At 61.4% G+C, this 56,881-nt stretch carries 54 protein-coding genes (2 of these 54 running past the window's edge); 23 read left to right on the top strand and 31 right to left on the bottom strand.

Features of this window, described 5'->3' with window-relative positions:
- Positions 1 to 906, bottom strand: the 5' portion of a protein-coding gene (gene zapE, locus QNI81_RS12520; RefSeq protein WP_065328789.1) for a cell division protein ZapE. Its footprint begins 168 nt before the window's first position; 906 of the gene's 1,074 nt are visible here — the first part of the coding sequence; the start codon lies at positions 904 to 906; the stop codon falls past the left edge of the window.
- A gap of 159 nt (positions 907 to 1,065) precedes the next feature.
- Here zapE and QNI81_RS12515 point away from each other — a divergent pair, with 159 nt between their 5' ends.
- The gene (locus tag QNI81_RS12515) at positions 1,066 to 2,304 is read left to right on the top strand and encodes an MFS transporter (protein WP_005620102.1); all 1,239 of its coding nucleotides are present in this window, start codon (positions 1,066 to 1,068) and stop codon (positions 2,302 to 2,304) included.
- 2 nt (positions 2,305 to 2,306) lie between these two features.
- On the opposite strand, the gene QNI81_RS12510 is transcribed toward QNI81_RS12515, so the two are convergent.
- From QNI81_RS12510 to QNI81_RS12460, 11 genes are all read right to left on the bottom strand, one after another.
- Positions 2,307 to 3,239: an alpha/beta fold hydrolase gene (locus QNI81_RS12510; RefSeq protein ID WP_283966698.1), complete on the bottom strand. Its 933-nt coding sequence runs from the start codon at positions 3,237 to 3,239 to the stop codon at positions 2,307 to 2,309.
- Positions 3,236 to 4,153, bottom strand: a complete 918-nt coding sequence (locus QNI81_RS12505; RefSeq protein ID WP_283966697.1) for an ornithine cyclodeaminase family protein — start codon at positions 4,151 to 4,153, stop codon at positions 3,236 to 3,238. The genes QNI81_RS12510 and QNI81_RS12505 overlap by 4 nt, the downstream gene beginning before the upstream one ends.
- Positions 4,150 to 4,770 carry an HAD family hydrolase gene (locus QNI81_RS12500; protein WP_283966696.1) on the bottom strand — a complete coding sequence of 207 codons (621 nt, stop codon included), beginning with the start codon at positions 4,768 to 4,770 and terminating at the stop codon, positions 4,150 to 4,152. The genes QNI81_RS12505 and QNI81_RS12500 overlap by 4 nt, the downstream gene beginning before the upstream one ends.
- A gap of 15 nt (positions 4,771 to 4,785) precedes the next feature.
- Entirely contained in the window at positions 4,786 to 5,751 is a 966-nt protein-coding gene (locus tag QNI81_RS12495) for a DMT family transporter (RefSeq protein WP_283966695.1), read from the bottom strand.
- Between the two features lie 487 nt (positions 5,752 to 6,238).
- Complete coding sequence (locus QNI81_RS12490; RefSeq protein ID WP_283966694.1) at positions 6,239 to 7,261, bottom strand: P1 family peptidase; 1,023 nt, start codon at positions 7,259 to 7,261, stop codon at positions 6,239 to 6,241.
- Between the two features lie 142 nt (positions 7,262 to 7,403).
- Positions 7,404 to 7,823, bottom strand: a complete 420-nt coding sequence (arfB, locus tag QNI81_RS12485; RefSeq protein WP_039983379.1) for an alternative ribosome rescue aminoacyl-tRNA hydrolase ArfB — start codon at positions 7,821 to 7,823, stop codon at positions 7,404 to 7,406.
- Between the two features lie 445 nt (positions 7,824 to 8,268).
- Positions 8,269 to 8,901, bottom strand: a complete 633-nt coding sequence (locus QNI81_RS12480) for a queuosine precursor transporter (protein WP_005653983.1) — start codon at positions 8,899 to 8,901, stop codon at positions 8,269 to 8,271.
- 131 nt (positions 8,902 to 9,032) lie between these two features.
- Positions 9,033 to 9,962 carry an esterase-like activity of phytase family protein gene (locus QNI81_RS12475; protein WP_283966693.1) on the bottom strand — a complete coding sequence of 310 codons (930 nt, stop codon included), beginning with the start codon at positions 9,960 to 9,962 and terminating at the stop codon, positions 9,033 to 9,035.
- A complete protein-coding gene (gene mepA, locus QNI81_RS12470; RefSeq protein WP_283966692.1) occupies positions 9,935 to 10,858 on the bottom strand; it encodes a penicillin-insensitive murein endopeptidase in 924 nt (307 codons plus the stop codon). The genes QNI81_RS12475 and mepA overlap by 28 nt, the downstream gene beginning before the upstream one ends.
- The gene (locus QNI81_RS12465; RefSeq protein WP_283966691.1) at positions 10,855 to 12,240 is read right to left on the bottom strand and encodes an MFS transporter; all 1,386 of its coding nucleotides are present in this window, start codon (positions 12,238 to 12,240) and stop codon (positions 10,855 to 10,857) included. Before QNI81_RS12465 ends, mepA begins: the two co-directional genes overlap by 4 nt.
- 50 nt (positions 12,241 to 12,290) lie before the next feature.
- Complete coding sequence (locus QNI81_RS12460; protein WP_114962200.1) at positions 12,291 to 12,869, bottom strand: acyl-CoA thioesterase; 579 nt, start codon at positions 12,867 to 12,869, stop codon at positions 12,291 to 12,293.
- 133 nt (positions 12,870 to 13,002) lie between these two features.
- Between QNI81_RS12460 and QNI81_RS12455 the strand changes: the two genes are divergently transcribed.
- From QNI81_RS12455 to amaB, 6 genes are all read left to right on the top strand, one after another.
- On the top strand, positions 13,003 to 13,290 hold the full coding sequence (locus QNI81_RS12455; protein WP_005653999.1) for a YggT family protein: 288 nt from the start codon (positions 13,003 to 13,005) through the stop codon (positions 13,288 to 13,290).
- Between the two features lie 106 nt (positions 13,291 to 13,396).
- Positions 13,397 to 15,436, top strand: coding sequence for a DNA helicase RecQ (gene recQ / locus QNI81_RS12450; protein WP_283966690.1), 2,040 nt, complete (start codon positions 13,397 to 13,399; stop codon positions 15,434 to 15,436).
- Positions 15,437 to 15,538: 102 nt separating this feature from the next.
- Positions 15,539 to 16,294, top strand: coding sequence for a YaaA family protein (locus QNI81_RS12445; RefSeq protein WP_283966689.1), 756 nt, complete (start codon positions 15,539 to 15,541; stop codon positions 16,292 to 16,294).
- A 3-nt stretch (positions 16,295 to 16,297) separates the two neighbouring features.
- On the top strand, positions 16,298 to 16,726 hold the full coding sequence (locus tag QNI81_RS12440) for an Lrp/AsnC family transcriptional regulator (protein WP_283966688.1): 429 nt from the start codon (positions 16,298 to 16,300) through the stop codon (positions 16,724 to 16,726).
- 117 nt (positions 16,727 to 16,843) lie between these two features.
- Complete coding sequence (locus QNI81_RS12435) at positions 16,844 to 17,965, top strand: saccharopine dehydrogenase family protein (protein ID WP_283966687.1); 1,122 nt, start codon at positions 16,844 to 16,846, stop codon at positions 17,963 to 17,965.
- A gap of 8 nt (positions 17,966 to 17,973) precedes the next feature.
- Positions 17,974 to 19,482, top strand: a complete 1,509-nt coding sequence (gene amaB / locus QNI81_RS12430) for an L-piperidine-6-carboxylate dehydrogenase (RefSeq protein WP_283966686.1) — start codon at positions 17,974 to 17,976, stop codon at positions 19,480 to 19,482.
- A 135-nt stretch (positions 19,483 to 19,617) separates the two neighbouring features.
- On the opposite strand, the gene QNI81_RS12425 is transcribed toward amaB, so the two are convergent.
- The 3 genes from QNI81_RS12425 to QNI81_RS12415 form a co-directional block, all read right to left on the bottom strand.
- Entirely contained in the window at positions 19,618 to 21,168 is a 1,551-nt protein-coding gene (locus QNI81_RS12425; RefSeq protein WP_283966685.1) for a DUF427 domain-containing protein, read from the bottom strand.
- A gap of 258 nt (positions 21,169 to 21,426) precedes the next feature.
- Positions 21,427 to 22,128 (bottom strand): winged helix-turn-helix domain-containing protein, encoded by a 702-nt coding sequence (locus tag QNI81_RS12420; RefSeq protein WP_009177547.1) that lies wholly within the window; start codon positions 22,126 to 22,128, stop codon positions 21,427 to 21,429.
- A complete protein-coding gene (locus tag QNI81_RS12415) occupies positions 22,100 to 22,393 on the bottom strand; it encodes a hypothetical protein (protein WP_005624313.1) in 294 nt (97 codons plus the stop codon). The genes QNI81_RS12420 and QNI81_RS12415 overlap by 29 nt, the downstream gene beginning before the upstream one ends.
- A 168-nt stretch (positions 22,394 to 22,561) precedes the next feature.
- Here QNI81_RS12415 and QNI81_RS12410 point away from each other — a divergent pair, with 168 nt between their 5' ends.
- The 5 genes from QNI81_RS12410 (at position 22,562) to QNI81_RS12390 (ending at position 28,087) form a co-directional block, all read left to right on the top strand.
- Positions 22,562 to 23,029 (top strand): hypothetical protein, encoded by a 468-nt coding sequence (locus QNI81_RS12410; protein WP_065321151.1) that lies wholly within the window; start codon positions 22,562 to 22,564, stop codon positions 23,027 to 23,029.
- 104 nt (positions 23,030 to 23,133) lie between these two features.
- On the top strand, positions 23,134 to 23,751 hold the full coding sequence (gene rnhB, locus QNI81_RS12405; RefSeq protein WP_283966684.1) for a ribonuclease HII: 618 nt from the start codon (positions 23,134 to 23,136) through the stop codon (positions 23,749 to 23,751).
- Between the two features lie 108 nt (positions 23,752 to 23,859).
- The gene (locus QNI81_RS12400; RefSeq protein WP_039983375.1) at positions 23,860 to 24,966 is read left to right on the top strand and encodes a site-specific DNA-methyltransferase; all 1,107 of its coding nucleotides are present in this window, start codon (positions 23,860 to 23,862) and stop codon (positions 24,964 to 24,966) included.
- 198 nt (positions 24,967 to 25,164) lie between these two features.
- Positions 25,165 to 26,559, top strand: a complete 1,395-nt coding sequence (locus QNI81_RS12395) for an adenylate/guanylate cyclase domain-containing protein (RefSeq protein ID WP_283966683.1) — start codon at positions 25,165 to 25,167, stop codon at positions 26,557 to 26,559.
- 61 nt (positions 26,560 to 26,620) lie between these two features.
- Positions 26,621 to 28,087, top strand: coding sequence for a methyl-accepting chemotaxis protein (locus QNI81_RS12390; RefSeq protein WP_283966682.1), 1,467 nt, complete (start codon positions 26,621 to 26,623; stop codon positions 28,085 to 28,087).
- A 32-nt stretch (positions 28,088 to 28,119) separates the two neighbouring features.
- Here QNI81_RS12390 and QNI81_RS12385 read toward each other — a convergent pair whose 3' ends face one another.
- Together QNI81_RS12385 and mutY are read right to left on the bottom strand one after the other, a co-directional pair.
- Positions 28,120 to 29,262: an alkane 1-monooxygenase gene (locus QNI81_RS12385; protein WP_283966681.1), complete on the bottom strand. Its 1,143-nt coding sequence runs from the start codon at positions 29,260 to 29,262 to the stop codon at positions 28,120 to 28,122.
- Positions 29,263 to 29,342: 80 nt separating this feature from the next.
- Complete coding sequence (gene mutY / locus QNI81_RS12380) at positions 29,343 to 30,404, bottom strand: A/G-specific adenine glycosylase (protein ID WP_283966680.1); 1,062 nt, start codon at positions 30,402 to 30,404, stop codon at positions 29,343 to 29,345.
- A gap of 84 nt (positions 30,405 to 30,488) precedes the next feature.
- Between mutY and QNI81_RS12375 the strand changes: the two genes are divergently transcribed.
- Both QNI81_RS12375 and QNI81_RS12370 read left to right on the top strand, forming a co-directional pair.
- Positions 30,489 to 31,016, top strand: a complete 528-nt coding sequence (locus tag QNI81_RS12375; RefSeq protein WP_009177895.1) for a DUF721 domain-containing protein — start codon at positions 30,489 to 30,491, stop codon at positions 31,014 to 31,016.
- Entirely contained in the window at positions 31,013 to 31,705 is a 693-nt protein-coding gene (locus tag QNI81_RS12370) for a DsbA family protein (protein ID WP_009177747.1), read from the top strand. The genes QNI81_RS12375 and QNI81_RS12370 overlap by 4 nt, the downstream gene beginning before the upstream one ends.
- Positions 31,706 to 31,741: 36 nt before the next feature.
- Here the strand turns inward: QNI81_RS12370 and lpxK are convergent, their stop codons facing one another.
- The 5 genes from lpxK to QNI81_RS12345 all read right to left on the bottom strand — a co-directional run bounded on the left by lpxK (position 31,742) and on the right by QNI81_RS12345 (position 37,715).
- Positions 31,742 to 32,743 carry a tetraacyldisaccharide 4'-kinase gene (gene lpxK / locus QNI81_RS12365; RefSeq protein WP_283966679.1) on the bottom strand — a complete coding sequence of 334 codons (1,002 nt, stop codon included), beginning with the start codon at positions 32,741 to 32,743 and terminating at the stop codon, positions 31,742 to 31,744.
- A complete protein-coding gene (locus QNI81_RS12360) occupies positions 32,730 to 33,926 on the bottom strand; it encodes a 3-deoxy-D-manno-octulosonic acid transferase (RefSeq protein ID WP_225263557.1) in 1,197 nt (398 codons plus the stop codon). Before QNI81_RS12360 ends, lpxK begins: the two co-directional genes overlap by 14 nt.
- Positions 33,926 to 34,726, bottom strand: coding sequence for a 3'(2'),5'-bisphosphate nucleotidase CysQ (locus tag QNI81_RS12355; RefSeq protein ID WP_283966678.1), 801 nt, complete (start codon positions 34,724 to 34,726; stop codon positions 33,926 to 33,928). Before QNI81_RS12355 ends, QNI81_RS12360 begins: the two co-directional genes overlap by 1 nt.
- Positions 34,713 to 36,059 carry a TldD/PmbA family protein gene (locus tag QNI81_RS12350; RefSeq protein ID WP_283966677.1) on the bottom strand — a complete coding sequence of 449 codons (1,347 nt, stop codon included), beginning with the start codon at positions 36,057 to 36,059 and terminating at the stop codon, positions 34,713 to 34,715. The genes QNI81_RS12355 and QNI81_RS12350 overlap by 14 nt, the downstream gene beginning before the upstream one ends.
- Positions 36,060 to 36,200: 141 nt before the next feature.
- Positions 36,201 to 37,715 (bottom strand): DUF2125 domain-containing protein, encoded by a 1,515-nt coding sequence (locus QNI81_RS12345; RefSeq protein ID WP_283966676.1) that lies wholly within the window; start codon positions 37,713 to 37,715, stop codon positions 36,201 to 36,203.
- 134 nt (positions 37,716 to 37,849) lie between these two features.
- On the opposite strand from QNI81_RS12345, the gene QNI81_RS12340 reads away from it, so the two are divergent.
- Together QNI81_RS12340 and QNI81_RS12335 are read left to right on the top strand one after the other, a co-directional pair.
- Entirely contained in the window at positions 37,850 to 38,599 is a 750-nt protein-coding gene (locus QNI81_RS12340; protein WP_065333371.1) for an SDR family oxidoreductase, read from the top strand.
- Positions 38,596 to 39,225, top strand: a complete 630-nt coding sequence (locus tag QNI81_RS12335) for an enoyl-CoA hydratase/isomerase family protein (protein WP_283966675.1) — start codon at positions 38,596 to 38,598, stop codon at positions 39,223 to 39,225. Before QNI81_RS12340 ends, QNI81_RS12335 begins: the two co-directional genes overlap by 4 nt.
- Here QNI81_RS12335 and QNI81_RS12330 read toward each other — a convergent pair.
- Positions 39,213 to 40,091, bottom strand: coding sequence for a MurR/RpiR family transcriptional regulator (locus QNI81_RS12330; protein WP_283966674.1), 879 nt, complete (start codon positions 40,089 to 40,091; stop codon positions 39,213 to 39,215). The two genes, QNI81_RS12335 and QNI81_RS12330, sit on opposite strands and share 13 nt — an antisense overlap.
- A gap of 134 nt (positions 40,092 to 40,225) precedes the next feature.
- Between QNI81_RS12330 and QNI81_RS12325 the strand changes: the two genes are divergently transcribed.
- Genes QNI81_RS12325 through QNI81_RS12305 form a run of 5 tightly spaced genes read left to right on the top strand, consistent with a single transcriptional unit; the run spans position 40,226 to position 45,240 of the window.
- Positions 40,226 to 41,257, top strand: coding sequence for a polyamine ABC transporter substrate-binding protein (locus QNI81_RS12325; protein ID WP_283966673.1), 1,032 nt, complete (start codon positions 40,226 to 40,228; stop codon positions 41,255 to 41,257).
- Positions 41,258 to 41,313: 56 nt separating this feature from the next.
- Entirely contained in the window at positions 41,314 to 42,399 is a 1,086-nt protein-coding gene (locus QNI81_RS12320; RefSeq protein ID WP_283966672.1) for an ABC transporter ATP-binding protein, read from the top strand.
- On the top strand, positions 42,399 to 43,292 hold the full coding sequence (locus QNI81_RS12315; RefSeq protein WP_283966671.1) for an ABC transporter permease: 894 nt from the start codon (positions 42,399 to 42,401) through the stop codon (positions 43,290 to 43,292). Before QNI81_RS12320 ends, QNI81_RS12315 begins: the two co-directional genes overlap by 1 nt.
- Positions 43,289 to 44,140, top strand: coding sequence for an ABC transporter permease (locus tag QNI81_RS12310; RefSeq protein WP_283966670.1), 852 nt, complete (start codon positions 43,289 to 43,291; stop codon positions 44,138 to 44,140). The genes QNI81_RS12315 and QNI81_RS12310 overlap by 4 nt, the downstream gene beginning before the upstream one ends.
- On the top strand, positions 44,140 to 45,240 hold the full coding sequence (locus QNI81_RS12305; protein WP_283966669.1) for a DmpA family aminopeptidase: 1,101 nt from the start codon (positions 44,140 to 44,142) through the stop codon (positions 45,238 to 45,240). Before QNI81_RS12310 ends, QNI81_RS12305 begins: the two co-directional genes overlap by 1 nt.
- Positions 45,241 to 45,320: 80 nt before the next feature.
- On the opposite strand, the gene iolB is transcribed toward QNI81_RS12305, so the two are convergent.
- The 8 genes from iolB to QNI81_RS12265 form a co-directional block, all read right to left on the bottom strand.
- Entirely contained in the window at positions 45,321 to 46,127 is an 807-nt protein-coding gene (gene iolB, locus QNI81_RS12300; protein WP_283966668.1) for a 5-deoxy-glucuronate isomerase, read from the bottom strand.
- 32 nt (positions 46,128 to 46,159) lie between these two features.
- Positions 46,160 to 47,065, bottom strand: coding sequence for a myo-inosose-2 dehydratase (iolE, locus tag QNI81_RS12295; RefSeq protein WP_283966667.1), 906 nt, complete (start codon positions 47,063 to 47,065; stop codon positions 46,160 to 46,162).
- A 102-nt stretch (positions 47,066 to 47,167) separates the two neighbouring features.
- Positions 47,168 to 48,997, bottom strand: coding sequence for a 3D-(3,5/4)-trihydroxycyclohexane-1,2-dione acylhydrolase (decyclizing) (gene iolD, locus QNI81_RS12290; RefSeq protein ID WP_283966666.1), 1,830 nt, complete (start codon positions 48,995 to 48,997; stop codon positions 47,168 to 47,170).
- Positions 48,994 to 50,907 (bottom strand): bifunctional 5-dehydro-2-deoxygluconokinase/5-dehydro-2-deoxyphosphogluconate aldolase, encoded by a 1,914-nt coding sequence (locus QNI81_RS12285; RefSeq protein ID WP_283966665.1) that lies wholly within the window; start codon positions 50,905 to 50,907, stop codon positions 48,994 to 48,996. The genes iolD and QNI81_RS12285 overlap by 4 nt, the downstream gene beginning before the upstream one ends.
- Entirely contained in the window at positions 50,907 to 51,728 is an 822-nt protein-coding gene (locus tag QNI81_RS12280; protein ID WP_283967887.1) for an ATP-binding cassette domain-containing protein, read from the bottom strand. The genes QNI81_RS12285 and QNI81_RS12280 overlap by 1 nt, the downstream gene beginning before the upstream one ends.
- Before the next feature lie 13 nt (positions 51,729 to 51,741).
- Complete coding sequence (locus QNI81_RS12275) at positions 51,742 to 52,848, bottom strand: ABC transporter permease (protein WP_168595204.1); 1,107 nt, start codon at positions 52,846 to 52,848, stop codon at positions 51,742 to 51,744.
- 90 nt (positions 52,849 to 52,938) lie between these two features.
- Positions 52,939 to 53,865, bottom strand: coding sequence for a sugar ABC transporter substrate-binding protein (locus tag QNI81_RS12270; RefSeq protein WP_009177489.1), 927 nt, complete (start codon positions 53,863 to 53,865; stop codon positions 52,939 to 52,941).
- A 155-nt stretch (positions 53,866 to 54,020) separates the two neighbouring features.
- Positions 54,021 to 54,851 (bottom strand): MurR/RpiR family transcriptional regulator, encoded by an 831-nt coding sequence (locus QNI81_RS12265; protein ID WP_283966664.1) that lies wholly within the window; start codon positions 54,849 to 54,851, stop codon positions 54,021 to 54,023.
- A gap of 80 nt (positions 54,852 to 54,931) precedes the next feature.
- Here QNI81_RS12265 and QNI81_RS12260 point away from each other — a divergent pair, with 80 nt between their 5' ends.
- Together QNI81_RS12260 and iolG are read left to right on the top strand one after the other, a co-directional pair.
- Positions 54,932 to 56,047 (top strand): Gfo/Idh/MocA family protein, encoded by a 1,116-nt coding sequence (locus QNI81_RS12260; protein WP_283966663.1) that lies wholly within the window; start codon positions 54,932 to 54,934, stop codon positions 56,045 to 56,047.
- Between the two features lie 24 nt (positions 56,048 to 56,071).
- Positions 56,072 to 56,881, top strand: the 5' portion of a protein-coding gene (gene iolG, locus QNI81_RS12255) for an inositol 2-dehydrogenase (protein ID WP_283966662.1). It continues 192 nt past the right edge of the window; only the first 810 of its 1,002 coding nucleotides appear in the window; the start codon lies at positions 56,072 to 56,074; the stop codon falls past the right edge of the window.

The following is a 56,881-nucleotide window of genomic DNA, read 5'->3' as shown; positions in this document are numbered from 1 at the left end:
AAAGCGCTTGGCCTCGTTGAAGTTGTTGCGCCCCAGTGCCGGGATGTTTTCCAGCACCAGCACTTTGACCGCATCTGCCACCGCGAGGTAATCGCCCGGCCCCAGCATGGTGCCGCAAAGGTCGTAAAACGTCGCCCGTGCCACCCCGTTGCGATAGGCGGGCAGGATCACTTCGCGCCCTTTTACCGTCAGCACCAGAGGCTCTGCCGCTCCGCCCGTGAGATCGCGCCAGATCTCTTCCATCTCGGCGCGCACCTCAGCGTTGAGGGGCGTGAAATAGACCCGAGAGCCGGTCAGACGGTCCTGTCGGTAGTCCTTCGGGCTGACCATCTCATGCACCTGCATCTTGTCTTTGATGAGGTCGATAAACGGCAAAAACAGCTGCCGGTTCAGCCCGTTTTTATATAGATCATCCGGCACCCGGTTCGATGTGGTGACCACCACCACACCCGCCTCAAACAGCGCCTCAAACAGTCGGCCCACGATCATCGCATCGGTGATATCGGTGATCTGCATCTCGTCAAACGCCAAGAGCCGCACCGAGGCCACCACATCCGCCACCACCGGTGCCAGCGCATCCTCGGTGCCCGCCTCGCGGGCGCGGTGCATCTTGGCGTGAATTTCCTGCATGAAGGCGTGAAAATGCACCCGGCGGCTGGGGATGTCATCAAGGCTCTCGACAAAGAGATCCATCAGCATCGACTTGCCGCGCCCGACACCGCCCCACAGATAAAGCCCCTTGACCTCCGGTCGCACTGCCTTGCGAAACAGGCCACGTTTCACCGGCTCCGCGCGCAGCCCATCGGCAATCCGGTCAAACTCCGGCAACACCGCCTGCTGCGCGGGGTCCGGCTGGATGTGCCCGCTGTCTACACGGGCCTGATAGAGGTCGGTCATATGTGTCATGCCCCCAGCCATAGCCGGATGATTTTGCAAAGGAAAGCGTGGCATGCCCTGCCTCTGAACCTGATGGTTCAATTTTGCTTATGTGTGCATTCAAAACTCCTGAATTGACGCCTCGGTTGCGATGGTCAAACTGGCCTTTCACCTTAGCGGAGCACCTCCATGGATCGTCCCACCCCTCTGTTTACCCCCGTCCTGATGGTGGGCTGTCTGATTATCATGGTGAGCTTTGCGGTGCGCGCCTCGTTTGGGGTGTTCCAGATCCCGATTGCCGAGGATTTTGGCTGGCTTCGGAGCGAATTCTCCCTCGCCATCGCCATCCAGAACCTCGCTTGGGGCATCGGTCAGCCGATCTTTGGCGCCATCGCCGAGAAGATCGGCGACCGTAAGGCGATCATCATCGGCGCGGTGATCTATGCGGCGGGCCTTGTGCTGAGCGCGGGCGCGACAACCCCAACGGAAATGCAGGCTTATGAATGGCTGGTGGGCTTTGGGGTTGCGGGCACGGGCTTTGGCGTGGTGCTGGCCGTGGTGGGGCGCGCCAGCTCGGACGAGAACCGCTCCATGTCGCTGGCGATTGTCACCGCAGCTGGTTCGGCAGGGCAGATCTTTGGCGCGCCCACAGCGGAATATATGCTGGGGCTGATGTCGTGGCAGACGGTGTTTTTGGTCTTTGCCGGCGTCGTTCTGGCGCTGATCCTGTCGCTGCCCCTGATGCGCGCGCCAGTCTCTGCGGGCAAAGCAGAGCTGGAGGAAAGCCTAGGTTCGATCCTCAAGAAAGCCTTTCGCGATCCGTCTTACACGCTGATTTTCCTCGGGTTTTTCTCCTGTGGCTATCAGCTGGCCTTTGTCACCGCGCATTTTCCGGCCTTTGTGACAGAGATGTGCGGGCCGATCATGCCGGGGGGCGTTTTGCATGGTATCGGGATCACCACCACCTCCGCGCTGGGGGCGGTGTCGATCTCGCTCATTGGTCTGGCGAATGTGGCGGGCACATTGCTCGCGGGCTGGGCGGGCAAGCATTATTCCAAGAAATACCTTCTCGCGGGCATCTACACCGCGCGTACCATTGTGGCGGGAGCCTTTATCTTGCTGCCGATCACGCCGCTTTCGGTGATCCTGTTCTCGGTGGCGATGGGTTCGCTGTGGCTGGCCACCGTGCCGCTCACCTCGGGGCTGGTCGCCCATATCTACGGGCTGCGTTACATGGGGACGCTTTATGGTATCGTGTTTCTCAGCCACCAGATCGGCGGGTTTCTGGGCGTGTGGCTTGGCGGGCGGATGTATGACATCTACGGCGACTACACGATGGTCTGGTGGATTGGCGTCGGCGTCGGTGCCTTCAGCGCCATCGTCCATCTGCCGGTGCGCGAGCGTCCCCTGCAGGCGGCAGCGGCCTGACCTTATAGACCAAGCCGCTGATTCTCGTATATAATGCGCGCAACTTCCTTGGGGTGGGTATAGACCACCTCATGGCCTGCGCCTTCAATCACATCCTGTTTGGCAGAACGGTTGATCTCTGCCAGCCGTCCGATGGTGTCGCAGGGGACGATCATGTCGTCCCGTCCCCAGATCGCCAGAACCGGCAGGCCTTGTTGGTTGAATGTCTTCTGCTCCGGCGCAAAATCCTCGCGCAGGATACCCTGCATCGCTGCCAAATTTGAGGGTGCATGCCCCTGTCTGCGGCTCTGCGCGCGTTGGGCCTTTTGCACCTCTTCCGGTGTGCGCGGATCGGCCAGCACCCGGTTCACATAGCGGCGGGCAACGATTGGATAAGACCAACGCAGCATCAGATTCTTGACCCCATGCGGACGCTTTCTGAACTGCGCCATTGGCCCACGCGGCTCGTGCAGACCCACAGGGGTGATCAGGATCAAGCTGCGGATCCGCCAGACATTGGCGGCGGCATAGGCGGTCGCAATCGCGCCCCCCGCAGAATGCCCAACAAGGACAAAATCCTCGACGATCCCTTCAAAGGCGAGCAGATCATTCAACTGCTGCAGGAAAAACTCCCGATCCTGAACGCCGGGCACGTAATCGGAATACCCCCGCCCATAAAGATCATAGAGCAGCACCCGGTACCCCATCTCCGCCAATTGCTTGGCCAGCGGCACGAAACCCTCTGACGGGGTGGTGATCCCATGCACGCAGACCACCACCGGTCCGCGCAACGGCCCAATCCAGCGGTAATGTGTCTGCCCCTGCGACAGTTCGGCAAAATCGCCCGGCGCATCCGATCGCATCGCCTCATTCAGCGGCCGGCGCAACGCTTCTTGCAATGCAGGCAGAAACAGCAGGGCGATCACAAGCAGGGCAGCGCAGAGGAACCAAATCATGTATTGCGGGTCCAAAGATCCAGAATATGACGGCTGGTCATCAGGTCCAGATGAGCGCCACCACCGTTTTTAAACAAGGTTATCGCCTCAGGGTTGTAGCCCGTAAATCTATCGATATTGTAAAAATCCGCCAAGACCTCTTCGCGGCGCAATGCCCCCGAGGCCAGCGGGATCTTAAACTCGCCGATATGGTCCAGCGTGGTGTCGAAACTGTCGCAATAGATCTGCGCGCGGTGAAGTGCGGCGTCATCGGCCTCACGCATATCCGGGCGATACGCGCCAATCATATTGAGGTGCTGCCCCGGACGCAGCCACTCCCCCCGGATTACCGGTTCGGTCGACATGGTGCAGGTCAGGATGATGTCCGCAGCCCCGACCGCCTGCGCCAGATCGGTGGCAACAGTAACCCCTGCATAGTCCTGCGCCAACGCCTCGGCCTTGGCGGTGGTGCGGTTCCAGATCCGGATCTGGGCGTCTGGCCACACCGCGGAAAACGCCTCGATCAGGCTGGCCGCCACGGTGCCTGCCCCCACGATCAGTATTGCCTCGGCGTTGGGGTTAGCCAGCCTGCGCGCGCCCAAGAGGCTGTCGCCTGCGGTCTTCCACTTGGTCACCAGATGGAAATCCACCAGTGCCTCAGGCTGGCCGGTTGCATCGTCAAAGAGGCTCACGGCGCCATTGATCATCGGCAGCTCTCGGGCGGGATTGTCTGGAAAGATCATCGCTGTTTTCACCGCGATCCCCAGACCGTCAATCCAGGCCGAACGCGACAGCAGCGTATCCTTGCCGCGATAGAGAAACGTATCGCCCACCTCGGCCTTGGGGCGGCTGTGCCCCTCGGCCAGTGCATCCGTAAGCGCCACCCAATCGAGCAGCGCCTCGCCCTCGTCAAAACCGATCTGAGGCAGGCTCATCGGGCGTCCTCTTCGCTCAGCAGCCCTTCCTCCACCAGCCGCGCAGCCCAAGTTTCCGGGTGGTCAAACAGATGGGTTTTCCAGCCCCGCACCGCCGCTGCGGTGATGTTTTCGGGGCGATCATCCGTAAACAACAGCTCCTCGGGGCGGCGTCCGGTGCCCTGTTCCAGATGCGCGTAAATCTCCGCATCCGGTTTGATGCAGCGCAGATGCGCCGACACAAAGGCCTGATCGAACTCGCGCAGGAACGGATAATGGGTCTGCGCAATCACAAAGGTCTCTGCCCCGAAATTCGTCAGCGCATAGACCGGCACCCCCTTGGCCTTTAGGGCGCGCAGCAGCCGCACCGAATGGGGGATCTCGGGGCTGGCCATCTTGATCCAGCTGTCATGCCAATGGCGGATTTCCTCCGCCCACTCCGGGTGTTTTTCCGCCAGCCCATAGATTGTCTCGCGAAACGGATGGCCACGATCCACATCAAGGTTCGCCCCGTGCAGATCCACCTCCTTAAAGAGCGCATGGCGACGTGGCTCTCCGATCAATGTGTCAAAGAAGCGCTCAGGCTCCCATTCAATCAGAACACGACCAATATCAAAGACGACAGCGGTAATGGGCATAAGTTCAGGGCCTTTCTAGCCGGAGGAACGGGGACGCGGGCGCGGCGGCGGGCCGGGCGTGCGGGTCTCACGCCAAAGAGAAACAAGCCCCGCGCCGATAATCAAGGCCGAGCCAAGCCAAACCGAAGGTTCCGGCCATTCCGCAAAAACCAGTACCCCCCAAACCACAGCCAGCGGCATGGCGACATATTCAAACGGCGCCACCAGCCCGGCCTCGCACATGCGGTAGGCCTGACCGACCAGATAGCCCCCGATGGCACCGGACACGCCGGCAACGGCGAAAATCGCCCACTCGAGGCCCTCGGGCCAGGCCCAGGGTTTCAGCACCACATCCAGCACCGGCGTGCCCGTGGCCCAGCCACCATGGCCAAACACCACTCCCGCCAGCGCGCTGATCACCAAAAACGCAAACGTTGGATAAAACGACAGCGTCGCGGCCTTGTCCGACCCGCCCGCCCGCCGCGTCAGAATATGCAGCGTCGCATAGCCGCAAGAGCCAAAAAACGGCAGCAAAGCATAGGGTTGAAAGGCATCCAACCCCGGCTTCACAATCACCAGAATGCCGCTGAAACCCACCATCACCGCCCCCCAGCGCCACGGTCCGACGCGCTCCTTCAAAAACAGCACCGAAAGCAATGTCACGATCAGCGGTGTGGCAAATGAGATCGCAATCGCCTCCGCAAGCGGCAATACCGCAAGGCCCGAGAAAAAGCTGATATTGGCAAAAAGCACCGCCAGGCTGCGCATCACATGCAGGCGGATGTTTTGTGTGCGCAGGATCTTATAGCCCCCCTCTAGGGGGATAATGATCACAAAGAGCAGCGACAACGCCACCACAGAGCGGATGAACACCATCTGATAGAGCGGATAGCCTTGGGAGAGGAACTTGAACGTGACATCAATGATGGAAAAGGACACCGCCGCACCGACAGCGGCAAGGATACCTAAAACATTGGAATTTATCAGTGATATACGCATCATGTGCACTCCCCGGAATGTTCTCGCGCAGGACTGCATTTGGGGCAATCAGAATGGCACTGGGGTACAATTTTTACCCGATGTACCAATCCTGATTTCAGGACAACACCCCCCTCTTCTAACGCCAAATATCCCGGAGCGCGAGGCAGAGCCTCGCATCCCCGTTGCGCCCCAAGCGCACGCTGGGCTTATGAAATCCTAAACCCACAAGGCTATTGTGACCCGGATCGCGATCATCCGCCGGACTTAAAACCTTCGGCATCAGGAACCGGCTTCCCTTTCTGGGGAGCAGTGCAGAGATAACGTTGAGCACGCGGGGAGATATCCCCGGCCACCTCCGCCTTTTGTGGCGGCGCCGCCATCTTTATCCAGACCCTTTCGCCTGACGATCCGGGCAGATTTCGAAAGACCGTAAGCCCAGAGCGACCAAATCAGCACAAGCGCACCGGATGCCATGGGGCAGGCCGGATATGCGTCGTGCCGTCTTTGGTCAGACCTCAGACCAACACGGCAGAATATCGCCCTCTGCCGGGGTCGCTTTGTAAACCGCGCGCGCAATCGCCCGTGCAAGACACAGCGAGCCTGCATGACACAGCGCCAGCATATCCGCCGCGGGATCATTGAGCGGCTGCGCCCCGGTGGCCGCGGCAAAGACCAGATCCCCATCATGTGGCCCGTGCGAGGGTAGAATGGCGCGGGCCATACCGTCATGGGCTGTGGTCGCCAAACGCTTGGCCTCAGCCTTTGTCAGCACCGCATCGGTGGCGACAATTGCAATGGTGGTGTTGGACCCCTCAGACGAGACCGCCTCGCCTGCAAGTGCCGCCATCGCCTCCATTTTGCGACTGCGCAGGCTGCGCCCGAGGCCCGCGCGGGGATCGGGGCCAAGCCCGCCAAACTCACCGTCGATCTCAAAAGGCGCGGCCCAGAAATGGCGCTCGCCCGGTGTGGTTACCGACCCGATCGGATTGACCACCACCAGCGCGCCGACCGTGTGGCCGCTCTCCAGCACCAGCGAGGCAGACCCAAGCCCGCCTTTCTGCATCCCCGTCAGCGCACCGGTGCCTGCGCCAATGCTGCCGAGGGCAAACTCCGCGCCCGCATTGTCCAATGCCGCGCGTCCCAAAGCCGGATAGGGGTTTTGCGTCCAGCCCTTATCGCCACCATTCAGCAGGTCAAAAATGATGGCCCCCGGCGAGATTGGCACAATCGCTGGACCAAGGCGGAAACCGCGCCCCATGGCACGCAGCCCGTCCACCACGCCCGAGCAGGCATCCAGCCCAAAGGCAGAGCCGCCGGACAAAACCAGCGCATCCACCGCCTGCACGGTTTTGTCGGGCGCGAGCAGATCGGTTTCCCGCGTGCCGGGCGCCCCCCCCATCACATGCACTGCCGCCGTAAAGGGCTGATCCGCCGTCAGCACCGTGGTGCCTGATTTCAGCCGTGCATCCTGGGCATTGCCGACCTTCAGGCCAGCGACATCGGTAACGAGATTACGGGGACCGGGTTTCATGAGGGGGCGTCCTGTCGTGATGAACGGTTATCAAGCGGAGCGCCCGTTCCGGGCGCGCAGGTTCAGCGCTGGCGCGCCGTTTGGCGTTTGCGGCAACTGTCCGCAGGTTGGCCCGCTAAACGCCCAGACGCAATTGCAAAATTCAGTCGCCGTCCACACGCCCGCGCATGGATTTGACCTCGGCGCGGGTTTTCTTGGCCTTGAGGCGGCGTTCAACGCTGCCTCGGGTGGGTTTGGTGGCGATGCGGCGCTTGGGTTTTATCAAGGCGCGGCGGATCAGCTCTGCGAGGCGTTCGCGGATGATCTCGCGATTGCGCGCCTGCGAGCGGGTCTCGTCACATTGCAGGATCAGCGCGCCGTCGTTGGTCCAGCGCCGCCCGGCAATGCGGCGCAGGCGGGTTTTGACTGGGCCGGGCAGATGCGGCGAGCGTTCGGCCTCAAAGCGCAGCTCGACAGCCGATGAAACCTTATTGACGTTCTGCCCACCGGGGCCAGAAGCGCGCATGAAGCTCTCGGTCAGTTCCCAATCTTGCAGGGTGATATCGTCGTTTATGCGTAGCATGGGCGGACCATAGAGCATGTCGTGCAAAAGTGGGAACCGGTTTTGCGCCCCCCCCGGATAAGCGCCATCAGGGAAAGTGCATCTGACGCGGGACTGTGACCCCACTCTGTCAGCACCGCATCGCTCCAGAGCACGGTTGGCACTCACAATATGCTGACCACGCACGGACCACACACGGAAAAGGGCCGCTCCAGATGGTGCGGCCCTTCCGAAAGTCTATGAGAGCAAAGGCAGGTTAGGGTGCTGTCAGCGCTGTATCAGCCTGTGCAGACCCAGCCGGTTGGCCGCTGCCAGAGAGGGCTGCCTCAGTGGCGGACCGCTCCGGTGGTTGCTGCTCCTTGCTCCAATCCCTTTCTTGACACTGGATCACCTCCTTTTCTCACTGTTTCTGTTGCCATCAGGTTGGCACGGAAAAGGCAGATCACCAAATGAAATCCGCGCGAAATCACGCCTCGGTGAGGTGAGATTGCGTCAAACGCGCAACAATCAGACGGAAGGGGATCAGCGCGATCAGCGCCAGCGACAGCTTTACCAGCCAGTCGGCCACGGCCAGCGACACCCAAAGCGGTGCAACCGGGCCTGCGCCCAGAAGCGGCAGCATCTCACCGGCCCATGAGACGTCATTGGCGGGCTCAATGAAGGTCAGCGCGCCGGAGAAGGCGATGGTGAAGAAGATCGCGGTGTCGAGCGACGATCCGATCAGCGTGGAGGCCAGCGGCGCACGCCACCATTTGCCACCACGCAGGCTGGCAAAGATCGCCACGTCCGACAGCTGCGCCAGCAGGAAGGCCAGACCAGAGGCAATGGCGATCCGCAGGGTCACCAGCGGGCCAAACTCGCCCATGATCTGCGTGCCAATGAGCGAACAGATCACGCCGACGACAAAACCGGCCAGCACGACTTTGCGCGCGGGGCCTGCGCCATAGACGCGGTTGGTCACATCGGTGACGAGGAAGGCAATGGGATAGGTAAACGCGCCCCAGGTCAGCCAGTTGCCAAACAGGAATTGCACGAGGATGTTGGAGGCCACCACGACGGCAGCCATGGCGAGAACGCCAGGAAGATAGGTGCGGGTCATGTATATTACCGTTTTTTAGACAAGGTCGCGGAGACTTGTGCACCCCATTCGGAGCGCGAAAGATCGCTTCGTTTATGCAGATCTTAAGGTGAATGCAAGCGATTCCCCCTGTTTTTATGGGGCGATCCGCATCAGGGTCGGTCGGGCAGATCGTATTCGACCAGTTCCGTGCGCTGCACCCAAAAGAAATTGTCATCCGAAATCATGGTTGCGCGCAGCGAGCCGGATGCGGTGCGCCAGACGCTGACGCCTTCGAGATTGTCGTGCATGGCGAGGGGCGTATTCAGCAACACCTCTCCACCACTCAGACCCTGATCCGACAGATCGAAACGGCGCAGGCGGCTGCGGAACCCGATGGTGATGAATTTGCGCTCCAGCACATATAGCGCGCCATCCGGGCCGAAATCAGCGCCAACCGGCAAAAACCCATCGCCTTCGGGATATGCGCCAAGGGCCTGCCAACCGGAGGGGGCGGACCAGCGCCAGACGCGCGAGGTCTCTGGGTCCCTTGGCGCACTTTCAGAGATGACAACCAGCCCGTCATCGTCGCGATAGGCCAGCGCCTCGAGAGAGGAGTTGATGTAGAACTGTTTGAAATCGCGCGGTGTTTCGAGCTGGCGCACCTGCGCGCCACGATACTCCAGCACCCGATGCGGGCTTTCGAACGACACGAAATACCTGTCGCCACCGGTCAGCGCGAGGCCCTCGCTGTCCTCGACCTTATCGGCAATCGGCGCCCCATCCGCATCGCGCAGCCGGACATCTTCGGTCATCCGAACGCCCGTTATCGCCCCGTCGGTGCGGGTGATCTCGCCTTTGACCATATGCGCGCGGTCGGTGATCGCGGTAAAGCGCTGGCCATCGTCACTAAGATCAATCCCCGAAAGCCCGCCAAACCATGGAGCGTCCTCCTGCCAGCGATAGCTGGAGACATAGGTCGCGCTATTGCTTTCGGCGTGGGTCACTTTCCAGACGGTGGATGCCGCCCATGCCGCCGCGCAGAGCGCGACGATCAGGGCAGCAGAGAGCGAGGCTAGTCGGACGAGAGAACGGCGGCGCATTGTTGTGGAAGATCCGATAGGGTGTAGTCCCTGCGCGGTTTAGGCTTTGGCGCGTTCGGGTCAACCGGTTTTGGCGGCGGAGGGTTAAGGATGTTGGCGACCCACTCGCGGGCGTCATCACAGCCATCCCCGCGCGGGGGCGGATCCTGCTCGACGCACCCACGGGTACCTTTGGGGCAATTGAGCCGCACATGGAAGTGGTAGTGATGCCCCCACCATGGCCGAATTTTGCGCAGATAGCTGCGGTCTCCGGTCTCGGTATCGCACATTTTGACCTTGGCGCCGGGGAAGACAAAGATCCGCGCCACACGCGGGTCCGATGCAGCGGCTTTCAGAATGGCGTGGTGCTGGGCGCTCCAATTGGAGTTCACATAGGCCCCGCTGGCGCGCCGCAAGGAAATAGACGAGATGTTTTCGCGTGCCTCGCGGCTCAGATCGAGCCGATCCGGCGGCAGCATCCAGATATCGGCATCCAGACCGATCTGGTGGCTGCGGTGCCCGGACAGCATCGGCCCACCGCGCGGCTGACTGATGTCACCGACATAGAGCCCCTTCCAGCCCGGTTGACGCGCGGCAAAACGGCTTAGATCCTGAATGAAATCAATGACCTCAGGATGCCCCCAATTGCGATTGCGGCTGAGGCGCATGGCTTGCCAAGTGGGGCCTGTCTCGGGCAATTGCGCGGCACCAGCGACGCAGCCTTTGGAGTAAGATCCATAAGGCGCAGGGCGCTGGGCAGAGGCGGAGCGTTTCGCACCGAACAATTGCTTGGCAAGCGCGGTGGAGTTCACCGCCTTATTGGCGAATGTGGAAACCGATGTGGGCTGGCTTTTTTGTTCTGGGGCACATGCGCCCAGCACAAAAGCCGCCAATGCTATCTGTATGAAAAACCTCAAACCTGATCTCCTTCACCATCGACCCGAGACAATAACAACAGACCAAGGGCAAAGAGCGCAATCACCGGTGTAATGCCAAGGCGCGCACTGCCCGTAAGTGTTGTCATAAGGCCGATCAACGCAGGCGCCAAAAACGCTGTGGCTCGGCCGGAAAGCCCATAAAGTCCAAAGGCTTCGGTGGCGGTTTCTGGGGTTGTGTGACGCACCATCAGGGTGCGGCTGGTGGCCTGCAAGATTCCGCCGAAACCACCGATCAGCACGCCGCACGCAAAAAAGACCTGATCCGGCAGGCTTGATCCCTCTGCCAAAGCGACGCCAAAGATCCGCGTGCGCGACATATTGACGACGATCAGGCAGACCAGGCTCAGCACCAGAATGGCCGTGACAATCACCGGTTTGGGGCCAAAGCGTTTGTCGGCAAGCCCACCCGCCCAGCTGAACAGCGCGGCAGAGATCGCGGCGATAATGCCGAAGATACCAATCTGGGTGATCGACCAATCGAGCACCAACCCCGCATAGACGCCGCCAAACCCATAAAGCCCATTGAGTGCGTCGCGATATAGCATCGAGGACACCAGATAGCTGGTGAGGCTCTTGCGATGTTTCAGCCCCTTGACCGAGGTGACCACCATCGACACCGCCCGACCAAGGCTTGCGCTGCCGCGTCGGGGACCGCGTGGGTCGCGCACCCATGCAAAATAGGGGATCATAAAGAGCGCAAACCAGATCGCCACAAAGGGGCCCACCGCGCGGGTGCCCTCGCGCGCGCTGGCGTCGAGGCCCAGAACCGGGTCTAGGCCGATCAGCGTCTTGCCGCTGTCTTGTTCAACGAACAACAACAGCATGATAAACAGCGCAATCACCCCGCCGAGGTAGCCAAAAGCGAACCCCGAGCCTGACACCTGTCCGACCTCTTCTTTGGTGCCGAGCGAGGGCAGCTGCGCATTGACAAAGATCAGCGCAAACTCCGCGCCGATAAAGCCGACGCCGAAACTAATGAGCATCCACCACAGGTTGCTGCCCGCCGGATCCATGAACCACAGCCCCGCCGAGCCCGCCACATAGGCCACAGAAAATCCGATGATCCACGGCAGTTTGCGCCCGGCAATATCGGCCAGCGCCCCAAGGAAGGGCGCCGAGAGGCCGATAATCAGCCCGGTGATCGTAAGGCAGAGCGACCAGCTCGATTGTGCCTGCGCGCGGGCGGCCTCGCCGCTCAGGCCCGAGGCAAGGAAATATTCGGTCGCGGTTGCCGCAAAGAACGGGCCAAAGACGAATGTCACCAGCAGCGTGTGATACGGTTGGCTGGCCCAGTCGAAAAACCACCAGCCCCAGATGCGTTTTCGCAGGGAAATGCCCTGTGCTGCCGAAAGGTCTGCCATAACTGCCCTCAAATGCCTCAATGCACTGTTTGGTCTAGCTATGGCAGGGGTCAGGAGGCGCTTGCAAGCCTCACGTCGTCTCTCCCGGCATCTTCATCCGCCATCGGCGGCCAGGGGCGTTTGTCTTCCGCGTCGCACCACGCCTGCACCCAATCGGGCAGGGTGGGGCTATTGATGTCCTGTTTCCACGCCTTGATGACACGTTCGGGTGGCACGATGCCGTTCTTGTCGGTCACCACCGTGCGCAAGAGTGCGTGGTTGGCGCAGTCGCCGTTCGCCTTCCACATGCCCTGTTCCACATAGATAAAGCGCGCGTCCCAGCCGATGGCGCGGCTTTTCATTTCAAACCGTTCAAAGGCTTTGATGCGGCGGCGATAGCGGATCGAGGTGCCCGCCACGGCCACGGCCCAGCCTTCGCGTTTTAATACTCCGGCAAGCCCGGTGCGCAGGGTCAGCATCGTGCGCCCCAGATCATAAAGCGTCAGCGTGCGGCCATTGTTCAGCTCCATCCAGATGTCGATATCCCACGGCCAGCAGTGATGGCGCGACACATGGGTGTCGAGCGGCGCAAGGCGCGGCTGGCGGCTGGCAATCACGGCATCTTTTAACAGGCGGACTATCGGGTACATCTGAACGCTCCGGTTTACATCACCTCTACATGCCACCTGTTCACCACACGTCAACCTAAGACCTCGCGGAAGGGTTGCGAAATCTGCGCGTCACGCCTACCTGTGGTGCGGTTCGAAAGAGGAAAGTTCAAAGATGCAGTCGCTGTTTCAAATTCTGATGCTGGTTCTGGACATTGTCTGGTTCTTCATCATTGCCCATGTGATCATGAGCTGGCTGATCAATTTCCAGGTGCTGAACCTGAACCAACAGTTCGTGGCGCAGATCTGGTATGGCTTGAACCGTATTCTTGAGCCGATCTACGCGCCGGTGCGCCGCATCCTGCCCAATATGCAGGGGCTCGATCTGGCCCCGCTGGTGGTGCTGATCGGTGTCTATGCGCTGCGCATCATCTTGGTGAACAACGCGGCGATCTTCTACTAGCGCCTGCGCCAATTGACCGCTGCGGCCCGCGGCGGGTCTTGCCCCCCGATTCCAGCTGTGGGATTGTGCCGCTCATAACCTGAGCAGACCAACCCACAGGCCCCCTATGCACGACGCAATCCCCCTGTTGCGCGATATCTTTGGATTCGACGGCTTTCGCCCCGGACAGGAAGAGATCGTCGACGCCGTGAGCGCAGGCGAAAACGTGCTGGCGATCATGCCCACGGGGGGCGGCAAATCCCTGTGTTTCCAACTGCCTGCGCTCAGGCGGCAGGGCATCACAGTGGTGATTTCGCCGCTCATCGCGTTGATGCGCGATCAGGTCCGCGCCTTGCAGGAGGCCGGTGTCTGTGCCGGGGCGCTCACCTCTGGCAATACCGAGGAAGAGACCGAAGCGGTCTGGAACGCCATCGAGGCGGGCGAGCTGAAGCTATTATACATGGCGCCCGAACGGCTGGCCGCAGGCAGCGCCATGGGGATGCTGCGCCGCATTGGCGTGTCGCTTATCGCGGTGGACGAGGCGCACTGCGTCAGCCAATGGGGCCATGATTTCCGCCCGGATTATTTGCGCATCGGCGAGTTGCGCCGCGCGCTGGGCGTGCCGCTGGCGGCCTTTACCGCGACGGCGGATCAGGAAACCCGAGCTGAGATCGTCCAGAAGCTCTTTGATGGCGAGGCCCCGCGCGCCTTTCTGCGCGGCTTTGACCGGCCCAATATTCACCTCGCCTTTGCCGCCAAGGACAGTCCCCGCAAACAGATTTTGGAGTTCGCCGATGCGCGGCGCGGCCAGTCGGGCATTGTCTATTGCGGCACCCGCGCTAAGACCGAGGACATCGCCCGCGCGCTGGAGGCCTCGGGCCATGTGGCGTGTCACTATCACGGCGGTATGGAGGCCGAGGACCGCCGCATCGTGGAAACCCGCTTTGCGCGCGAGGACGGGCTGATCGTGGTGGCCACGGTGGCCTTTGGCATGGGCATCGACAAGCCCGACATCCGCTGGGTGGCTCATGCGGATCTGCCCAAGAGTATCGAGGCCTATTATCAGGAAATCGGCCGCGCCGGGCGGGATGGGGCGCCCGCCGAGACGATGACGCTGTTTGGTCCCGAAGACATCCGCCTGCGCCGCAACCAGATTGACGAGGGGCTTGCGCCGCCCGAACGGCGCGGCGCGGATCATGCAAGGCTCAATGCCTTGCTGGGACTGGCGGAGGCAATGACCTGCCGGCGTCAGACCTTGCTGGGGTATTTCGGCGAAGAGGCGCAGCCCTGCGGCAATTGCGATCTCTGTGATGTGCCGGTCGAGACGTTTGACGGCACCACCGCCGTGCGAAAGGCGCTCTCGGCCATTCTGCGCACCGAGGAGACCTATGGCGCGGGGCATCTCATTGATATTCTGATCGGCAACGCCAATGACCGCGTGCGTCAGAAGGGGCATGACGATCTGTCGGTCTTTGCCTGCGGGCGCGAGCATTCAAAGCCCGAGTGGCAGGCCATCTTCCGGCAGATGATGGGGCGTGATCTGGTGCGGCCCGACCCGGAGCGCCACGGCGCGCTCAGGATGACCGAACCCGCGCTGCCGATCCTGCGTGGTGAGGACAGTATCACCCTGCGCAAAGACACCATCAAATCCGCCACCCGCCGCCCGGCGGTCAAGGCGCTGGTTTCGGATGAGGATGCGCCTCTCTTGTCGGCGCTGAAGGCCAAGCGGCGTGCCCTGGCCGAGGCGCAAAAAGTCCCGGCCTATGTGATCTTTCCCGACCGCACATTGATCGAGATGGCGGAAAAACGCCCGCAAAGCCTGGATGAGATGGCGCGCATTTCCGGCGTTGGGGCAAAGAAACTGGACCGCTACGGCGATGAGTTCCTTGGGGTGATCACCGGCGAAGCCGAAGCGCTGCACCCGGCGCGGCGCAAGCTGGCGGGGCGGGCGCAGGGGTCAATTTACGATACACTTCTGGAAGTGCAGGCGCGGTTGCAACGCGGCGAATGCGGCACCCAGAAGCCGCTGACCTGTTCGGCCTCGCAATTGGCCAAGGTGGCGCAGATGCGCAGTGACGATGAGACGGGGCTGGAGCGGCTGCTGGGGGAGCGCCGCGCGCAACGCTTCGCCTCGGCGTTTCTGGATGTCTTGCGCGGCGCGGGATAGGGCGTCGCCCAGAATTGACCGGGACCTGCCGCAGCAGTGCTTGGCACCCGTGCGAATTGCGTTACAACTCTGTGCAAAAGCGATCCCGAAGGAGTGCAGCCGTTGATCATTATCGTGTCCCCCGCAAAGAAACTGAACGAAGAGCGTGCGCGTGGTCATGCGCAAACGGTGCCGCGGTTCCTTGATGAGGCGGCAGAGCTGGCCGCAGTGGCGCGTGAGTGGTCCGAGGATGAGATCGCCAAATTGATGGGGATCAGTGCGACACTCGCCAAGCTCAATAAAGAGCGGTTTCAGGCGTGGAATGGCGATGGGACCTGCGCAGCGGGGCTGATGTTTGACGGTGACGTCTACAAGGAGCTGGAGCCAGCTACATTTGACGATGTGACCAAGGACGCCGCACAGCGGCGGCTGCGCATTCTGTCGGGGCTATACGGTCTGTTGCGTCCCACGGACGCCATCGAGGCCTATCGCCTTGAAATGGGGCGCAAAACACCGGGGCACCCGGCCGGGACGCTCTATGGGTTCTGGGGCGATAAGATTGCCGCCGCCATCGTGGAAGAGGCCCGCGAGCTGGGCGTCGGCAGCGTCCTGAACCTCGCCTCTGAGGAATATGCCAAGGCGGTGCCTCCCAAAGCGCTGGGCGATCTGACGCTGATCAGCCCGCGCTTTGAGGAGGAGCGCGGCGGCAGCCGTAAAGTGATCGGCATTGCCGCCAAACGGGCGCGCGGCGCGATGGCGCGCTGGGTGCTGGAGAATGGCATCACTGAGGCCGATGATCTGAAGGGGTTCACGGTTGGGGGCTATGCGTTTGATGCGGAGGTTTCGCAGCCGCAGCGCCCGATTTTTGTGCGGGGCTGATCCGTGGACGACCTCGACCGCCGGATCATCGCGGCTTTGCAGCACAACGCGCGTGAATCCACCACCAAACTGGCGGCAAAGCTGGGGGTGGCGCGCACCACCGCGCATGAGCGCATCACCCGGCTGGAGGAGCGCGGTATCATCGCGGGCTACACCGTGGTGCTGCGCGATCCCGACGAGGGCAACCGGGTCATGGTGGTGGTGCTGTTGGAAGTGCAGCAAAAGGAAACCGGCCGCATTATCAAGCGGCTGGAGTCCTACCCGGAAATTCGCCAGTGCCTGTCGATCAATGGCGAATACGATCTGATGGTTTCGGCCGAGGCGCCGCGGATCGAGGATCTGGACATTCTGGTCGATGAGGTGGGCCGCATTCCGGGCGTGCAGCGCACCAATACGCTGGTGGTCTTTGGCCGCCGGATTGATCGCGTTTGAACGATATGACGATTGATCCGTCATTTTGGCGCGATTTTACGTCACTCCGACAATCCTGACCCTACAAAACGAACAATTTAACCTGCACGCTGGTCTCAAAGAGGAGGTGCAGGTCACATGCAATGGAACATCTGTGTCGTGGGCGCGGGCAAGATCGGTCAGGCGATTGCCACGTTCCTGAAAACATCCGCCAATTATCAGGTCACGCTTGCGGATCATGATCTGAACGCGCTGAGCGCGGTTGCGGATCTGGGCGTGCCGACCCGACAGATCGACGCCAAGGATCCGGTGGATCTGGCAAAGGGGCTTCAGGGTTTTGACGCGGTGATTTCTGCCGCGCCGTTCTTCTTGACGCCAATGATAGCTGAGGCCGCCAAAACGGCGGGCGCGCATTATTTCGACCTCACCGAGGATGTGGCCGCAACCGATGCGGTGCGCAAGCTGGCCGAAGGGAGCAAGACGGTATTCATGCCCCAAAGCGGCCTTGCGCCCGGTTTCGTGGGCATCGCAGGCGCGTCACTGGCGGCAGAATTCGACGAGCTGGACAGCCTGCACATGCGGGTGGGCGCGCTGCCGAAGTTTCCGACCAACGCGTTGAAATATAATCTCACATGGTCCACCGACGGGCTGATCAACGAGTATTGCAACCCCTGCGATGCCATCGTGAATGGCGCGCGCACCAAGACCGCGCCGCTCGAAGATTACGAGCGTCTGAGCCTTGATGGGGTAGAGTATGAATGCTTCAACACCTCGGGCGGGCTTGGCACCCTGCCGGAGACGCTGGAGGGCAAGGCGCGGGCGGTCTCGTATCGGTCGATCCGCTATCCCGGCCACTGCGACATCCTGAAAATGCTGCTGCATGATCTGGGGCTGGAACGCCGCCGCGACCTGATGAAAGAGATTTTCGAGAGCGCATTGCCGCGCACCGATCAGGACGTGGTGCTGGTCTATTGCACTGCGCGGGGCCGCATCAATGGTGAGCTGCGTGAAAAGAGCCTGATCAACAAGAGCTATTCCCGTCAGATCGGCGGCAAGACATGGAGCGCGATCCAAGTGACCACCACCGCAGGCGTGCTGGGTGTGGTGGATCTGGTGCGGCGCGGCGAGCTGCCCACCAGCGGTTTTGTGCGTCAGGAGCAGGTGAACCTTCTGGCGTTCCTTGAGACTGAATTTGGCCAGCTCTACCGGGCGGGCGACATTGACCACATGACAGACACAACAAAATTGGCAGCTGAGTGATGAAAGACATGGCACAAACAGCAGACGATATCCTGAAGAACCTCGACCTCACAGCAGCAGAGCTGAGCGGTGGCAGCCGCGCGGTGCGCTCGCCCATTGATGGCAGCACGCTGGCTGAGGTCCACGACACCCCCGCAGGCGAGATGCCCGCCATTCTGGAACGCGCGCAGTCCGCGTTTAAGGCATGGCGCGTGGTGCCGGCCCCGCGTCGCGGTGAGCTCATTCGCCTGCTGGGTGAGGAACTGCGCGCCGCCAAGGATGACCTTGGCGCGCTGGTCAGCTGGGAAGCGGGCAAGATCACCTCTGAGGGCCTTGGCGAAGTACAGGAGATGATCGACATCTGTGACTTTGCGGTGGGTCTGTCGCGCCAGCTTTATGGTCTGACGATTGCCTCGGAACGTCCCGGTCACAGCATGCGTGAAACATGGCATCCGTCGGGGCCTGTGGGCGTGATCTCGGCGTTCAACTTCCCGGTTGCGGTCTGGTCGTGGAATGCGGCGCTGGCGATTGTCTGTGGCGATCCGGTGATCTGGAAACCGTCGGAGAAAACACCGCTGACGGCGCTGGCCTGCACCAAGATCTTTGAACGCGCGGTGAAACGCTTTGGCGAGGATGCGCCCGAGGGCCTGCTGCAGACCCTGATCGGCGATGCGGAACTCGGCAAGGTGCTGGTCGCCAGCCCATCCGTTCCGGTGATTTCGGCCACGGGGTCGACCCGCATGGGCCGCGCGGTGGCACCTGTGGTGGCAGAGCGGTTCGGCAAATGCATTCTCGAACTTGGCGGCAACAACGCGATGATCGTGGCCCCCTCGGCGGATCTGGAAATGGCGGTGCGGGCAATTGTGTTCTCTGCCGTGGGCACCGCCGGTCAGCGCTGCACCTCGCTGCGACGCCTGATCGTGCATAACTCCATCCGCGAGGATCTGGTGAAACGCCTGAAGGCCGCCTATGCCGGTCTGCCGATTGGCGACCCGCAAGCCGAGGGCACGCTGGTTGGCCCGCTGGTGGACGAGGCCGCAGGGGATGCGATGACCTCGGCGCTGAAGGCGGCCGAGAGCGAGGGCGGCACCGTGCATGGTGGCGCGCGCGTCACTGAGGGTGTGCCCGCAGGCGGTGTCTATATGGCGCCCGCTATCGTCGAGATGCCCGGTCAGAGCGCGTCGGTCAAAGAAGAGACCTTTGCGCCGATCCTATACGTCATGGGCTATGACGATTTTGAAGACGCGGTGGAGATGCAAAACGACGTGCCGCAAGGGCTGAGTTCTTGCGTGTTCACGCTCAATATGCGCGAGGCGGAGAGTTTCCTCACCGCTGCGGGTTCTGATTGTGGCATTGCCAACGTCAACATCGGGCCGTCGGGTGCGGAAATTGGCGGTGCTTTTGGCGGCGAGAAGGAAACCGGTGGTGGGCGCGAGAGCGGCTCTGACGCGTGGAAATCCTACATGCGCCGCCAGACCAACACCGTGAACTATTCGGCGGAATTGCCGCTGGCGCAGGGTGTGAAGTTCGACATCTAAGGTCGGGCCGGTCCTGATTTGGCTGTCGCGCAAGCGGCAGCCACGCGCCCGCCAGAGTGCGGCGGGACACGCTGTGTGATGGTAACGAGTGTCTGAGGGTCTCCCTCCCTGCCCAATGCGGCGGGGAGGTTTCTGTTAATCTGCCGCGATGGCAAAGCTCTCGACCGGCTGCGAGACATTGTGCAGCTTCACATGTCCCAGCGGCTTGGCCTCGGCGGTCTCCGTCAGGATGTCGCGCGACACCACGATGCGGTGGCCAATGGTCTTGCCGTAATCGCCCAGACGTGCAGCGATATTGGCGGCCTGACCGATCACGGTGAAATCCAGCCGCTCCTGCGAGCCGATATTTCCATAAAGCACCGATCCAGAGGCAATCCCGATGGCGCAGTCCAGATTGGGCAGCGACGGGCAAGGGGTGATTTCTGCCAGCGCCGCGACAATGGCCCGTGCGGCCCGGAGCGCCTGCGCGCGGGCTTCGGCCGGGTTCTGGCCTGCCGGGAACACCGCCAGCACCGCGTCGCCGATGAACTTCAGCACCTCACCGCCGTTTGCGTGCACCACATCGGAGGTGGTCTCGAAGAACCTGTTCAGCAGCTTGATGTATGTGTCGCGCGGCAGGGTTTCTTCGAGCAGGGTGGAGCCGCGCAGATCGCAGAACATGATCGCGGCGTCGATCTCATCGCCCTCACCCCGGCGGATGTTGCCCCCAAGCACCCGCGCACCGGAGCGTTTGCCCACATAGGTTTCCAGAACGGCCTGCGCGTTTTCACGCTGCATGAAGACCTCGTAATAGCGCGCGATCACCGCAGAGCATTCAAAGATCAAGCCCAGATCAGCAGTGCTAAAGCCATCAGGGGTGTCCGAGGCGACGGTCAGCACATTGATCCGCCCGTCCGAGAACGGCAGCGGCATGGCGACATAGTCGGTCATGCCGCGGCCGCGCAGATCGCGCAGGATCGGGAAGTCCTCGGGCGGGGTCGCGCCGGTCAATCGGTAGCGCAGCCCGCCAAGCCCCTTGGACACATGGCGCAGCGGAGAGTTCTTGAACTCCGGCTTTTCGTGGATCTCGTAGGAGGGCGAAAATGTCTCCACTCCCGGTACGCCTTTTTCCCACAGGTAATGGTGGCCCGCGATCCGGGGATGCAGGGCCCAGGCGAGGATGGTCAGGCGGCTGACGGGCAGGCCCTGTTCGTGCAGTTTGGCGACGAAGGCCTGGGTGAACTCCTCGGGCGAGGGCAGGAAGGCCGCCTCGCGCAGGAGCCAGTCCACCAATGGGCCGGAGATATTGCCATCATCGGGCGCTTGCAGTCGGTTTGGGCCCAGATCCAGCCGGTCGAGCGCCTCGGGGATGAAGCCGATATGGCCCTTGATCTGGCGCGCCTCGGGCAGGGTTTCGTCATAGCTCCAGACCGCGCTGCACAGCTCCTTCTTGCCGGGCAGGATCAGGTCGCGGTAATGGGCGGTGCCCTTAAAGGGGCAGAATGTGGTCTTGCTGCAGGCCTTGTCCATATCCACCAGCAGGTCTTCCTTGGGGAAATAGACCACGGGGGAGAGGCGGGTTTCATACATCACCTTGGCACGGATGCTCTGCGCGAGCAGCGTGTCGCCGTAATAGGCCGCAACCGGGCCGTCCAGTTGTTCCACAAGGATACCGTAACCGCTGCGCGGCGAGACCTGAATGTTCATGGGGTGTATCTGTCCAAAGCTAGCCTTCCTAATATGGGAAGGTTTGCGGCAGATTTCCAGCCCCTTCGCCCGCAGCGGGGATCACATTTGAGGGATTGCGCCGTGCGCTGCACGTCGCCGGGGGGCAGGCCACGCCTTCGGCGCGGCCTGCCGGGCCCAACGGGCGGATGGGAATTTTCAATTCACAGACGACGGGCGGGAGCGCCCCGCCCCCGCCTTTTGCGTATCCGGAGTGACGGAGGGGGACCGGGGCGGGTGTCACACCATACGGATCACATCCTTGTTGATCGCCAGCACATAGCCGCGTTTGGCGATGTTCTTGACCAACAGTTCGCTGATCATCTGATTGCCCAGCGTGTCGCGCAGGCGTTTGATCCGCGTGGCCCCGGCGGCCTCTTCGCAGTCACTGCTGGATTTGCCGGAGATCACCGCCTCGATTTCAGCGCCCGAGAGCACATCATCGTCGAGCCGCGCCTCCGCAAGCACCGACAGCGTTTCCATCGCGGCCTTGGTGAGTTTGAAGCCCATATTGTTGAGATATACGGTGTTTTCCTCGCGGCTGATCAGCAGTTCGGTCACCTGAATCCCGGCGCGTTCGATCTGCGCCATGCGCCGGTTCAGCATCACCAGCATCGCCAGCACCACCAAAGCCGCAATCATCATCGCGGTGGCAAAGACCAAAAGCACAAAGATCACCATCCGATAGCTTGCCAGCGTGTCGGCAAAGGCGGTGCCGCTCTGGGCGAGGATCTCCAGCAGTTTGACCTCGGCCTGGGTGGTGAGGTCGTTTTCCACAAAGAGTCGTTCGATCCGGGCGTTGAACGCGTTGCCATCGGGCAGGGTCAGAAGCAGCACCGTACCCGCGATCCCCAAAAGCGCCACGATGGCGCAGATCCCGAGGGCGATCACCCGGGACCCGGCGTTGCGGACCTCAGAAACGGAGAAAGTTGGATCCGGCATCCGCTTTCCTTTTGTCGAGCCCCTCGGGGCCAAAAACGGACAGGACGTTCAGAAGCGTCCAGCCTGCGCGTTGCAGACGGGCGGCCACCTCATCGCGGGCGGCGGATTTGGAGCAGGCCCCCGAGAGTTCCATCACACCGTAATGGAGCTTGAGCGGCTGGTCCTGCTTTGCCTTGTAATCGGCATAGCACCCGGCCGCATGCGCGGGCTGCGCGAGGGCTGCGAGGAGCAGCAGAAGGGCGGGAATTTTGCGAATGTGTGTCATGTGTTCATCATGCAGTCGGTGCCGCTGATATTCAATGACAACAGGGTGTTGGGGCGCTGATATTTGATAACAAGCGGGCGTTATTGCCTGTCTGAAGCGCTCGGGGCGAGGCTTGGGGCATCCGGTTGATTGCCAACCGTCACATCCACCCACATAGGATAAATCGATATGACCCGCCTCGCGTCTTCTTCCCGTAATCTCCACCGTAAATTCATTGCCGCCGTGATTGCCACGGCCATGGCGATCACTGGATTCTCTGCCGCGCCTGCCCGCGCCGACAGTGATGATATTGCCAAGTTCATCGCAGGGGCTGCGATTCTCGGCATCATTGGCGCTGCGATCAATGACAGTAAGAAAGACCGCCGCCGCCCGCCCCATGTTGACCCGACACCACGTCCAAAACCGCTGCCGCCGCGCGTGCGTCGCTATGACCTGCCGGCGCAATGTCTGACCAGCATTCGGGTGCGCGGTAAGGACCGCAACCTCCTCGGCATGCGCTGCCTGCGTCGCAACTACGACTATGTGCGCGAGCTGCCGAACCGCTGCTATGCGGAGTTCGACAACCGCAATCAGAGCCGCCGTGGCTACCGTCCGGGCTGCCTGCGCAAACACGGATACCGTCTGGTGCGTCGATAAGCGCCAACGGTGAGGTTCGAGAGCAGTCAACTGGGGCGCATCCTGCGCCCCTTTTTTGTGCCGAAACCCTTGCGCGGCACGGTGAAACGGGGGCAGTGAAGGGCATGGATACTCCGGATTTATCATTAGAGCAGATCGCCTTGTCGCGCGGTTACACGCGGATTGCAGGTGTCGATGAGGTCGGGCGTGGCCCATTGGCAGGGCCAGTGACGGCGGCGGCTGTGGTGTTGGACCTTGCGGCGCTGCCAGAGGGGCTCAACGATTCCAAGAAGCTGACGCCACGCAGGCGTGCGGCGCTGGAACCAGAAATCATGGCGCGGGCGAGTTACGCGGTGGCGCATGCCTCGGTGGAGGAGATCGACCACCACAATATCTTGCGTGCGTCGCATCTGGCGATGGAGCGCGCGGTGGCCGCCCTCGACCCACAGCCGGATTACCTGTTGATCGACGGAAATCTGATCCCGCGCGATTTGCGCATTCCGGCCGAAGCGGTGGTCAAAGGGGACGGTCGATCCTTGTCAATTGCTGCGGCGTCAATTCTGGCCAAAGAAGCACGCGATCGCATCATGGTGGATTTAGCGCAACAGTTTCCGGGATATGGTTGGGAGCGAAATGCGGGCTATCCGTCGAAACAACACCGCGAGGCGCTCATAAAAATAGGGGTTACCCCTCACCATAGAAGGTCGTTTAAGCCGGTCCACAATATCTTGTATCAAGAGTGAACCGTAGTCCGCTGATTCAAAAAACAAATTGACCTCGAATCCGGGATGAATCATCCTGTGGACAACCAGAATGAGCGCAAAAGCGCCGTGGTTATCGAGGCAGAGCAAATGAACAAAACCATCGCGAAGGGCGCCGCTACGGCGCTCCCTTTAAACACGATTCTTGATGGCGACTGTATCGAGAGGATGGCAAGCCTGCCCTCCAATTCGATCGACATGATCTTCGCGGATCCGCCCTATAATCTCCAGCTCAAAGGGCAGTTGCACCGCCCTGATAACTCCCGCGTTGATGCGGTCGACGACGAATGGGACCAGTTTTCCAGTTTCGGCGTTTATGACCAGTTCACGCGTGCGTGGCTGAAAGAGGCCCGCCGCATCCTGAAGCCCAATGGCGCGCTTTGGGTGATCGGGTCCTACCACAATATCTTCCGTGTGGGCTCTGCCTTGCAGGACGAGGGTTTTTGGATCCTGAACGATGTGGTGTGGCGCAAGTCTAACCCGATGCCGAACTTCCGTGGCAAACGCTACACCAACGCCCATGAGACGATGATCTGGGCGTCGAAATCCGAGGGTGCCAAATATACCTTCAACTATGAGGCGCTGAAGGCGCTGAATGAGGGCATCCAGATGCGCTCGGATTGGGTGATGCCGATCTGTACCGGCCATGAGCGTCTGAAAGATGCAAATGGCGACAAGGCGCATCCGACCCAGAAGCCCGAAGCGCTGTTGCACCGTATTCTGGTGGGCTCCACCAACCCCGGTGATGTGGTTCTGGACCCGTTCTTTGGCACTGGCACCACCGGTGCGGTGGCCAAGATGCTGGGACGCGAGTTCATCGGCATTGAGCGCGAAGAGAGCTACCGCAAGGTTGCCGAAGAGCGCATCAAGAACGTGCGCAAATTCGACCGCGAGGCGCTGCAGGTCTCTGCCTCCAAACGGGCAGAGCCGCGGGTTCCTTTTGGCCAGCTGGTCGAGCGCGGTATGCTGCGTCCGGGCGAGGAGCTTTATTCGATGAACCGTCGCCACAAGGCAAAGGTGCGCGCGGATGGCACCCTGATCGGCGACAATATCAAGGGCTCGATCCATCAGGTGGGCGCGCATCTTGAGAACGCGCCGTCCTGCAATGGCTGGACCTACTGGTGCTTTAAGAAGGACGGGAAAACCGTTCCGATCGATGTGCTGCGCCAGCAGATCCGGGCTGAAATGCAGGCCTGATCGGCACTTTAGCCAAATTCCGAATTTATTCGAACGCCGACAGCGCGCTGCCTCAGGGTTCAGCGCGCTGCACCTTGCCCCGCCGATTTGGCGGGGTTTTTTGCATGTTTTGCGACAATTGGCGCGTGTAACCTGCCCGCCATATACCTATTTAGGGGCAAGCCGTTTCATACAATAAAATCCTCAAGGGAGGGCCGGATGGCTGAAGCCACCACCACCGCACCCGTTGCTGCTGCGCGCGCATCCAGTGATCCGATATTGCAGGATGACGCGCTGGAGACAAAACACATCCGCGAGGCGCTGGAGGAACACAAAAGGCGCGGCGTGGAGATGGCGGTTCTGGCGCGCTGGATCATTATGCCCATCGTCGCGGTCTTTCTGTTTTCGGTCTACCCGCATCCCTCGCAGCTTTATTATGTCGCGCTTCTCGGGGTGCTGTGCATCAACGGGTTCTTTATCCGCCGATTTGCGCGGGTGGGGCGGTCGCATGCGGAGGTCGGATTGATCATGTTCGACCTTGTGCTGATGACATTCGGCATGGTGTTTCCCAATCCCTTCAGCCCCAGCGAGATGCCGGTACCGATCCTCTATCAGTATGATAACTTTATGTATTTCTTTATCATTCTGGCAGCGGGCACATTGGCCTATAGCTGGCGCACGGTGCTGGGGATGGGGCTTTGGGCCAGTGTGATCTGGCTCGGCGGATCGGGGCTGATGTGGCTGTTTGGCACCCCAAATGAAGAGATCGCGCAGCGTCTTTCGGTGGCGCTGGCGGAGTGGCCGGAATTGCTGGAGCTTTATGATCCCAATGACGTCGGGTTTAAGTTCCGCATCCAAGAAGCGATGGTGTTCTTGATGGTGGCGGCGATCCTTGCCCAGTCCACCCGGCGGTTTTATCTGATGCTGGATCAAAACGCCGATCTGGCGCGGGAACGGGCCAATCTGTCGCGGTATTTCTCGCCCAATGTGGTGGAGCAGCTGTCGCAAAATGACGACGCATTAAGCCAGGTGCGGACCTCGCGCATTGCGGTGCTGTTTATCGATATCATCGGCTTTACCCGACTGGCAGAGCAGAAAGACGCGGTCGAGGTGATTGAGCTTTTGCGTGGGTTTCACGGGCGCATGGAGCAGGAGGTGTTTCGCCACGGCGGCACGTTGGACAAATATCTGGGCGATGGCTTGATGGCGACCTTCGGAACGCCTGTCGTCGGAGAGCGCGATGCCTCGGACGCGCTGGCCTGCGCGCGGGCGATGTGTGTGGTGCTGGATCAGTGGAATGCGGAACGTCGCCAAGCGGGCGAGCCGGAGATCCACGCCGGGATTGGCATTCATTTTGGTGAGGCAGTTCAAGGTGATATCGGTGCAAACCGGCTGGAATATGCGGTGATCGGCACGGCGGTGAACATCGCTTCCAGACTGGAGGCAATGACCCGTGTGATGCAGGCGCGGATCGTGATGAGCGACGCGCTGTGCAGGCAAGTGCATCAGGAGGGCGGCGCTGAGGCGCTGATGCAGGGCTTTACCCGCGCGGATGAGCAAAGCATTCGCGGCCTGCAGGAACCGATGACGGTCTGGGCCTTGCGCGCGCTTTGATAAGCTATTCCTTAAGGGTCTGAGGCTATGGTCGCGGCAGCATCTTTAAAAGGCTATTATAATGTCGCAGACCCATCGGGACGAACTCTTCGTCTGGTTCGGACTGGGCGAGGAAGCTCGCTCTACCATTGTCGACATGGCCTCCCTCGTGGAGCGCCATATCGATCAAGTGCTTGATGAGTTCTATGAGCTGTGCCTCGCACGCGAGGAAACCAAAGGGTATTTTCCCACCGAACACATTGTTGCCCATGCCAAGGCGGCGCAACGCGCCCATTGGATAAAGCTGTTTTCCGGTCGGTTTGACGAAAGCTATATGGCCTCCGCCGATAAGGTCGGGCGGGTGCATTTTGAGGTCGATCTGCCGTTTCACCTGTTTCTCGGGGGCTATGCCACCGTGGGGGACCGCATTCTGGATGTGGTGCAGTCGCAGAAAAACGGCTGGCGCGGTGCAAAGGCGCGTAACAGTCAGGCGCGCGTGTTGCAGCGGCTGATCCTGTTTGATTGCGAGCGGGTGATTGCGGGTTTTATCAATGCGCAGATGCAGGAGCGTGAAAAGGCGCTCACGATCATGACGCAAGGCATTCAGCGGCTTGAGACAGGCGATCTGACCTCTCAGATGCCGGGCGTCGAAGAGAACGGGCTGCCGGAGCGGTTCGACAATGTGCGCCTGTCCTATAATCACCTGTTGGATCATTGGTCGGGGATTTTGTCCGACGCGACCCGGCGGGCGCATTCGGTGGATGCCAAGATGGCAGAGACCGCGCAGATGACCCGTGATATGGCGCATCGCTCTGGCGAACAGGCCAGCACCTTTAATGAGACCGTGACCTCTGTGAACAGTGTGACCAGCAGCACCCGGCTGACCAGCGAGAAGGTCGCGGATGCGGCCAAGCAGATCGAGGCCAACCGCGTGGTGGCGGAAGAAGGCGGCGCGGTGGTTCGGGATGCGATCCTTGCGGTCGAACGGATCGAGCAATCCTCCAGCCAGATCAATAAGATCGTCGATGTGATCGACGAGATCAGCTTTCAGACCACATTGCTTGCACTCAATGCGGGCGTCGAGGCCGCGCGCGCGGGCGAGGCGGGCAGGGGCTTTGCGGTGGTCGCATCAGAGGTGCGCGCGCTTGCCAGCCGGGCCACGGATGCGGCGGATGACATCAAGAAGCTGATTGCTGGCAGTTCTGATCAGGTGCGGGAAGGGTGCGAGCTGGTGCATCAGACCAGCGAGCGGCTCAATAGTATCTGCGCGAGCGCGGACAGTGTCGCGCGGATCATGCAAGAGGTCGATGGCGTGATTTTTGAACAATCCGGCCAGCTTGAAAACATCAGCGAGCGGATGGAGCGGCTGGACCAATATATCCAAAACAGCGCCGGGCAGGCAGGTACAGTGTCCAGCACCACGGATGCATTGGCGCAGGATTCGGCGGCACTGAAGGCCAGCATGGATGGGTTCCGGACGCGCAGCAATATCGCGTTGCGCGAGGCGGCGCAGGATCAGGAGTATGAGCGTCTGGCCAACCGGCGCTAAGGGCAGGCAACACCTTAGCGCGGCACCCGATGCTATCGCGGCATCGGGTTTTGGTGCCGGTTATAAGGTTTCCAGTCGGTGATCTCCGGGTAGTACTGCTTGCGCCAGCGCCGGACCTTTGGGTTCATCATGCGCCGCCACAGGGGCGGGATCATCGCCGCAATGGACATCACCGGATAGCCGTAGGGCAGTTGCGGGGCGTCCGTCTCGGAATAGTTCTGCAACAGCGGAAACCGCCGGTCGGGTTTGTAGTGATGATCCGAATGGCGCTGCAGATTGATCAGCAGCCAGTTTGAGGCTTTATGCGCGGCGTTCCATGAGTGATGCGGCTTGACGTGTTCATATTTGCCGTCGCCCAGATGTTTGCGCGTAAGCCCATAGTGTTCGATGTAATTGACCAGTTCCAACTGCCAGATCGCAACACTGGCCTGCACCAAAAACAGCAATACGCCGGACACACCGCCAATCAGGAACGCCAAGAGCAGCATCACCGCCTGTAGCCCCCAGTAGCGCAGAAACGGGTTGCTGCGGTGATACCAAGGCAGACCCTTGCGCGTCAGGCGATCCGCCTCGGCACGAAAGGCCGAATGCCAGCATTGCCAAAGCACCCTTGGGTAAAAGCGGTGAAACCCCTCGTTATAGCGCGCTGTCACCGGGTCACGGGGGGTGGCAACATAGCGGTGATGCACCAGCAGATGTTCCGAGCGAAAATGCGAGTAAAGCACCATGGCCAAAAGGATATCTGCCATCCAGCGCTCAAACCGGTTGGTCTGATGCATCAGCTCATGGCTGTAATTGATGCCGATGGTGCCCGACACCACCCCCATGCCAAAGAACACGCCCACTTTTTCAATGCTCCTGAGGTGGTCCGCATCGCTCACATAGGCGATGAGGCCAAAGAGGCAGAGCACCTGCAAGGGCACCCAAGCGGTGGTGAGGCGAATGTACCATTTGAGGTCAGCCTCGGACGATTGCGGGTCGGCGTTCGCAAGCTCCAGCCCCAGAACTCCGTCGAGCGCTGCAAAGAGGTACCAGGTGGCAAGTGGCGGGATCAGCACCCACCAGCTGCCATAGACCGCGCCGATCCAGACCATCGGCAGCAGTGCCAGCGAGAGCCAGAATGGCAGCGCGCGACGCCAATCGCGCAACTGGGCGGCCGGAATGAACTGGGTCATATGTTTCTCCACAGAGCAGGCGCGTCTGACTGAGGAGCTTAATGCTGTTGTGACTGTAGCCCAAGAGGGAAGTCGTTGATTTAACGGTGCAGTAAATCAAAGGCTTTGCGCATGACCGTTGGCAGGTCCGAAGGGCGAAAGTCATGGCGTTTGATGATTTCCTGCCCGTCAGAGAGGTTGAAACCCGCGGGCAGCTCCGCCATGCGCACCTGCAAGATCAGGTGGAAATGGGTGAAGGTATGACGCACCTCTGCGCCGAGATCCTGCCAATTGGCCTCAAAGGGCGGTGCCTCGTTGGGGGCCTCGTTCCAGTCTGAGCCGGGCCAGCCGAGCATACCGCCCAACAGCCCCTTATCGGGGCGCCGCTCCATCAGCCAGTCGCCCTCGTGGTTGCGGGCGATATAGACAAAGCCAAGCCGGGTCGGTTTGGGCTTCTTTGGGGTTTTCTTGGGCAGCTCGGCGGCGGTGCCATTAAGGCGGGCGCGGCAGGGCGTGCGCCACGGGCAGATGCCGCAGGCGGGGGATTTGGGGGTGCAGATGGTGGCACCGAGGTCCATCACCGCCTGCGCATAATCACCGGGGCGCTGGGCGGGGGTCAGATGGGCGGCGTGGTCCTTGAGCACAGGTTTGACACCGGGAAGGGGGGCGTGTTCGTCATGAAGCCGCGCCATCACCCGTTCGACATTGCCATCCAGCACGGTCTCGGGACGGTCAAAGGCAATGGCCGAGATTGCCGCCGCCGTATATGGCCCGATACCGGGGAGCGCGATCAGCCCCTCATAGGTGTCTGGAAACAGGCCGCTCAGGTCATCGGCCACCACGCGGGCACATTTCAGCAAATTGCGGGCGCGGGCGTAATATCCAAGCCCGGCCCATTCAGCCATAACATCGGCATCGGCAGCGGCGGCGAGGTCGCTCACTGTGGGCCAGCGCCGGGTGAAGCGTTCAAAATAGTCTTTGACGGCGGCAACGGTGGTTTGCTGCAGCATCACCTCGCTGAGCCAGATCCGGTAGGGATCGGGCCGCACGCCAGCGGCACGCGCCTCTGGACCAACGCGCCATGGCATTTGGCGGGCGTGTCTGTCATACCATTCCAGCAGATCCTGGCTGAGTATCTCGGGATACACGGCGTGGTCACGCATTCTTTATCCTTTGCCCTATGGTTTGGCTGGTCTCTTGCTTCCGGCCCTTTACAATAGGGCGAACACACACGCAAAACCACCGGCATGGCATATAGGCATTCTTCCACACGCGGTTTTAAACGCACAGGCTCGTTGCTGAACGACCAGATCCGTAAGGCGGGCGAAAGCCGTGGCTTTGCGGTGTCGCGGCTGCTCACCCATTGGGAAGAGATCGTCGGCCCCGAGCTGGCGGCGATGGCGCGGCCGGTCAAGGTCGGCTATGGGCGCGGCGGCTTTGGCGCGACGCTGACGGTGCTGACCACCGGTGCGATGGCCCCGATGCTGGAGATGCAGAAGGCAGCCCTGCGTGAGAAAGTCAACGCAGTTTACGGATATAACGCGATCTCCAAACTGCATATCACGCAGACCGCACCCATTGGTTTTGCGGAAGGCCAGGTTGATTTTCGCTATGCGCCCAAGGTGCGCAAGGCGGCGGAACCCGCGCCGGAGGATGTGGCATCCGCCAAGGAGACAGCCACCGGCGTTGAGAATGACGAATTGCGCGCAGCACTCGAGCGGCTTGGGCGCAATGTACTGACACGACAAAAATCATTGAGAAAGGGGTATAAATGACCCGCATCATGACAGGTATCTGCGCGGCTGTTGCCGTGGCAGCGGGCGTATATGCGATCGACAACTTCACAGGCCGTCAGGGTGACACCAGCCTGCTGGACATTCAGTTGATCGGAAGCGCAAGCGCGCAGGAAAGCGCCGAGGCCGCAGAGGTCGATACCTCCACGATCATCGAGATGGTGCAAGGGGCCGAGGATGCGCCGGTCACTTTGATCGAATACGCTTCTTATACCTGCCCGCATTGCGCGAACTTCCATGAAGGTGCCTATAAAAAGCTGAAGGCAGAATATATCGACACCGGCAAAGTGAAGTTCATCTACCGCGAGGTCTATTTCGACCGCTTTGGTCTGTGGGCGTCGATGGTGGCGCGCTGTGGCGGTGAAGAGAAATTCTTTGGCATCACCGATCGGATCTTTAAGCAGCAGTCCGAGTGGACCCGCGCAGGCGGCCCCGCCGAGATGGTGGATGCGCTGAAGAAAATCGGCCGTGTGGCCGGGATCGACAACGAGCAGTTGGAAGCCTGCATGCAGGATGCCACCAAAGCGCAGACGCTGGTGACATGGTATCAGGAAAACGCCACCAAGGATGAGGTGGAATCGACCCCGTCGTTCATCCTGAATGGCACCAAGGTTTCAAACCAGCCCTATGAAGATCTGAAAGCCCTGATCGACGCAGAGCTTGAAGAGTAAGCCCTCGCGTCAGTGACGTTTAAGCGCGCCGCTTCCTTATGCAGGGGGCGGCGCGATGTCTTTGAGGCGGGCGAGAAATGCCTCATGTTGCGGCACCTGCAAGCGCACGGGCAGGGTGATGACCTTGTGGCGAAAGCTCAGCGGCAGGCGCACCGCATCCTTTTCGGTGGTCACAAGCTGCGCCCCCAAAAGCCGGGATTCCTGTTCCAGCCGGGTGAGGAGTGCAGGCGCGAGCGATTGGTGATCCTCCAGTGCTTCGGCGCGGCGGATGTCTGCGCCAAGGCCGCGCAGGGTGGCAAAGAATTTCTCTGGGTGACCGATACCGGCAAAGGCCAGAACCTTGGTGCCCTGCCATGGCATGCCGGTGGGCAGCGGGGCCACATGGCCGGTGAAATGAGGGATCGTGATCTGCGGCCCCCAAGTGGATTGAAACGCGCCCTGCGCGGCCTCATCGCCCAGCGACAGCACCAGATCGGCGCGGCTGAGGCCGGTGTCGACGGGTTCGCGCAACGGCCCGGCGGGCAGGCAGCGGCCATTGCCAAAGCCACGTTTGGCGTCCACCACGACGATAGAAAAATCCTTGGCCACCGAGGGGTTCTGAAACCCGTCGTCCATCAAAATGACGCTGGCCCCGGCTGCGGCGGCCTGCTCAACCCCCTTGCCACGATCCTTGGCGACCCAGACCTCGCCAAAGGCGGCCATCAGCAGAGGCTCATCGCCAACGTCCTGGGCGCTGTGGCTGCGCGGGTCGACCTGAACCGGGCCCTGAAGCTGACCGCCGTAGCCGCGTGACACCACATGCACCCGGTGCCCGGCAGCGCCCAGTTGTTCCATCAGCCAGATCACGGTGGGGGTTTTGCCGGTGCCACCTGCATTGAGATTGCCGACACAGATCACCGGCACCGATGCCTTGACCGGGGTGCCCTTTTTCAGGCGTGCAGCCGTGCCACGGGCATAAAGCGCGCCGAGCGGCGACAGCAGGCAGGCGCGCAGATCAAAGGCGGCGGGAGGTTTGTTCCAGAACTCAGGCGGGCGCATGATTGATTTCGCTTTGATCCAGCAAATCCTGAATCCGGTCGAGGAGATTGTCTGTCATGACCGCACCTTCTGTTACCACCTGCCAGCCTGCAAGGGCCATCTCTGCCGCGCGGTCCGGTGACGAGAGGCGATAGACCGCATCCGAAAGCTCCTCTTCGCCGTGGATACGCTCTGCTGCGCCGAGGGCTGCAAGCCGCTGATAGGCCTGCGCATGGGCGACCACGCCGGGGCCATGCAGGATCGCAGAGCCAAGCGCTGCGGCATCCAGCGGATTGGTGCCTTGCGCGCCCCGAATGAGGCTGTTGCCCAGAAAACAAAGCGGGCAGAGCCGATACCAAAGGCCAAGGTTCTCGGTCAGGCCAATCGCCACCTGCGTGTGGTCTTCGGGGTCTTCGCCCATGTCCCAATCGGCAAAGGCCAGCCCCTCTTTTTTCAAAAGACTGCGCGCGGCGTCCAGATCCTCAAAGGTTTCAACCGTGAGCACCAAAAGCAGCCGGTGCAGCGAGCGCAGGGCGGTCCGATGCGCTTTGACCACCGCTTGCAACTCCGAGAGGGAGACATGCGCGGCGAGCCAGATCGGGCGGCTGCCGAATTGCTTTTGCATCTGCGTCAGCTCATCGTCGTTGCAGCTGGGCGGGGTGCTGGATTGAAACAGACGCCCGGAGGGGCGGATGCGTTCAGGGGGCACGCCTGCGCGTTTCAGCCGCTCGGACACCTCTGTGCCGGGCACGAGAATCTCGGCAAAACCATTGAGCAGCCGGTGGCGCTGATCCGGCAGCCAGCGCGAGGCACGACCGGGGAGTTCTTCGGCGTCGATATCGCACAAGAGCGCGGGCATGTTGCGTTCGCGGATCTGCCGCATCAACAGACGACGCAGCCGGCCCCCGGCCCAGACGCAGAGATCGGGGGACCAGTTTTCAAGAAAGCTGCGAATGTCATTGGGCTGCTCGACCGTCAGCGGCCCCAGTGCGATGTCGCAGCCGTCGGGCAGCACCGAGGGGCGCATGTCCTCTTCCCATGTGAGCATCATCGACAGATCCGGGCGCATCATCTTGAGCCGGTTGCCCACGTCACACAGGCCCAAGAGCCGCTCTTGGGTGGTCGCATGCGCCCAGACCAACTCACCTTCGGGGCGGGTCAGTCGGGCGGCGTCAGCGATATGTCCACCGCCGGGGCCAAACATCAGGTTTTGCGACCCTTAGACGTGTAGATCAGCCGTGAGAGCAGCGCGCGGTGCATCTTGCGCCCCCCCGCCACAACGCCGTTTTGCAAGGCATCGGGGCGATTGAACGTGAGCGCAGCGCCGCTGCGGTCAGTGGCGAGGCCGCCGGATTCCTGCACGATCAACACCCCTGCGGCGATGTCCCATTCCCACGTGGGGCGCAGGGTGAGCATGGCGTCATAGGTGCCATCCGCAACCCGCGACATGCGATAGGCCAGCGAGGGGCGGTGGCTGCGCTGAAAGGCGGGCGGGGTGCCCGCGTGCCAGTGTTTGGCATCCAATGTCGGCTTGGCGCTCAGGATATGGGCGGTGTCGACGTTTTGCGCGGTGCTGGCCGCGATGGGGACGGCATTGCAGGTCGCGCCCTCGCCTGCGGCGGCGGCAAACAGCAGGTCGCGCTGCGGCAGGTAGACCACTGCGGCGACGGGTTTTCCCGCCTCCACGATGGCCAGCGAATGCGCCCATGTGCGTGAGCCATCCGCAAAGCTGCGGGTGCCATCAATTGGGTCGATCACAAAGACGCGCTCGCAGGATTGGCGCAACGGGTCATTTTCGCTTTCCTCAGAGAGCCAGCCATAGTCGGGGCGTGCACCGCGCAGGTGATCCTCCAGGTAGCTGTTCACCGCAAGGTCGGCCTCGGTTACCGGGCCTGCGCCATCGGGTTTGTCCCATTTCTGCGCCTCGGTGCCGGTGAATTGCCCCGCGATCTCGCCTGCCTTTTGGGCGGCGGTGATGAGGAGGGACAGGTCATTCTCCCGCAAGGGTCATTCCCTCAACAAGGAGCGAGGGCACCACCCGCGACAGATGCCCGCGTGCGTCATTGGCGGGCACCAGCGTTTTCAGCATATCAAGGAGGTTTCCAGCGATGGTGACCTCATTCACAGGATACTGGATTTCGCCGTTCTCCACCCAGAAGCCGGACGCGCCGCGCGAATAATCTCCGGTGTTGGGGTTGATGGTGGAGCCGATCATCGACGTCACCAGCAGCCCGGTGCCCATGTCGCGCAACAGGTCTGCGCGGGTTTTGTCACCCTCAGTCAGCGCAATATTCCAGTTCGACGGCGAGGGCACCGACCCGATGCCGCGCGCGGCGTTGCCGGTGCTGTGCAGGCCCAGCTTGCGGGCGGAGGCAAGATCCATGGTCCAGCCGGTGAGCAAGCCGTTTTCTACAATCGCGCGCTTCTGGGTGGGCAGGCCCTCGCCATCAAAGGGGCGCGAGCCGGATACACGCGGGCGGAAGGGATCCTCAATGACCGAGAGGGTTTCGGGCAGGATCTGCGCGCCCAAGCGATCCTTGAGCCACGAAGAGCCGCGCGCCACCGCCGCGCCATTGGCGGCACCCAGAAGATGGCCGATCAGCGAGGAGGAGATGCGTTCGTCAAAGAGAACCGGATAGGCTCCGGTCTTGGGGCGACGGGCGTTCAGGCGCTCGATCGCGCGGGTGCCTGCGGTGTGACCGATTTCATCGGCACTGCGCAGATCGCTTTGAAAGGTGCGGGTGTCGCCATCATAATCGCGCTCCATCCCGGTGCCGGTGCCCGCGATCCCCACGCAGGAAATCGAGCGGCTGGTGCGGGCGTAGCCGCCGGAAAATCCATTGCTGGCGGCCATATGGATGTCATGACGCCCATAGCCTGCGGCGGCGGATTGGACCTGCGTGATGCCCTCAATGGCGGCGCAGGCAGCCTCGGCGGCGAGGGCGTCCTGTTGCAGCTGGTCGGGGGCAGGCTCGGCGCTTGGGTCGGCCATCTGAAGCGCGGCCAGATCCCAGTTCTGCGCCAGCTGATCGGCATCTGCCAGCCCGGCATAAGGGTCTTCGGGTGCTTCATTGGCCATGGCGACGGCGCGTTCTGCCATGGCGGTCAGCGTCTCGGTGCGGGTATCAGACGAGGAAACCTGCGCCTGTCGTTGCCCGACAAAGACCCGAAGCCCGATGTCGACCCCTTCTGAGCGTTCCGCATGTTCCAACGTGCCGTCGCGCACCTCGATAGAGAGGGAGCTGCCCTCGGCAGCCATGGCATCGGCAGAATCGGCCCCGGCCTTTCGGGCGGCGTCGAGCAGGGCGTGGCAGAGCGTTTCAGGAGTCTGTGTCATGGGCACCTTCGCAAATGGGTGGCATTGCTACAGAGCTAGCCAGACCGCCGCCCTACCGCAAGGCCTGTGCGCCATAAAAACGGGCCGCCCCCGGAAAAGGAGCGGCCCCATCACATACCGGGCGTGGCCCGAAATTGAATATTACTTCAGGCGCTGGCCGTTGGCGAGCACGTGACCTTCGTCGTTCACTTCGATCTTCGAGGTCACGGTGTCGTCACCCGCAGGAACCGTGAACATGCCCATCATCATGCGCGCGCCCATGGCGTCATCCTCGGACACAAGACCCATGCCGATCAGCTTGTCGATCAGGGCGTTTGCGCCGACCAGTTTCAGGTTTGCTTCGCCTTCGGGGGCGGGCATGCCGTCAAAGCTCTCCAGATCGGTGTTGTCGAAGGTGAAGGCGCCGTCACCGGTCAGTTCCGCACCCGCAACGGAGAGCAGGATCTGGTTGATGCTGAGGGAGTTCACCTCACCCGGTGCTTCGTCGCCTTTTTCTACGGCTGCCATTTGTTCCTCGTCCACGAGGTCAAAGAACAGCTTGCCCTTGCCGGAGAGGTCGACAACGAGGTTTGCAGGATCGCGCGGCAGCTCTTCGTTCGGGTCGATCAGACCCCAGAGCATGTCCGGAACCGCAAATTCACGCAGTGACACGCCGAGGGCGAAGTCCTGCTCTTCATCGGATTTGGTCAGCGGCATCGCGAAGTTGGTGCCCATCTCTTTCATGCTGAGAGAGATCGGGAACGGGATGTCGGAGCCCATCATGTTCAGGGTGGTGTCAACCTGCGTCACATCATAGGTCAGCCCCTCCGGGCTCAGGCCGATGTTGAATTCGCCGCCTTTGGAGGAGGTCTGAACCTCAAAGGTGTCGGAGCCGTCCGCGCCTTTGATGTTGGTGTTGCCGGACTCGAAGGTGAATTTGCCGACATAGGCCATGCCCGCCTTGAGCATCGCCGCCACATCAGAGGGATCTTCGACCTGTGGCACGGTCATGTCGCCGGAGAAGTCGAGGCCCTGAAGGGTGCCGTTAAAGGCCGCGTTGTCGCTGCCTTCTGGCTCATTGAACATGAAGTCATAGGCCATGGTGGCGACAGTCATGGACTGGGTGTAGGAGCGGACATCACCGATTTTCATCATGGTGTTGCTGGCCAGATCGGTCATGTTGACGGTGAGGGCCGCAACATCAGCCGGTACCGCTTCGCCTTCGATTTCGAGATCCTTCAGGGTGAGGCCTGCGGTCGCGGCGGAGTAGCTGTACTCCATCTCGGAGGTGTCACCGCTGACAACCATCGGGCTGCCGTCATGGGTGTAGATCAGGCTGCCGGAGATGGCGTCGCCGTCGGCATTGAAGTCAAAGGCCATCGGGTATTCGGCAGGCATCACCATGTTCACGGTGCCATCGCCGTTTTCGATGAATTCCAGCGTGCCCATGGTCATGGAGAAGGCGTCGCCTTCGATGTCCATCGACATGGTGATGTCGGAGACGGTGAGCTTGCCGCTGCTTTCGGTTTCGGATGCGGTGACCTCGTAACCGGTGCTGGACATATAGTCCTTCCAGTCGGACCAGACATCCTGTGCGCTGAGATCAGCGTGCGCGGCCTGAGCAATCAGCAAAATCGGGGCGACAGCACCCATGCCACGAAAAAAAGAAACAGACATAAGAAGAACCTTTCCTAGCGAAGAGTTGGGGCGAACCTCTCCGCTTGTGCGGGCATGGTCAAGGGAGCCAATGACTGGACCGTTCCCCCCAAGTCAGATTAACACATATGAACACGTCGGTTGGGAGACAAGTTATGAAATTCGCGAATAAAACGATCGTCATTTCCGGTGCAAGCCGTGGCATCGGGGCCAGCGCTGCAAGGGAATTCGCGAGTCAGGGGGCCAATGTCGTGCTGTTGGCGCGCAGTACAGAGGCGCTGGAGACGCTTGCGGATGAGATCGGCGAAAAAGCGCTGGCACTGGCCTGCGACGTGGCCGATTACGCGGCAGTCGAGGCCGCATTTCAGCGCGCCAGCACACATTTTGGCAGTCTCGATGTGCTGATTTGCAACGCGGGTATGATTGAACCCATCGCGCGGCTGGAACATGCCGAGCCTGCCGATTGGGCGCAGCTGATCAATGTGAATATCACTGGCGTTTTCAATATGATGCGCGCGGGCCTGCCACATCTGAAGGCCGCAGGCGGTGGCGCGGTTCTGACCATCGGGTCGGGGGCCTCTCAACGCCCGCTCGAAGGCTGGAGCGCCTATTGCACCTCAAAGGCGGGGGCCGCGATGCTGACACAGGCGCTGCACCTTGAAGAGGGCGAAAACGGCATCCGCGTGATGGGGCTGTCACCGGGTACGGTGGCCACGCAGATGCAGCGTGAGATCAAGGTCAGCGGCATCAACCCGGTGAGCCAGCTTGCATGGGAAGATCACATCCCCGCCGAGTGGCCTGCCCGCACGCTTTTGTGGATGCTCAGCGCGGATGCGGATGAATTTATAGGCACCGAGGTGTCCCTGCGCGATGAAAATATCCGCAAACGGGTGGGGCTGATATGATCGAACATCATCAGGATTCGCGGGGGCTGTTGACCTTGCGACTGAACCGTCCGGACAAGGCCAATGCGCTGACGCCCGAGATGCTGGAACAGCTGATCGAGATTGTGCAGGGTGCTCGTGCGGTGCGGGCGCTGATCCTGACGGGCACCGGCAAAGTGTTCAGCGCCGGTGCGGATCTGGATGCGGCAAAGGCGGGGCTTGCGACGTCGCCCCTGTGGGAAGATCTCTCCGCTGCCTTGGCGGGATTGCCGTGCCTGAAGGTTGCCGCGCTCAATGGAACATTGGCGGGAGGGGCAAACGGCATGGCGCTGGCCTGCGATATTCGCATCGCGGTGCCCACGGCCAAGGTGTTTTATCCGGTGATGCAGCTTGGCTATTTGCCGCAGCCCTCTGATGCGGCGCGGATGCGCGCGCTTATTGGCCCTGCCCGCACCAAGATGATCCTGGTGGCGGGCCAGAAAATCACCGCGCAACAGGCCTATGATTTCGGATTGATCGACAGGATCGTCGCGCCGGAGGATCTGATGGCGGAGGCCGAGGCGCTGGTTGGCCCGTCGCTTGCGGCCCAGCCTGATATTGCGCGGGCGATCCTTCGGGCCGCTGCCGGGGACCCTCAGGAGAAATAGAGCTTGAGTTCCGAAAGGTAGCTTTGCCACTCCGCGCGGCGGTGCTGGGTGCGCTCGGGGTCTTTTTGCGCCACCGCATGCACAATGAAGTTCTGCAGCGTCACCAAGGGCGCGGTTGTTTCCAGAAACAGCCCGGTCTTGGTGCGCCCGTGAAAGACATAGTCGGTGTAGTCATAAGCCCAGTTGTTGAACTCATCCGTGATGACCACAACCGTCATGCCGGTTTTCTGGGCGAGGCGGGAAATCTGGATCGCCTCGCGCGCGAAGGGCACAATGTCGACGACGATCAGCACGTCCTGACTGTAGTCATCGCACCCTGCGTCCACCCATTCCACCAGACCGCCGGAGTTTGCTGAAACGAAGTGCACGGAACTGCGCACGATATTGAGCCGTTTTGCAAAATCCTCTGCCACGCCGCTAACGGTCTGAAATCCCGTGACATAGACCCGGCGCGCCTGATCGAGTGTGGCGATCATCCGGGTCCAGTTTTCCGTCTCCATCTGTTGTGCAAGCGCCAGAAGCGACTCCGCCTCTGAGGTCAAAAAGCCGCTGAGAGAGCCTTCTTTCAGGCGCTCGCTGCGCAGGGAGGGTTCCAGCAGGGCGCTGGTCATTTCGGTGCGCAATGCTTCCTTGAGGCCGGAGATTCCCTTGTAGCCGAGTCGCTTGAGAAAGCGGGAGACGGTGATCTCGCTCACGCCCGCTTTGGCCGCGACAGAGGCGCCCGTTTCCAATCCGAGCTGTGCTTCGTTGAGCAACAGGTAGCGGGCAATCTTTGCCTCAGATTTGGTCAGCTCAGGCAATATCTTTTGAATTTTCAAAGACATCGCGCTTTCGGTTCCGGCTTGAGTCTTCTCGTTCAACGGCATCCTCCCTAGATGCACAATGCATCATTTTTAAAAAATGATAGACTTATGTCATTTCGCCTACCATGATCCAGACAGGAATACAGAGTTCGCATCAAAAATCGAACCTAACAAATCTGATCCACAGGGAGATCATCATGAATATGCTAGCCAAATTCGGGTGTGCCGGTGTCATGGCCCTTTCTTTTGCCGGTGCTGTGCAGGCTGAGGGGGCGCTGAACCTTTATAACTGGGGGGATTACATCAACCCCGGTATCCTCAAGAAATTTACCGAAGAAACCGGTATTGAGGTGAACCTCGACACCTATTCCTCCAACGAAGAAATGCTGGCCAAACTGCAGGCCGGCGCGACGGGCTATGACATCGTGTTCCCATCGGTCCACATGCAGGACATCATGTCAAAGCTCGACCTGTTGTTGCAGACCGACATCAACCAGAGCGCGGGATTTGCCAATATCGACCCGCTGTCATTGCGCGCCAAGAGCGACCCGGAGGGGGTGTTCTGTCTGCCTTATGCCTTTGGGACCGTAGGGATTTACTACAAGCCCGAAATCACTGGCGAGATCACCGGCTGGGACGATTTCTTTGCGATCCCCGAAAAAACTGGTGGCCGCATCACCCTGCTCGATGACATGCGCGAAGTGCTGGCGATCGGGCATGTGATGAACGGCACCTCGGTAAACAGTGTCGACCCGGCCGAGATCACCGCGGCGCAGGACTATATTCTAAAGCAGCGCCCGAATGTGTCGGCCTTTACCTATGACGTGCCGGGGCTGATCGCCACGGACGACATCGCCGCAGCACAGTATTTTATCGGCATGCATGTGCTCACCAGCAACATGGAAAATGTAAAATACGTGATCCCGAAAGAGGGCGGTACGCTTTATCAGGAAAACATGTGCGTGCTGAAATCCGCGCCGAATGCCGAAAATGCCAAGGCGTTCATGGAGTTCTACCTGCGCCCGGAGATCGCGGCGATGAATGTGGAACAGCAGTTCAACGGCACGCCCAATATCCCTGCGCGTGATCTGGCCTCGGATTATATCCGCAACAACCCCAACATCACGCTCCCTGACGAGACTTACGAGCGGTTGCAGACCTTTGAGGATCTGGGCCGGGGGCTGCGCCTTTATGACCGCGCGTGGAACACCATCCGCACCGCACAATAATCAGCTTTTGCCTAGGCGGGCGGCGCGCAACGTGCCGTCCGGCAGCGGAGACACATATGACACAGATACTAGAGGTGCGCGGCGCTCGCCGTGTGTTCAAGACCCCCGAAGGCGGCACGGTGGCCGCATTGGACGGTGTGGATCTTGATGTGGGGCAGAATGAATTTGTGACCCTGCTGGGGCCGTCGGGATGTGGCAAGACCACGCTCTTGCGCTCCATCAGCGGGTTTGAGCAGCTCGACAGCGGGACGCTGATGCTGGACGGCAAGGACATCGGCAGAATGCCCGCCTTTCGGCGTCCGGTGAACACGGTGTTTCAAAGTTATGCGCTGTTTTCCCATATGACCGTCGCGCGCAACGTGGCCTATAGTCTTGAGGTTGCGGGCGCGTCCAAGCAGGAGCAGAAAATCCTCGCGGGTGAAGCGTTGGAGATGGTGGGGCTGTCGGGGACGGGCAGCCGGATGCCGTCGCAACTGTCGGGCGGGCAGCGCCAGCGGGTGGCCTTGGCGCGAGCGATTGTTGCTCGGCCCAAGCTGTTGCTACTGGATGAGCCGCTGTCGGCGCTGGATCGGCGTCTGCGTCAGAAAATGCAGATTGAACTGAAGGCGCTGCAATCGGAACTGGGCATCGCCTTTGTCTTTGTCACCCACGATCAGGAAGAGGCGCTGACCATGTCCGACCGGATCGTGGTGATGCGTGGCGGGCAGATCGAACAATGCGGTGCGCCGCGCGACATCTTTCGCAAGCCTCGCACAAAATTCGTGGCGGAGTTTATTGGCGATACCAACCTGTTTGAAACCACCATCGAGTGCGTCCATGGCGGGCGCATTCTGGCGCTGACCCGCGAAGGAACCAAGATCTGGCTCTCGGAAGAGACCAAACGGGCCAAGGGCGATGCGGCGACGGTGGTCATCCGACCCACGGATCTGCAAGTGCAGGACGCGCACAGCGCCTGCGGGTTTCGGGGCAAAATCACGCGGGTGATCTATCTGGGCACCGACCTGCATTATTATGTCCAGCCTGCGGTGGGCGGGCAGGAATTGCTGGTGGTGTCACGCACCGATGGCAGCCGCCGTGCACCGGGGGATGAGGTCACGCTGACCTATCGGCCAGAGCGCGCCCATGTGGTGGAGGACTGCTGATGGCCACGCCACATACCCGCGAACGCCTGTTTCTATTTGGGTTGCTGACCCCTGTAACCCTGCTTTTGGGCATCTTCTTTTTGCTGCCGCTGGCGGTTATCGTCATCTACTCATGGCTGATGCCGGGCCTTTATGGCGGCGTCGAGTGGGAGTTCTATCACTGGAATTACGGACGTCTCTTTGGCTGGGCGGACGGGGTGATGGAGATCTACGAGCCGATCTATCTGAAGATCCTGCTGCGCTCGCTCAGCCTCGCCATTCTGACGGTGCTGTTGACGCTGGTGCTGTGTTATCCGGTGGCATTCTGGATTTCCCGGCTGTCGCCGCGCTGGCAAGTGGTGTTCCTGTTTCTTATCACCTTGCCGTTTTTCACAAGTCTGGTGGTGCGCCTTTATGCGTGGCTGCTGATCCTAAAGCCCTCGGGCGTGTTGAACAGCACCCTGTTGGGGATGGGTCTTATCAGCGAGCCGCTGGAGATCCTGTTCACCCGGACTGCGGTGGTGATCGGCATGGCCTATGTAATGATCCCGTTCATGTTCATGCCGCTGTTTGCGAGCATCGGAAATCTGGACCGTTCGCTGCTGGAGGCCAGCAGTGATCTGGGTGCTGGGCGGGTGCAGACCTTTTTCAAGGTGATGCTGCCGCAGACCATGCCCGGCGTGATTGGCGGATCGGTCATCGTGTTCATCCCGTCGGTTGGCAATTTCGTGGTGCCTGATGTGCTGGGCGGCGCGAAGGGGCTGATGATCGGTAATCTGGTCGAGCAGCAGTTCCTGTCGGCGCGCAACTGGCCGTTTGGCTCGGCGTTGTCGGTGGTGATCATGGCCGTCGTGCTGGGGGTGATGCTGGTCTATGTGACGCGACTGGCGCGCGAGGGGAGGGCCGCGTCATGAAATACCTGCATCGTTTGCCGCTCTCGGCTATGCTGCTGACGTTTTACAGCCTGTTGTTCTTTGCCTTCATCTATGCGCCGCTGGCGTTGATCGTGACCTATTCGTTCAACGCCAATCCGGTCAACATGATGGTCTGGGACGGGTTTACGCTGGATTGGTACCGGATCATCCTCGGTCTGAAAGATCGCCCGGTCGATATCGTGAACAGCTCCTCCGCCTATCTCGATTCTACCGATCAGTTGCTGGAGGCACTGCGCAACAGTCTGATCATCGCCACCTCGACCACCACGATCTCGACGGTGATTGGCACCAGCGCGGCGATTGCGCTGGCGCGGTTCCGGTTTCGGATGCGCGGGTTTTATCGCGGGCTGATGATGATGCCGATGACGATGCCGGACATCGTGCTTGGGATCGGGTTGCTGATCTTTTTTGTCAGCGCGGGCGCAAAGCTCGGGCTCACCACGATCATCATTGGCCACTGCACGTTTCTGACCTCTTATGTCTTTATCATCGTGCAGGCGCGGATGGCGGGGCTTGATCCGGCACTTGAGGAGGCCTCGGCCGATCTGGGTGCAAATGAGTGGCTGACCTTTCGCAAGGTGCTGTTGCCACAGTTGATGCCGGGGATCGCGGGGGGCGCCATGCTCGCCTTCATCATCTCGATGGATGATCTGGTCATCACCTATTTCATCTCGGGCACCGATAGCACCACCTTGCCGGTCTTCATCTTCTCGATGGTGCGGCGTGGGGTGAAGCCTGAGATCAACGCCATCGCAACCCTCATCATACTGGTTTCGATCATTATTGCGGCAGTCGGCCTATGGCTGCGCGCCCGTAGGAAAGACTAATGCAAGACAAGACTTCTGATAAACCACGCGCCCGTGATCTGGGGCTGCCGTTGCCGGGCACGCCGGGGGTTTTTAACGCGATCACCGATGTGCCGGGGGTTGCTGTCGGGTTCAGGACGCTGACCGATCCTGTGCGGCGGATGCGCACCGGCGTGACGGCGATTGTGCCCCGGCAGGACGCGGATGACCCGCAACCGGTCTGGGCCGGGCAGTATGCACTCAATGGGAATGGCGAGATGACCGGGACCCATTGGATCAATGATGCGGGGTATTTCCTCGGGCCGATCTGCATCACCAACACCCACGGCGTGGGCATGGTGCACCATGGCGCGACGCGCTGGATGATCGACCGCTACCCCACCCATTTCAGGCAGGGGCACGCCTGGGCCATGCCGGTGGTGGCCGAGACTTATGATGGCGTGTTGAACGACATCAACGCGCTGCATGTCAGCGCTGCTGATGCGATCAAGGCGCTGGAAACCGCGCGGTTTGGCCCCGTTGCCGAAGGCTCTGTCGGGGGTGGCAATGGGATGATTTGCTACGAATATAAGGGCGGTACCGGCACGTCCTCGCGGCTGGTTCAGATTGGCGACAAGACCTACACCGTGGCAGCGCTTGTGCAGGCAAACCACGGGCTGCGTCCTTGGCTTAACATCTGCGGCGAGCCGGTAGGGCAGGCGTGGGACGAGAACCGGCTGCTGGATGCGGAAACCGGCTCGATCATCGTGATCCTTGCAACCGATGCGCCGCTTGGCCCTCTCGCGCTGCGGCATCTGGCCAAACGCGCGGCGATCGGGATTGGCCGGGGTGGCACGCCGGGGGGGAATAACTCGGGCGATATCTTCCTTGCGTTCTCTGTCGCCAATCCGCAGCCGATGCCGCAATCTGCGGGCCCCGAGACCACGAGGGTGGAACTCAACGGGGAATACATCGACCCGCTCTATCTGGCGGCGGTGGAGGCGGTGGAGGAATCCGTCCTGAACGCCATGGTGGCGGGGGAGGATGTCCCGACCGTAAAGCCTCCGAACAAGACGTGCAGCGCGCTCCCTGTGGAGCGGTTGCGCGCGCATTTCTCCCCGGGGCAGGACGCAGCGCAATAGAGTTGCGATATATACAGGCAAGAGAAAAGGCGGCGCATTCCCTGCGCCGCCTTTTTTGTGTATCAATGACTTACTGCGGATCAGGCGTCGCGCTCCATGATCCATTCGACCTCTGGCGCGGCAACAAAGCGCCATTTGCGCAAGGGGCCTGCCATGACGTTGAGGTAATACATCTCAAACCCGTAAGGCGCGCCGCAGGGGTGGTGGCCGCGCGGCACCAGGACCACATCGCCATCCGCGACCGCCATGGTCTCATCCAGCTGCCCGTCATCGGTATAGACGCGCTGGATGCCAAAGCCGCTCGCCGGGTTCAGGCGGTGATAATAGGTCTCTTCCAGATAGGTGATCCGGGGGAAATCATCCTCGTCGTGGCGGTGGCTGGGGAAGGACGACCAGTGGCCGGCGGGGGTGAAGACCTCGGTGACCAGCAGGCTGTCGCAATAGTCCTCGTTCTCCATCGCGATATTGTTGATGTAGCGGGTGTTGGTGCCCTTGCCGCGCTCGGTCAGGGTAATGCCCTCGGGGCCGATCCGGCGTGCCGCATGGCCGCCCTTGCCCGGTGCGGAGCAGACCGCGATGGTGCAATCGGTGGTGGCCTCGGCGCTCCAGTCGCTGCCATTGGGCAGATAAAGACAATGGGGTGGGGTTTTCTCAAAGACAGACATGCGCGCGCCCAGCTCGCCCCAGTCTTGCCCCGCGCCGGTCAGGTTGGCTTTGCCTTCCACCATCACGAGGATCACCTCGCGGTCGCCGGTGACGTCAGCCACCCTGTCGCCCGCGCGCAGGTGGTGCAGGGCAAAGCCCACGTAGCGCCAGCCTGCGCTTTCCGGGGTGATGCGATGCACCTCGCCATGGGTGCCAAAGGGTTTTCGCAGCAGATCGCTCATGGGTCTTGCCTCCTGTTGTTAGGGCGCGGGGATTAACCCGCAACCTCTAGCCCATAACGCGCGCAGAGGTCGCGAATGGTCTGATAGCCCAGTTTTGAGGCCGCATAGGGCGCGACCTTGGCGGGGTCTTGTTCGGCCTCGACCACGATCCAGCCCTGATAGTTCATCTTGGCTAGACGTTCGGTCACGGCTGCAAAATCGATGGACCCTTCTGCATCCCCCGGCACGGTAAAGGCCCCGGCGATGACCGCATCCAGAAAGGACCAGCTCTCAGTGCGGGCCTGCGCGGCGATATTGGCGCGCAGATCCTTGTAGTGGACGTGGTGGATGCGATCGCCCCATTTGTCGAGCGTGCCCAGCAGATCGCCGCCGCCAAAGACCAGATGCCCGGTGTCATAGAGCAAGGTCACCTCGGGGCTGCTGGCCTCCATCAGCCAGTCGATATCCTCCTGATCCTCGATGAAGGCCCCCATATGGTGGTGATAGGCCAGAGGCAGGCCCTTGTCGGTCATCCATTTGGCCAGCTCAGAGAGTTTTGCGCCATAGGCGCGGACCTCGTCCCGCGCAAGCTTGGGGCGGTTGTTCACCGGAGTCGTGCGGTCGCCCTGCACGGTGTTGGAGCATTCCGCATAGACCAGACAGGGCGCGCCCAAAGCGGCGAATTGTGCGACCTGCTCTGCAATGGCGGCTTTTTCGGTCTCGACGTCATTGACCAACAGGTTGCCCGAGCACCAGCCTCCACAGAGCGAAATGTCGTATTTGTTCAGGTACTTGCGCAGCCCTTCGGTGTCCTGGGGCATGCGGCGGCCACGTTCGACCCCGGTATAGCCGATCTCGCGCGCTTCGCTCAGGGCCTGTTCCATCGTGTAGGCGGCGGTGAGGTCGGGCAGGTCGTCGTTCTGCCATGCGATGGGGGAGATGCCGATCTTGACGCTCATGGGCGGTGTCTTTCGTTGTGGGCGCATGTCCGCGCCTGATCCAAAATTTGGGGCCTTTCCGACGCGCGGGAGGACGCACCCCGGAAAGGCAGGCCACGGGCGTCAGTTGAGCGCGCGGGCCTTGATCTGTTTTTCATATTCGGCGCGTTTGGCGCGCACCTCGGCCCTTTCCGACACTTCGGGCACCGCCACATCCCACCAATGGCCGCCATCGGGCGTCGAGGGGTAGGGATCGGTGTCGATCACCACCACAAACGGCCCTTTGGCGGATTTGGCGCGGCTCAGGGCCTCTTCTAGTTCCGCAATGCTGCTGACATGTACGGCGGCCGCCCCCATGGATGCGGCATGGGCGGCAAAGTCGATGTTGGACGGTGTCACGTGATGGGAGTGGTCGAGGAGGTTGTTGAACTCTGCCCCGCCGGTACCCATTTGCAGCCGGTTGATGCAGCCGTAGCCCCGGTTGTCGGTGATCACCACGGTCATGTCGATGCCCAGCATCGCCGCCGTCGCCAGTTCCGAGTTGGCCATCATATAGCTGCCGTCACCGATCATGCAGACCACATCGCGCTCTGGCTGGGCCATCTTGATGCCCATGGCGCCGGCGATCTCGTAGCCCATGCAGGAATAGCCGTATTCCATGTGATAGGCCCCGGGGCGCGGGGCTTTCCAGAGTTTGTGCAGCTCGCCCGGCATGGTGCCCGCGGCGCACATCACCACCGTGTCGGGACCGGAGGCCCGTTGCACCGCGCCGATCACCTGCTGGTCGGTCGGCAGTTGGATGTCCTCGCGCGGGGCGGCGGTGAGCGGGTCAACCGCGCTGAACCACGCGTCCTTGAGTGCGGCGGAGGGGGCGGCGAATTGCAGATCGCCAAGCGCCGCGCCCAGCAGCTCCAGCCCGACGCGGGCATCGCAACAGAGCGGCTCTGCGCCATGTTTCATTGCGTCATAGGCGGCAACATTGAGGGAGACGAGCGTGCGATCCGGGTTCTGGAACAGGTTCCACGAGCCGGTGGTGAAATCCTGAAACCTTGTGCCAACACCCAGAACCAGATCGGCCCCGGCGCAGACCTCATTGGCAGAGCCCGCGCCTGTCACGCCGACGGGGCCGAGGTTCAGCGGGTGATCCCACGCGAGGGCGGATTTGCCCGCCTGGCTTTCGACAACCGGGATTTGATGCGCCTCGGCAAAGCACTGCAGCGCGGCGCAAGCGCCCGCGTAATGCACGCCACCCCCGGCCACGATCACCGGAGATTTTGCCGCTTTCAGCAGGTCGGCGACCCGCGCCAGCTCGCCCTCATCCGGGCGGGGACGGCGGGTTTGCCAAATGCGCGGCGCAAAGAAGGCCTCGGGCCAGTCATAGGCTTCGGCCTGCACGTCCTGACAGAAGGACAGGCAGACCGGGCCGCAGTCTGCCGGATCGGTCATAGTGCGAAAGGCGCGCGGCAGGGCGGTCAGCAGCTGTTCGGGGCGCATGATGCGGTCGAAATAGCGCGTGACCGGTTTGAAACAGTCATTGGCGCTGGTGGTGCCATCGCCGAAATCCTCGATCTGCTGCAACACCGGGTCGGGGCCTCGGTTGGCAAAGACATCGCCGGGGATCAGCAGCAGCGGCAGCCGGTTCACATGCGCCAGCGCCGCCGCCGTCACCATATTGGTGGCACCGGGTCCGATGGAGGAGGTGACTGCCATCGCCCGTTTGCGCCCGGACTGCTTGGCATAGGCAATCGCGGCATGGGCCATGGTCTGCTCATTGTGGCCGCGATAGGTGCGGAATTCGTCGCGCGCGCCATGCAGCGCCTCGCCCAGACCGGCCACATTGCCATGGCCAAAGATCGCCCAGATCCCGGCGAGGAAGGGTTCGCCCTCCTCGTTCAGTTGTGCGGCGATATATTTCACCATCGCCTGCGCTGCGGTTAGCCGGATCGTGCTCATTGTGCCGCCTCCATGGTGCGTGCGCGTGCCTGCGCCCAGACATCGCAAAGCCGGGCGTAATTTTCTGTCATGCGCGCCACGGCGCTGTCGTCGTCAATGCGGCCTGCAAACCAGTCGCGGGCCACATCGCCAAAGATCGTCCGCCCGACAGCAAACCCTTTGACCAGCGGGAAGCGTACGGCAAGCGCGAAGCTCTCGCGCAGCTCGTCCTCCGGGGCGTCCAGACCCAGCACCACGATACCTCGGGTGCGTTTGTCGTTGCGTTCGATCGCATCGCAGCTTGCGGCCCATGCGGCCTCGGAGCGGAAGGGTTCGAGCTTCCACCAATCGGGGTAGATGCCCGCATCGTATACGCGTTGGATGACATCTGGCGTGGTCTTATCATCAAAGGGGCCGACCTTGGAGGGAATGACCTCCAGCAGGAATTCAAGCCCGTTGCGGCGGCAGGACTGGAACACGCGGGTGATGGTGGCGATCTGGTCGGCCCACATCGCGTCGTCATCGTCGGGATGCGGGAAGCACAGGCATTTGACCACATGTTCGCCGGGCCATTCCTTCAGCCCGCCTGCATCCTCGCCCACCTGCGGTTCCAGCCGCAAGGGGCGCGAGCCGGGCCATTCCACCGGGCGGCCGATCCACAGACCCTGACCCGCTGCGGCATAAAGCGCGCGCGCGCCAAGGCGGCCATCGCAGAGGATGCCGTGACCGGGGCGGCCTGCGGCCTGTGCAACGGCGGCCCTGAGGCAGAGCTCCTTGAACGCGCCGATGCGCTCGGGCGTGGCGCCGTCCATCTCTTCCATCTGCATGCGGTGATCAAAGGCAAAGACCCGCAGATCGTCCCAGTCACGCTTGCGGGTGGTGGACCAGTGGATCTGCTCCAGTGCGGTGTCGTTGCGCAGGGCTTTCTCCACCACGCCGCGCTGGAGGAAGAATTGCAGCTCTTCCCAGCTGGGATAAGCGGGGGTGCAGCCATGACGGCTGACGGCAAAGGCCCCGCAGGCATTGGCGTATTTGAGCGAGGTGGGCCAGTCTTCGCCGTCGAGCCAACCCTTCAGAAGACCGGACATGAAGCCATCGCCCGCACCGAGCACATTAAAGACCTCGATAGGAAAGCCGGGGCCGCTTTGGCCGTCGTCCAGCCTGTCCGGGATCGCGCCGGTGAAGGCCACCGCGCCTTCGGCACCGCGTTTGCACACCAACGTCGCACCCGAGACCGCGCGCACGGCGCGAAGTGCTGCGACGGTGTCGGTGGTGCCGCCTGCGATGTGGAATTCCTCTTCAGTGCCGACGATCAGGTCAAACAGATGCAGGGTGGATTGCAGCTTTTCCGTCACCGCATCCGAGGCAATAAAGCGGTTTTCGCCGTCCCCGTGACCGGACAGCCCCCAGAGGTTGGGGCGGAAATCAATGTCCAGCGCGGTCTGCGCGCCGTGTTTGCGCGCGAAGTCCAGCGCTTTCAGCACCGCCGCCTCAGTCTGCGGGTTCGACAGATGGGTGCCGGTGGCGACCACGGCGCGGGCGCGGGCAATGAAGCCTTCGTCCACGTCCTGCGCGCTCAGCGCCATATCGGCGCAATTCTCGCGGTAGAAAATCAGCGGGAACTGGTCCTCATCCCGAATGCCGAGCAGCACCAGCGCGGTCAACCGCTCCGGGTCGGTGAGGACGCCGGTGACGTCGACGCCCTCCTTCACCAGTTCCTCACGCAGGAAACGGCCCATATGCTCGTCGCCGACCTTGGTCAGCAGCGCCGAACGCAAGCCCAGACGCGCGGTGCCCGTTGCCATATTGGTGGGGGAGCCGCCGACGTATTTCTCGAAACTGCGCATGTCCTCCAGACGGCCACCGACCTGCGCGCCGTAAAGGTCAACGGACGACCGCCCGATGGTGATGAGGTCCAGATCCTTGGTCATTACACAGTGCCCCCGAGCGAGCCTTCGAGCTGGGCCATTTCCTGACCACCCGCCATGAGATCCTGCAGCTCTTCCGGTGTAATCTGGCCGCGCTGTGCGGTGCCCAGCGTCTTGCCGCGATTGAGGACGGTGAACCGGTCGCCCACGGCCAGCGCGTGGCGCACGTTGTGACTGATGAACACCACGCCGACGCCTTGCTTGCGCACCCGGTCAATGGTCGCCAGCACATTCGAGGTCTGCCGCACGCCAAGGGCCGAAGTGGGTTCGTCCAGGATCAGCACCCGCGCGCCGAAATAGACCGCGCGCGCAATCGCCACCGTCTGGCGTTCGCCGCCCGAGAGCGTGCCGACCGCCTGATCGGGGCCGCGCAGGTTGATGCCCATCTTGCGCATCTCCTCCACGGTGGTCTGATTCATCATCTCAATGTCCATGCGGCGGAAGGGTTTGGAGCCCTTCAGTGGCTCTCGCCCCATGAAGAAATTGCGCGTCACACTCATCAGCGGGATCATGGCAAGATCCTGAAATACCGTGGCAATTCCGGCTTCCATCGCATCGCGGGGGCTGTCGAAATTCATCGGTTGCCCGTCGATGGTGATGGTGCCCTTGGTAGGTTTGTGCACGCCCGACATGGTCTTGATAAAGGTGGATTTGCCCGCGCCATTGTCACCAAGCAGACAGTGGCATTCGCCCGGTTTCACATCAAAGCTGACACCGGCAAGCGCGATGATATTGCCGAAGTGCTTTTCGATGTTCTGCATCTCGATGATCGGCTTGGCCGCGTCCTGCGGGCTGCCGTGGTGAAAGGTCGTGTCTTCGGTCATCTGCTGGGTCATCTCAGCGTTCCCCCGTCACGCGCTTGCGGATGTAGTTGTTGAACAGAACCGCGATCAACAGCATGCCGCCAAGGAAGATCTGGAACCAGTCCTGATCGAAGTCCGTATAAGTGAGGCCGATGGTGACCATGCCAAAGATGATCGCGCCAAAGAATGCGCCGATGGCGGATCCGTAGCCGCCGGTCAGCAGGCAGCCGCCGATCACTGCGGCGATGATGGCCTCGAACTCTTTCATGAAGCCGCGGCGCGCGTCGGTCGAGCCTGCATCCATCACGGTGATGATCGCAACCAGCGCGCCACAGAGCGCCGTCACCATAAAGAGCGAGATCTTCACCTTGCGCACCGGCACACCGGAGTTGGAGGCCGCGTTGCGATCGCCGCCCGAGGCAAAGATCCAGTTGCCCTGCGGGGTGCGCAGCAACACATAGGTCGCCACCAGCGCCAGCGCGATGAACCAGAGGATTTCCACCGGGATGCCGGGCACTTTGGGCGTGCCGTTCTTGAAGGTGTCGATCAGGCCGATCTGGGCAAGCCAGGCAAAGATCGGGCCGAATGCGTCGCCAGAGAACATGGGCGCAAGCCAGTCGCCCTCAACCGCATCGCGCACGCCGCGCAGCTGGGTGGAGCCGCCAGACGCCAGTTTCAGCCCCACCAGCGACGCGCCGCGCAGGATGAACAGGAAGGCGAGTGTGACGATAAAGGACGGCAGGCCGGTTTTTAGTACGATCACGCCATTGACCGCGCCAAGCCCGGCCGCCACCGCCAATGTCAGCGGGATCGCGAGGATCAGGGGCAGACCAAGGGTCACGACGCAGGCGCCAAAGATCAGACCCGCAAAAGCCACCATGGAGCCGATGGAGAGGTCAAATTCACCGCCGATCATAAGCATCGCCGCGCCGATGGCGAGGATGCCGAGCTGCGCCGCAGGGGTCATGAAGTTCATGATGCCCGAGAGCGTGAACATGGTGCCGTCGGCAGTAATCAAAAAGAATGTGGTGACAAGAATGACACCGGCGATGGCCCCAAGCTCCGGGCGCTTCATCAGCCGCGCGCCAAAGCCTTCTTGTTTCAGGCGTTCGTCGGTGACGGTTTGGGCCGTGTCGGCCATGGCGTGATCCTCCCTTGGGGACAAAGAAGGGCCGTGGCGCGGCGTTTGCACCACGGCCCCAAATGCGATTTATCGTTTTAAATGCGTGACTTAGCGGATGCCTTCAGCACTCAGCTCGACCACCTGGGCAGCTTTGTCCTGAGTGATCAGGTTGGGGCCGGAGGGCACGTTGCCGCCGGGGATCAGGCCGTAGTTGGCATTGAGCGCCAAGAACGAGACCGGCAGATAGCCTTGTAGGAATTGCTGCTGGTCGATGGCAAAGGCCGCGTCGCCCTTGGAGACGCTCTCAAGGAAGCTTGCCGATAGGTCAAAGGTCGCCACATTCACCTCGCCGGTGCGGCCAACGGCGGCGACGGCGCGTACGGAGGGCTCACCCACCAAGGAAGCCCCAAGGCCCATGACCGTGTCGATGTCAGGGTTGGATTCCAGCGCTGCTTTGACCTTGGCTTCGACTTCGGCCGGGTCGTTCTGGGTCGGGATCACCTCGACAGAGCCGCCGAACCCGTCAGAAAAGCCCTGACAGCGCAGGTCGAGCGCCACGTTGCCGACTTCTTGGTTGACGCAGATGCCGACCGTGCCGCCCATGGAGGCGAGCTTTTCACCGGCGGCCTTGCCTGCGGTATATTCGTCCTGGCCTACGTGCAGCAGCGCGCCGAGATCCTTGGAGACGTCAGAGCCGGAGTTCATGGAGATGACAGGAATACCAGCCTCGACCGCGCGGCGGATCGAGGGCGACAGCGCGTCGGCATCGGGGATGGAGACCACCAGCCCGTCGGGTTCCTGATTGACGGCGGCGTCGATCAGCTGGCTCATCTGCACCATGTCAAAGGTCTCGGGCGAGCGGAAATCGACATTCGCGCCTGTGTCCTTGGCGGCCTTTTCCACGCCGTTTTTCACCACGGACCAGAATGGGTCGTTGGCCTGCCCATGGGCGACCACGATGATGTCCTGCGCCATGGCGGGGGCTGCGACGGCCATCCCGGCGACAACAGCTGCGGTTTTCAAGAAATTTTTCAATTTGTCCTCCCTTAGACAAAGCCCGGTGTCCCGGATTGTAGGCGCCTCGGCTCGCTGAAGGCTGAGGTGCTCCTGATGACCGGCCTCCCACCGGTCAGCGCGAAACGGTGTCGAATCGTGCTATGGAACATTTATTCCGTTTTGGCGCGAGCCTGTCAAGATTCGCGTCGTTGCGAGCCGACCAGCACCGAAAGGGCGGTGGTGAGCGTGATGGAGGCGTTGAGTGCGCGAAAGCCTGCGACCTCATGTTCGTGCACGACGAGCACCTCGCGGGCGAATTCAAACAGCGGGCATTTTTCGGAATCGCTCAACCCGTAGACCGGAACGCCACGCTCGGCGGCCTCTCTGGCCTGCTGGATCACGTCCTCGGAGAACGGCGCGAATGTCACCGCAAACAGCGCATCATCGGGTGTCATCAGGGGAGGGCTGTCAAGGTGGCCAACATCGGTATGCAACAAGGCAGGCACATCCATCTTGCCAAGGAGATAGGACATATTGCTGACCACGGCAAAGGCGCGGCGCATACCCAATAGATGCAGAATGCGCGCCTGTGCCAAGCCACTTGCGACGCTGTTAAGCCCCTCATTTGCAACAGAATTACCCAAAGATAGCAGCGACTTATGGCCCGCCTCGGCAAATTCACCCAACAGCTGACCGCTGCCCTGCGCTACGTCGGGGCGCACCTGAGCAAGGCGCTGTTCATAGTCGGGGCGAAAAGAGGTGTACTGCACCCGAAACAACCCCTGCATTTCGGAATAGCCGCTAAAGCCAATGGCCTGACAGAACCGGATATAGACCGAAGGTGCAACGCCCGATGCCTTGGCCATATCTGAGACCGTAGAGAACGCCACAAGATGCAGGTGACGACGGGTGAAGGATGCACATTGCTTCAGCCGCTTGGGCAGCTCATCCTGCATCTGGTCCAGCCGCTCGATGGTCTGGGTGATATTGGTGGGGGGTGTGGCGATACCCTCGTTCTCACTCATTCAACGTCCTCTCTCTTGACAGGGTCACTGTAATCGCTCATCACCAAAAATGGAATGAAAATTCCATATGGGAGGTTTTTGTGACTCTGGGTCTTGGTTTGATCGGAACCGGCTTCATGGGCAAGGCGCATGCGCTGGCCTATGGCTCTGCCGCGGCGGTATTTGGGGATCTGGCGCCGGTGCGTCTGGCGCAATTGTGCGACACGCCCGCACAGAAGGCGCGCGATCTGGCGGCTCAGCTCGGGTTTGCCGCAGCCACCGACGATTGGCGCGCCCTGATCGCCAGTCCGGAGGTCGATATTGTCTCCATCACCACACCCAATGCGTTGCATAAGGAGATGGCGCTGGCGGCGATTGCAGCCGGGAAACATGTGCATTGCGAAAAACCACTGGCGCTGACGCTGGAGGATGCGCAGGAGATGGAAGCTGCGGCGCGTGCCGCCGGGGTGCGCACCAAAGTGGGGTATAATTACATTCACAATCCCGCCGTCACCCATGCCCGCGCGTTGATTGCCGAAGGGGTGATCGGAAAGCCCGTGCATTTTCGCGGCTGGGTGGATGAGGATTATCAGGCCGACCCGGACCTGCCGTGGACCTGGCGCGCCACCCGCGCGGATGCGGGGCTTGGTACGCTGGGCGATCTGGGCTGTCATCTGGTGTCGATGTCGCATGTGCTGATGGGCGAGATCGAGAGCCTGATTGCCGATACGCAGATCATTCATGAAACCCGCCCCCTGCCCGATGGAAGCGGCCGCGCGGCGGTGGAGAACGAGGACACCGCCTCGGCCATCATTCGTTATCGCAACGGGGCGCAGGGCACGCTGTGCACCTCGCGCTCGGCCTGGGGGCGCAAGAACAAGCTCGACTGGGAGGTGCATGGCACCAAGGGTATGATGACCTTCAGTCAGGAGCGGCTGAATGAATTGCAGCTTTATGTAAATGAAGGCCCCCGCGCACAGCAGGGGTTCCGCACCATTCTGACGGGGCCGGAGCATGCACCCTATGGGGCGTTCTGCCCGGCACCGGGGCATCAGCTGGGCTTTGGCGATCTGAAAACCATCGAGGTCGCGGGGTTCCTGCGCGCCATTGCGGCGGGCGAGGAGAGCTTTCCCAACTTCACCGACGCGCTGGAGTTTGAGCGCGTCATCCACGCTATCGACACTTCGGCCCGTGAGGGCCGCCGCGTCACCCTGTGACGCCAGCACAAAAGGAATACGCCTATGAAAGTCGCATTGTTTGGCGCGGGCCGCATCGGCAAGGTCCATGCCGCCTCGATCAAGATGGATCCGCGCTCAGAGCTGGTTGCGGTGACAGACGTCATGACCGAGGCCGCCGAGGCGCTCGCACAGGAGCATGGCATCGCGGTGCGCACACCGGAAGAGATCTTTGCCGATACAAGCATTGACGCGATCCTGATTGCCTCCTCGACCAACACGCATTCCGACCTGATCGAGGCGGGCGTGAAGGCGGGCAAAGCGATCTTTTGCGAAAAGCCCATTGATCTGTCGCTGGAGCGCGCGCTTCAGGTCCGCCAGATTGCCGCCAGCCATGACAAGCCGATGATGATGGGCTTCAACCGCCGCTTTGACCCGAACTTTGCCGCCGTCAAGGCGGCGCTAGACGCGGGCGAGGTCGGCAAGGGCGAGATGTTGGCGGTGACCTCCTATGACCCCGCGCCGCCGCCGGTGAGCTATATCAAGGTCTCTGGCGGTCTGTACCGGGACATGATGATCCATGATTTCGATATGTGTTCGTTCCTGTTTGGGATGCCGGTGAGCGTGATGGCGCATGGGTCGTGCCTTGTCGATCCGGAGATCGGCGCGGCGGGCGATGTCGACACCGCCGTGGTGGTGCTGACCTATGCGGACGGGCGCATCGCCACCATCCGCAACTCGCGCCGCGCGCCCTATGGCTATGACCAGCGGGTGGAGGTTCTGGGCTCTGAGGGTACGCTGGCCGCCGAGAATGAGATTGAAAACACCGTGGTGAAATCGACCACCGCCGGGGTGCAGTCGGCCAAGCCCGTCTAT

Source organism: Tritonibacter sp. AK171, from assembly GCF_030127025.1.
Lineage (GTDB): Bacteria > Pseudomonadota > Alphaproteobacteria > Rhodobacterales > Rhodobacteraceae > Epibacterium > Epibacterium mobile.
Note: the sequence above shows the minus strand (reverse complement) of the source record. Positions and strands in the feature narration are given on the sequence as shown.

Coding starts and splice junctions, on each gene's coding strand:
- iolE (WP_283966667.1), bottom strand. CDS start 47,065: ATGAGCGTCAAGATCGGCATCTCCCCCATCGCATGGCAGAACGACGAC.
- QNI81_RS12305 (WP_283966669.1), top strand. CDS start 44,140: ATGCAAGACAAGACTTCTGATAAACCACGCGCCCGTGATCTGGGGCTG.
- iolB (WP_283966668.1), bottom strand. CDS start 46,127: ATGAGCGATCTGCTGCGAAAACCCTTTGGCACCCATGGCGAGGTGCAT.
- QNI81_RS12395 (WP_283966683.1), top strand. CDS start 25,165: ATGGCTGAAGCCACCACCACCGCACCCGTTGCTGCTGCGCGCGCATCC.
- iolD (WP_283966666.1), bottom strand. CDS start 48,997: ATGAGCACGATCCGGCTAACCGCAGCGCAGGCGATGGTGAAATATATC.
- QNI81_RS12315 (WP_283966671.1), top strand. CDS start 42,399: ATGGCCACGCCACATACCCGCGAACGCCTGTTTCTATTTGGGTTGCTG.
- QNI81_RS12455 (WP_005653999.1), top strand. CDS start 13,003: ATGCAGTCGCTGTTTCAAATTCTGATGCTGGTTCTGGACATTGTCTGG.
- lpxK (WP_283966679.1), bottom strand. CDS start 32,743: ATGCGCCCGCCTGAGTTCTGGAACAAACCTCCCGCCGCCTTTGATCTG.
- QNI81_RS12320 (WP_283966672.1), top strand. CDS start 41,314: ATGACACAGATACTAGAGGTGCGCGGCGCTCGCCGTGTGTTCAAGACC.
- rnhB (WP_283966684.1), top strand. CDS start 23,134: ATGGATACTCCGGATTTATCATTAGAGCAGATCGCCTTGTCGCGCGGT.
- QNI81_RS12505 (WP_283966697.1), bottom strand. CDS start 4,153: ATGAGCCTGCCTCAGATCGGTTTTGACGAGGGCGAGGCGCTGCTCGAT.
- QNI81_RS12335 (WP_283966675.1), top strand. CDS start 38,596: ATGATCGAACATCATCAGGATTCGCGGGGGCTGTTGACCTTGCGACTG.
- QNI81_RS12495 (WP_283966695.1), bottom strand. CDS start 5,751: ATGATGCGTATATCACTGATAAATTCCAATGTTTTAGGTATCCTTGCC.
- QNI81_RS12515 (WP_005620102.1), top strand. CDS start 1,066: ATGGATCGTCCCACCCCTCTGTTTACCCCCGTCCTGATGGTGGGCTGT.
- QNI81_RS12275 (WP_168595204.1), bottom strand. CDS start 52,848: ATGGCCGACACGGCCCAAACCGTCACCGACGAACGCCTGAAACAAGAA.
- QNI81_RS12340 (WP_065333371.1), top strand. CDS start 37,850: ATGAAATTCGCGAATAAAACGATCGTCATTTCCGGTGCAAGCCGTGGC.
- QNI81_RS12330 (WP_283966674.1), bottom strand. CDS start 40,091: ATGCCGTTGAACGAGAAGACTCAAGCCGGAACCGAAAGCGCGATGTCT.
- QNI81_RS12360 (WP_225263557.1), bottom strand. CDS start 33,926: ATGTTTGGCCCCGGCGGTGGACATATCGCTGACGCCGCCCGACTGACC.
- QNI81_RS12475 (WP_283966693.1), bottom strand. CDS start 9,962: ATGCGCCGCCGTTCTCTCGTCCGACTAGCCTCGCTCTCTGCTGCCCTG.
- QNI81_RS12345 (WP_283966676.1), bottom strand. CDS start 37,715: ATGTCTGTTTCTTTTTTTCGTGGCATGGGTGCTGTCGCCCCGATTTTG.
- mutY (WP_283966680.1), bottom strand. CDS start 30,404: ATGCGTGACCACGCCGTGTATCCCGAGATACTCAGCCAGGATCTGCTG.
- QNI81_RS12490 (WP_283966694.1), bottom strand. CDS start 7,261: ATGAAACCCGGTCCCCGTAATCTCGTTACCGATGTCGCTGGCCTGAAG.
- QNI81_RS12385 (WP_283966681.1), bottom strand. CDS start 29,262: ATGACCCAGTTCATTCCGGCCGCCCAGTTGCGCGATTGGCGTCGCGCG.
- QNI81_RS12415 (WP_005624313.1), bottom strand. CDS start 22,393: ATGACACACATTCGCAAAATTCCCGCCCTTCTGCTGCTCCTCGCAGCC.
- QNI81_RS12480 (WP_005653983.1), bottom strand. CDS start 8,901: ATGACCCGCACCTATCTTCCTGGCGTTCTCGCCATGGCTGCCGTCGTG.
- QNI81_RS12350 (WP_283966677.1), bottom strand. CDS start 36,059: ATGACACAGACTCCTGAAACGCTCTGCCACGCCCTGCTCGACGCCGCC.
- QNI81_RS12390 (WP_283966682.1), top strand. CDS start 26,621: ATGTCGCAGACCCATCGGGACGAACTCTTCGTCTGGTTCGGACTGGGC.
- QNI81_RS12370 (WP_009177747.1), top strand. CDS start 31,013: ATGACCCGCATCATGACAGGTATCTGCGCGGCTGTTGCCGTGGCAGCG.
- recQ (WP_283966690.1), top strand. CDS start 13,397: ATGCACGACGCAATCCCCCTGTTGCGCGATATCTTTGGATTCGACGGC.
- QNI81_RS12280 (WP_283967887.1), bottom strand. CDS start 51,728: ATGACCGAAGACACGACCTTTCACCACGGCAGCCCGCAGGACGCGGCC.
- QNI81_RS12285 (WP_283966665.1), bottom strand. CDS start 50,907: ATGACCAAGGATCTGGACCTCATCACCATCGGGCGGTCGTCCGTTGAC.
- QNI81_RS12310 (WP_283966670.1), top strand. CDS start 43,289: ATGAAATACCTGCATCGTTTGCCGCTCTCGGCTATGCTGCTGACGTTT.
- QNI81_RS12510 (WP_283966698.1), bottom strand. CDS start 3,239: ATGATTTGGTTCCTCTGCGCTGCCCTGCTTGTGATCGCCCTGCTGTTT.
- QNI81_RS12325 (WP_283966673.1), top strand. CDS start 40,226: ATGAATATGCTAGCCAAATTCGGGTGTGCCGGTGTCATGGCCCTTTCT.
- QNI81_RS12500 (WP_283966696.1), bottom strand. CDS start 4,770: ATGCCCATTACCGCTGTCGTCTTTGATATTGGTCGTGTTCTGATTGAA.
- QNI81_RS12420 (WP_009177547.1), bottom strand. CDS start 22,128: ATGCCGGATCCAACTTTCTCCGTTTCTGAGGTCCGCAACGCCGGGTCC.
- QNI81_RS12460 (WP_114962200.1), bottom strand. CDS start 12,869: ATGTACCCGATAGTCCGCCTGTTAAAAGATGCCGTGATTGCCAGCCGC.
- QNI81_RS12425 (WP_283966685.1), bottom strand. CDS start 21,168: ATGAACATTCAGGTCTCGCCGCGCAGCGGTTACGGTATCCTTGTGGAA.
- QNI81_RS12410 (WP_065321151.1), top strand. CDS start 22,562: ATGACCCGCCTCGCGTCTTCTTCCCGTAATCTCCACCGTAAATTCATT.
- QNI81_RS12435 (WP_283966687.1), top strand. CDS start 16,844: ATGCAATGGAACATCTGTGTCGTGGGCGCGGGCAAGATCGGTCAGGCG.
- QNI81_RS12465 (WP_283966691.1), bottom strand. CDS start 12,240: ATGGCAGACCTTTCGGCAGCACAGGGCATTTCCCTGCGAAAACGCATC.
- QNI81_RS12265 (WP_283966664.1), bottom strand. CDS start 54,851: ATGAGTGAGAACGAGGGTATCGCCACACCCCCCACCAATATCACCCAG.
- arfB (WP_039983379.1), bottom strand. CDS start 7,823: ATGCTACGCATAAACGACGATATCACCCTGCAAGATTGGGAACTGACC.
- amaB (WP_283966686.1), top strand. CDS start 17,974: ATGGCACAAACAGCAGACGATATCCTGAAGAACCTCGACCTCACAGCA.
- QNI81_RS12400 (WP_039983375.1), top strand. CDS start 23,860: ATGAACAAAACCATCGCGAAGGGCGCCGCTACGGCGCTCCCTTTAAAC.
- QNI81_RS12375 (WP_009177895.1), top strand. CDS start 30,489: ATGGCATATAGGCATTCTTCCACACGCGGTTTTAAACGCACAGGCTCG.